The following is a 57671-nucleotide window of genomic DNA, read 5'->3' on the forward strand; positions in this document are numbered from 1 at the left end:
AGGGTTACTGGAATGACCCCTGCGCTCGAATTGGGGGCCCGGGTGTGGAGCGACTTGATCGACAGAGATCTGACGATCGTCGTACCGGTCGGGGCCGTCGAACAGCATGGACCGCATCTGCCCGTCGACACCGACGGTCGGATCGCCACCGACATCGCCTGCCGCGCAGTCGAATCGGTGGCCGACGGCGACGTCCTCCTCGCGCCGACCATCGCCTACGGCGCATCCGGTGAACACGAGGGATTCCCCGGGACGGTGTCGATCGGCGCAGACGTGCTCGAACGGCTGATCGTCGAGTACGGCCGGAGCGTGTGCCGATGGGCCGCCCGCGTCGTGTTCGTGAACGGGCACGGCGGCAATGCGCTCGCGCTGGCCGCCGCCGTCGCACTCCTCCGATACGAGGGACGCGACGCGGCGTGGTGGCCGTGCGCTTTCGCGGACGCCGACGCGCACGCAGGAGACACCGAGACGTCGCTGCTGCTGTCGATGAGCCCGGGCGCGGTGCGCGTCGACGCGGTCGAGGCTGGCGTCACGACGCCGGTCGCCCAGCTGATGGACGGGCTGCGTTCCGGCGGTGTCGCCGCGGTCAGCCCGAACGGGGTCCTCGGGGATCCGACGTCCGCCGACGCTGCCCGCGGCGCGGCGATGCGCGCGGCGGGCGCGAGCGCACTCGCGACGTCATTGCAGGCGTGGACCGTGCGCGACGACGGGCGGCTCGCGTGAACGCAGGCACGGCAGGCCCGGCGACGACGACGCTACCGGCCGGATTCCAAGTGCAGATCGATCCGCGGTGCGCGCGCGGCGGAAACCTGCGCCACCTCGTCGGCGGTTCGCCGTTGCGGGTGATGAAACTGTCCGACCCGGCGTTGGGAATGACGTCGGGCGACGGCCGGATCGCAGTACACGACAACGGAACTCAAGTTCTCGCGCGCCGACTGCTCGATGCGGGCATCGCTCACCCGCGTCCCATGTCCGGGCCCGACGTCTCCGATGTGACCGTGGTGATTCCGGTGCACGGCAATCAGGCCGGGATCGACCGCCTGCTCAGCGCGCTCGGCGACGTCGAAGTGATCGTCGTCGACGACGCCTCCGACGAGCCGATCCGTGTGCCTGCCGGAGTCCGGTCGATCAGATTCGACGACAATCGGGGGCCGGCCGCGGCCCGAAACGCGGGAACCGCAGCGGCCGACACTGAGTTCGTCGCGTTCCTCGACTCGGACACCGTCCCGGAGAGCGGGTGGCTGACGATGCTGCTCGGCCATTTCGCGGACCCCACGGTAGCGATCGTCGCACCGCGGATCGTTGGTCTCGGCATGGTCTACAGCGGTGCGCAACTATCGGATTCGTCGGCCGTCGCCGAATACGCCAACCGCTTCTCCTCGCTCGACATGGGGCCGCGGGAAGCTCTCGTCGCCCCGGGCAGCCCCATCGCGTACGTGCCGAGCGCAGCAATGGTGATCCGCCGTGACGCATTCCTTGGCTTCGACGAGTCGCTGCGCGTCGCCGAGGACGTCGACCTGTGCTGGCGGACCCACGAGCACGGCTGGCGAATCCGGTACGACCCCATTGCGTCGGTCGGCCATGACCATCGAGAGACGTTGCGCGCCATGCTGAATCGGCGACGATTCTATGGGACGGGCGGTGCGGAGCTGGCGCTCCGGCACGGTGCGCTGGCTGCGCCGGTCGTCACGACGGTGCCGCTGGCCGCAGCGGTCATCGGGTTGATGATGCGCAGCCGGTGGGGCGCGCTGGTCGCCGCGGTGATCCTCGCGTTCGTGTACCGGCGGACGCGCCGGCTGCTCGGCGACGTCCCACGGGCACGGGCGATTGCCGCCCAGAACACGGCGCGCGCCGTCGGTTTCGGTCTGCTGCAGGCGTGTGCGGCGGTGCTGCGGCACTACTGGCCCGTGTCGTTGCTCGCGTTCGCGTGCAGCCGTCGCTTCCGTCGCTGGTTGCCGTGGGTCGCGGTTGCCGAAGCGGTCGCGATGTGGGTGCGCTTTCAACTCGTCGACCCGGAGGCTCCGGTGATGAGCCCACTGCACTACGCCGCCTACCGCCGCCTCGACGACCTCGCGTACGGGGCAGGGCTGTGGCAGGGTGCGCTGAAACGTCGCGATGTCGGTGCGCTGCGCCCAGTGATCTCCCGGTGACTCGGTGACTCCCCACCCGGCGAATCTCCGCCCGGCGGATTCCCGCCCGGTGAGCGCCGACGTGGTGATCGTCGGGGCGGGGTCGGCCGGATGCGTGATCGCCGAACGGCTGTCGCGAGACCCGTCGCGTGCAGTGATTGTGCTCGAACGCGGGCCCGGCGGACCGTTCGCGGCTCCGCTCGACCGTCTGCCCATCGATTCGCCCGACCGGGCGACGCCGATCGTCGAACGCGGCGGCAGGCCGGTGGTGCGGGGCAGCGGGGTCGGCGGGTCGTCGGCGATCAACGGCGCCTATTTCCTCCGCGGACACCGCGACGACTACCGGTCGTGGCCGTGGAGCGGTGACGAGATCGACTCCGCGTTCGATGCCGCCGCCGCGTCGATGCGGGCGACCCCGTTCGCCGACGACGAACTCGGCGTGCTGGCGCGTACGTTCGAGGCCGCGTGCGGTGGGCCCGTGAACACCGGGCCGTGGCCGAGCGACGGGCTGAACCGGGTGTGGAGCAACCGCGTCGACGGCGCCCGGTGGACCGCCGGGCACGTTCTGTCTGCGGCGGCGGGCCGGCCCGGGTTGACGATCCGACCCGGCGTCGACGTCGTCGCGCTGGAGACGTCCGGGGACGAGGTGGTCGGAGTCCGCGTGGCGACCGGGGAACTGATCGAGGCAGGCGAAGTGATCGTCTGCGCGGGCACGCTCGGCACCGCGCGACTCGTCGCACCGCTGGTCGGTCCGCTGCCGGTCCACGAGCACGCCGAACGGATCGTGCGATTCACGCCGCGGACGGCGCTGCGAGCTCCCGCATTGCTGCAGACTGTGCTGCACGTCGACGGGCTGGAGATCAGGGCGTACGGAGACGACTTCGCGGCGTTCACCTCGCTGGAGCCGACCGGGGCGCCGATCGGTGTCGCCGACAGGGCGGGCACCTCGGGTGTCGTCGACGGCGAATCGATCGATCTGGGCGTGCCGGACGCGGCGTCGTCGGAGAGGATGTCGCGCGGTGTCCGGCGGGTGGTCGACATGCTCGAGGGCCGCACGTTCGCCGACCTCGTCGAACCGGGGTCCGTGCGGGTGGATCCGGTGATCGGCCTGTCCCAGCACGCGTGGGGATCGTTACCGGCAGGCGAGGCGACCGATGCCGACGGCCGCGTGCAGGGGTGGCGCGGTCTACGGGTGGTCGACGGCTCGATCCTGCCCGGCCCGCTGCACAGCGGGCCGCATGCGAGCATCGTGATGCTCGCCGTGCTGGTCGCTTCTCGAATCTGATGTCGGTCGCTCGCGCGGAGAGGACCGTCAGAACAGGGTCCGCCAGTAGTCCCAGAACTCGACGCCGCCCGCGGCGATCACCGCGGCGTACCAGACGGGCAGCAGGACGCCCATCCATTCACGGATCGACCGGCCGATCCTGTTGTCGGGCAGGGCGCGCGAGACGCTGAGCACCAGGATCAGCGGGGTAATGGCCCAAACCACCATGCAGTACGGGCAGAGGGCGCCGATGCGGTAGATGCTCTGGAAGATCAGGTAGTGGACGAACACCCAGCCCAGGGCGGTGCCGATCGACAGCCCGATCCAGTACCAGCGGGGGAGCCGTACCCGGCCGATCGCGAGGACCGCGGTCACGATGACCACCGCGAACGCGGGGAGGCCGAGGATGGGGTTGGGGAACCCGAAGAAACGACCCTGCTCGGTGACCATGACCGATCCGCACGAGATGATCGGGTTGAAGTTGCACGAGAGGCTGGCTTCGGGGTTGATCAGCAGTTCGATGCGTTCGATCGTGAGCATCGCGGCCGCGGTCAGTCCGAGGATGCCAGTGATCAGGAGCACCCACGCCGCGATCGGCGACGTCGCGCGCGGCTCGGTCAGCGCACGACCGTTCCATTCGTCGGCGGACGCGGCGACAGGTTCGGCCGCTGGGCCGAGGCCGTCTGGCTCGGATGCGTCGGCGACGTCCTGCTCGGTCATCGTCGGCTACTTCGCGGCGCCGTTGACGGCGTCCGTGAGCTGCTGGGTCGACATGTTCATCGCGTCGATGGTCTCGCCGTTGAGGCGGACCCACGGAGTGCCCTGGAAGCCGGAGTCCTGCATGGTGCTGGAGCTCTGGTCGGACAGCCAGTCGCCGAACTGGTCGTCCTTGATGCATTGGGAGACGCCGGCCGCGCCCGCTTCCTCGGCGAACTTACGCAGCTGGTCATCGCTCGGGCCGGGGCCGCCCTCCTGCTGCTGGTTCGCGAAGAGGAGGTTGTGGAACTTGAGCCAGACCGACATGTCGCCGGTCTTGCCGGTCGCTTCGGCGACGCACATCGACGCGTTGGACGTGTTCGCCGAGAACTCGGTCTGGCCGCCGCGATCGAGGAAGATGATCGGCTTGTAGTCGACCGCGACGTTCGGGTTCTTCGCGAGCTCCTGGAGCGTCGCGCCGTGCCTGGTCTCGAACGCCTGGCAGGCGGGGCACTGGAAGTCTTCGACGAGCGACACCACGGCCTTGGGCTCGGTGCCCTTTGGCGCGGCCGACACCCGGATGAAGCCGTCCTCGGTGACGACGGTCGGGGTGGCGGAGGCGCCGGTGCTCGAGTCTTCGCTGTTGCTGTTCACCGCCCAGATCGCTATGCCCGCGGCTACCGCGATCAGCACCACGGCCGCACCGATCTTGAATATGAGGGAGCGGCGGCGCTCTGCCTGTCGCGGGTCGACGACGGTTCGACGATTCTGGGTCACAGTTCATCCTTCGCAGGTGGTGCCGCGCCCGGCTCGACGACCGTTAGGTGCGCGACGAAGCGTACTCGGGTGCAAGAGTACTGGTTTCACCCTGAGAGATGTATGACAGACACCTCTGAGCATCCAGCCTGTCCGGGTCGTCCGACCCCGGTCGGTCGATCAGCGTCGAGCGGCGTCGACCGCGGCTTTCAGCTCCGACGCCGATCGTGCCGTGACCTTCTCGCCGTTCACCAGGACGGTCGGAGTGCCTTCGAAATCGGAGCCGTTGGTCACGGCGTCGGTCGTGGCGGCCACGGCGTCGCTGTACTGGCCGCTGGTGATGCAATCGGCGACGTCGGGCACATCGGACTCGGCGGCGATGGCGATGATCTCGTCGTCGCCGAGGCCCGGGCCGCCCTCGTCGGGCTGCCGTCCGAACATCGTGTGCTGGAATCCCCGCCACCGCGCCTGACTCGTGGCCGATCCGTCGCCCGCATGCCACACGCAGTACGACGCGTTGGCTGCGCGCGACGAGTAGCGGTCGGGGGAGACGCGGTCCAGGAAGGAGATGATCTGGTAGTCGATCGCGATCTCCGGGTCGGCCGCGTAACCGTCGAGGGTCGTTCCGGTCAGGCTCTCGAACTGTTGGCACGCCGGGCAGGCGAGGTCTTCGATGATGGTGACCACGACTTTCGGCTGACCGGCCGCGGCGGTGACGCGGAACGCCCCGCCTGCCATCACGGGCGCTCCGGTGGACGGTGTGCTCGACGCTGAGGTGTCGGCGGAGGTGTCGGCGGACGGGGTCGAACCGTCGGACACCGGCGTGCCGTCTGTTCCGCAGGCTCCGACGAGGAGGGCTCCGGCGGCGACGATGCAGCCGAACGCGGCCGCGCGGACCGTTCGCGAGGGGACGAGACGGTGACGGCCGAGTGCATTCATGCGCTCATCCTAAGCGGGCGTCACCCAGGTCGTGATGTCGCAGTGGACCACTTCGGTGCTTTCGCGGTCGAGGATGCGGATGGACACGACGACGTCGGTGCCCTCGGTGATCGCGTCGAAGTCGACCGGTTCGGCGAGTTCGGCGTGCGCGGTGAGCCGGGTGTTGGCCTTTGTCAGGTACTGCGTGTTCATCCCCTTCGGGATCCACCGGTGCGTCGTCGGCACGGTGGCCTCCATCAGCATGCCCATCGCGGTTTCCGCGAGGTTGCACGCCGCGATCGCGTGGAAGGTGCCGATGTGATTGTGTACGCCGAACCACTTGGGGGCGGTCACCCGGCAGTATCCGGGCTCCATCTCTTCGACGAACGGCAGGATGGTGCCGAAGTAGGGGACTCGCGCGACCATGCCGAGCGAGAACAGCGCGTCGCCGATCTTGTTCTGCGGCAGCCTGCGACGGAGCGCGTACGTCGGACTCTTACTGTTACCGGAAGTGTCACTCATGGCTCGATGGTAACCGTCCCACGGCGTCACCTGCGCTCGCGCAGTCTCAATCTGTCCTAGCAGCCTGGGCCGAGGCGGCGAGGAGAGATTGAGGGGGCGGGGAGGTAGGTGAGGATGCGGTGACGCTTTGTGGGTAACGCATTCGCGTTGTGGAGGCACCTGTTCGACGATGAAGGCGTCATCGGGACTGTCATCGAAGGGGATGTCATGGCGGGCGCACGATTGTTGCCGGTGGACCGGTTCGGCTTGATTCGACGCGCGACGGCGCTCGACGCGGACTGGACGGACGCGATGCTCTCGGCGGCGGCGGTGCGGGCGGGCGACTTGCTGCGGCCCGCGCCCAGATGATCGAAGCCAAGCTCGCATCGCCGACGCTGCAGTGTGAGCGCCGAATCGCCGGCGAAACCTACCGGTTCGACTTCGATTGGCGGTGCCGGCTCGTCGGTGAGTTCGACGGACTGCACAAATACGGTCGGCTGCGCAGACGTGGCGAGACCGTCGCCGACGCCGTGCTACGGCAGCGAGACGAAGGTCACCGCAGCGGACCTCGTGAAACGATTTGAGATCACCGACCAGGTGCTGCATACTGTTCAGGTTGCCTCCAGTTCGGAGGCTCACAACTTCTAGGGCCGCAACCGCGGGCCAGGTGTGTAACGCGTGCGATTTGCTGATCGACACGGACACGACACGCCCGACCGCGGGGTACCGGAGGCGAGTCGGCGAGAGCCGGCAGCCGGACGAGAGTTCGGCACCGTACAACGACAGAAGAACAGCGTCGATCGCCCGATCTCACGGGGTTGGTCATGTGGCTCAGTTGCCGCCCGTGCATGCGCGGGTGTGGGTTCACGCGGTGTTCTGCTGTCGAGAGACAATCAGACGGAAGAGGACACAGCGTGGCGGGACAGAAGATCCGCATCAGGCTCAAGGCCTACGACCACGAAGCGATCGACGCTTCGGCGCGCAAGATCGTGGAGACCGTGACCCGCACGGGTGCACGTGTGGTCGGCCCGGTGCCGTTGCCCACCGAAAAGAACGTGTACTGCGTCATCCGTTCGCCACATAAGTACAAGGACAGCCGCGAACACTTCGAGATGCGCACTCACAAACGACTCATCGACATCCTCGACCCGACGCCCAAGACGGTCGATGCCCTTATGCGCATCGACCTGCCTGCCAGCGTCGACGTCAACATTCAGTGACGGAGGATCGGATTAAATGAGCAAGCAGAATGCAACCAAGGGCATCCTGGGCACCAAGCTCGGCATGACCCAGGTCTTCGACGAGAACAACCGGGTCGTCCCGGTGACCGTCATCGCGACCGGCTCCAACGTCGTCACCCAGCTCCGCACTGCGGAGCGTGACGGCTACACGGCAGTCCAGCTCGCCTACGGCGCCATCGACCCCCGCAAGGTGAACAAGCCGGTCGCTGGCCAGTTCGCCAAGGCCGGAGTGACCCCGCGCCGCCACCTCACCGAGCTTCGTGTCAACGACATCTCGGAGTTCGAGGTCGGCCAGGAACTCGGAGCCGATCTGTTCACCGACGGTGTCAAGGTCGACGTGACCGGCACCTCCAAGGGCAAGGGCTTCGCCGGCGTCATGAAGCGTCACGGCTTCGCCGGTCTGGGCGCGAGCCACGGTACGCACCGCGTCCACCGTTCGCCGGGCTCCATCGGCGGCTGTGCGACTCCGGGCCGCGTGTTCAAGGGCATGCGCATGGCAGGCCGTATGGGTAACGACAAGGTGACCACGCAGAACCTGACGGTTCACAAGGTCGACGCCGACGCCGGTCTCCTGTTGATCAAGGGCGCGATCCCCGGCCGCAAGGGCGGCGTCGTGGTGGTCCGCGAGGCAGTGAAGGGTGGCAACAAGTGAGCACCGAAACCGCAACCAAGCTGACGCTCGACGTCCGCGCGGCCGACGGCTCCGTCAACGGAACCGTCGACCTGCCGGCTGAGCTTTTCGACAAGACCGCGAACATCGCGCTGATGCACCAGGTCGTCGTCGCCCAGCAGGCCGCAGGCCGTCAGGGCACGCACTCGACCAAGACGCGCGGACTGGTCGCCGGCGGCGGCGCCAAGCCGTACCGCCAGAAGGGCACCGGTCGCGCCCGTCAGGGTTCGACCCGCGCACCGCAGTTCGTCGGCGGCGGCACCGTTCACGGTCCGCAGCCGCGTGACTACTCGCAGAAGGTCAACAAGAAGATGAAGGTCGCCGCTCTTCGTGGCGCCCTGTCGGACCGTGCTCGCAGCGAGCGCATCCACGTCGTGACCGAGCTCGTCGCGGGCCAGACCCCGTCGACCAAGGCCGCCCGCAAGTTCCTGGAACTGCTGAGCGACCGTCGCAAGTTCCTGGTCGTCCTCACCCGTGAAGACGAGGCCGGCTGGAAGAGCATCGCGAACCTGCCGGGCGTGCTGGGCATCACCGCTGATCAGCTCAACACGTACGACATCCTCGATTCCGATGAGGTCGTGTTCAGCGTCGAGACCCTGAACGTCTTCATCGAGCTGAACAAGAAGGAGGCCTAGGAATGGCTACGCACGCAGATCCGCGTGACATCATCCTGGCGCCGGTGATCTCGGAGAAGGCCTACGGGCTGATCGAAGACAACGTGTACACCTTCCTGGTGCACCCGGATTCGAACAAGACCCAGATCAAGATCGCGATCGAGGCGATCTTCGACGTCAAGGTCTCCAGCGTCAACACCGCGAACCGTCAGGGCAAGCGCAAGCGCACCCGCTTCGGTTACGGCAAGCGCAAGAACACCAAGCGCGCCATCGTGACGCTGTCCGCTGACAGCAAGCCCATCGAGATCTTCGGGGGAGCGGTCAGCTGACCGCCCGCGAGAAGGATAGGGACTAACACTCATGGCAATTCGTAAGTACAAGCCGACGACCCCGGGTCGCCGCGGCTCGAGCGGTGCCGACTTCTCCGAGGTCACTCGTTCGCACCCCGAGAAGTCGCTGGTCCGCCCGCTGTCTTCCAGCGGTGGCCGCAACGCCCACGGTCGCATCACCACTCGTCACAAGGGTGGCGGCCACAAGCGTGCCTACCGTCTGATCGACTTCCGTCGTAACGACAAGGACGGCATCAACGCCAAGGTCGCTCACATCGAGTACGACCCGAACCGTACGGCTCGGATCGCACTGCTCCACTTCGTCGACGGCGAGAAGCGCTACATCATCGCGCCGAAGAACCTGAAGCAGGGCGACATCGTCGAGTCGGGTCCGAACGCCGACATCAAGCCGGGCAACAACCTGCCGCTGCGCAACATCCCGACCGGTACCCAGATCCACAACGTGGAACTGCGTCCGGGCGGTGGCGCCAAGATGGCACGCTCGGCCGGTGCGTCGATCCAGCTCCTCGGCAAGGAAGGCCCCTACGCCACGCTGCGTATGCCGTCCGGTGAGATCCGTCGCGTCGACGTGCGCTGCCGCGCAACCGTCGGCGAGGTCGGCAACGCCGAGCAGAGCAACATCAACTGGGGCAAGGCCGGCCGCATGCGTTGGAAGGGCAAGCGCCCGACCGTCCGCGGTGTCGTCATGAACCCGGTCGACCACCCGCACGGTGGCGGCGAGGGCAAGACCTCCGGTGGTCGCCACCCGGTCAGCCCGTGGGGTCAGCCGGAAGGCCGCACCCGCAAGAACAAGCCCAGCGACAAGCTGATCGTCCGCCGCCGTCGTACCGGCAAGAACAAGCGATAATAGGAGGAGGTAAAAAATGCCACGCAGCCTGAAGAAGGGCCCGTTCGTCGACGACCACCTCCTGAAGAAGGTGGACGTTCAGAACGAGAAGGGCACCAAGCAGGTCATCAAGACCTGGTCGCGCCGCTCGACCATCACGCCTGACTTCATCGGTCACACGTTCGCCGTCCACGACGGTCGCAAGCACGTGCCGGTGTTCGTGTCGGATTCCATGGTGGGGCACAAGCTCGGCGAGTTCGCACCCACCCGAACCTTCAAGGGTCACATCAAGGATGACCGGAAAGCGAAGCGCCGGTAAACCATGACTACTGAAACTGACAACGCAGTGCAGACCGCACGGGCGACCGCGAAGTTCGTTCGCGTCACCCCGATGAAGGCTCGCCGCGTCCTCGACCTGGTCCGCGGCAAGAACGTGGACGAGGCCCTGGACATTCTGCGGTTCGCCCCGCAGTCGGCCAGCGAGCCCGTATACAAGGTGCTCGCCAGCGCGATCGCCAACGCAGAGAACAACCAGGGTCAGGATCGTCGCACCCTGGTCATCTCGGAGGCTTACGCCGACGAGGGGCCGACCTTGAAGCGCTTCCAGCCGCGCGCCCAGGGCCGTGCGTTCCGCATCCGCAAGCGCACCAGCCACATCACCGTGGTCGTTGCAGCTGCAGCGGAGAACGGCGGACGTGCTCGTTCGCGCCAGCAGAAGAAGAAGGGAGCCTGAACCGTGGGCCAGAAGATCAACCCGCATGGCTTCCGCCTCGGTATCACCACCGACTGGAGCTCGCGTTGGTACGCCGACAAGCAGTACGCGGAGTACGTCAAGGAAGACGTCGCCATCCGCAAACTGCTGAGCACCGGCCTCGAGCGCGCAGGCATCTCCAAGGTGGAGATCGAGCGCACCCGTGACCGTGTTCGCGTCGACATCCACACCGCTCGTCCGGGCATCGTCATCGGCCGCCGCGGCGCCGAAGCCGATCGCATCCGCGGCGACCTGGAGAAGCTCACCGGCAAGCAGGTTCAGCTGAACATCCTCGAGGTCAAGAACCCCGAGGCCGACGCCCAGCTCGTTGCTCAGGGCGTCGCCGAGCAGCTGTCCAACCGTGTGGCGTTCCGCCGCGCGATGCGTAAGGCCATCCAGTCGGCCATGCGCCAGCCGGGCGTCAAGGGCATCCGTGTCCAGTGCTCGGGCCGTCTCGGCGGAGCTGAGATGAGCCGCAAGGAGTTCTACCGCGAAGGTCGCGTCCCGCTGCATACGCTGCGTGCCGACATCGATTACGGACTCTACGAGGCCAAGACGACCTTCGGCCGGATCGGCGTGAAGGTCTGGATCTACAAGGGTGACGTCGTCGGTGGTCGTCGCGAGCTGGCTGCGGCCGCTCCGGCAGAAGACCGTCGTCCGCGTCGTCCCAGCCGTCCGCGTCGCAGCGGTGCCTCGGGCACCACCGCGACCGGAACCGACGCGGGCCGCAGCGCGGCTGCCGAGGGTGCGGCTGCAGAGGCGTCTGCGCCTGCGCAGGCAGAGAAGCAGGAGGGCTAGCCCATGTTGATCCCTCGTCGGGTCAAGCACCGCAAGCAGCACCACCCCAGCCTGAAGGGTCAGGCGTCGGGCGGAACCAAGGTCACCTTCGGCGACTACGGTATCCAGGCCCTGGAGGGTGCTTACATCACCAACCGTCAGATCGAGTCCGCTCGTATCGCGATCAACCGCCACATCAAGCGTGGCGGCAAGGTCTGGATCAACATCTTCCCGGACCGGCCGATCACGAAGAAGCCTGCCGAGACCCGCATGGGTTCCGGTAAGGGTTCGCCCGAGTGGTGGGTGGCCCCGGTGAAGCCGGGCCGCGTGCTGTTCGAGATGACCTACCCCAATGAGGAGACCGCTCGCGAGGCCCTGCGTCGCGCACAGCACAAGCTCCCCATGAAGACCCGGATCGTGACCAGAGAGGAGCAGTTCTGATGGCACTCGGAATCGCTGCGTCTGAGCTCCGCGAGCTCAGTGACACCGATCTGGTCGACCGCCTCAAGGAGTCGAAGGAAGAGTTGTTCAACCTTCGCTTCCAGATGGCAACCGGCCAGCTCGACAACAACCGTCGCCTGCGCACCGTGCGTCGTGAGATCGCTCGCGTCTACACCGTTATGCGTGAGCGCGAGCTGGGCCTGGCGTCCGGACCGGAAGGTGAAGACGCATGAGTGAGGACCAGAACGTGAACGTCGAAGAGCGCAACCGCCGCAAGGAGCGGATCGGTTACGTCGTCAGTGACAAGATGACCAAGACCGTCACGGTCGAGCTGGAAGATCGTAAGAGCCACCCGCTCTACGGCAAGATCATCCGCACGACCAGCAAGGTCAAGGCGCACGATGAGAACGAGACCGCCGGCGTCGGCGACCGCGTTCGCATCATGGAGACCCGACCGATGTCGGCCACCAAGCGCTGGCGCCTGGTCGAGGTGCTCGAGAAGGCCAAGTAGGCTTCTCGTCGCCTGACGGTGAACCACATAGAAAGCCCCTCCCGGGATTCCGGGAGGGGCGTTCTTGTTTTGTGGGTAGGGAAGTGCGTCCCCTGAACGGATGACATAGTCGTTAGAGTGAGCTGAAGCGCCCGCCGTCGATGACGAGGAGTGGAATGACGACTCTGTCCGTGGTCATACCCGCATTCAACGAGGAAGACGCCATCGGCAGGTGTCTGGACCACCTGCTGAACCAGACGAGACCGGTGGATGAGATCGTCGTCGTCGACAACGCGTCGACCGATGGCACCGCCGAGATCGTGGTCGAGTACATCCGGCGATACTCGACCGACAGTGAACGTCGGATCCGTCTGCTCCCCGAACCCACACCGGGCGTTGTGGAAGCAGTGTCTGCAGGCATGTCGGCAGCCACAGGCGACGTGGTGGCCCGCATCGATGCAGACAGCCAGGCCGACCCCGCCTGGGCCGAACACGTGCTGGGCTTCTTCGACGACCCCGCTAACCGCGAGTACGGCGCGATGACCGGTCTCGTCATGCTCTCGGACGGTCCGGCCCGCGAGAGGCTGCTGAAGATGCAGACCAGAGCTGCTGAGAAGTTCGCAGGCGGAAAGGACATCGATTCGCTCGCAGGCGCGAACATGGCACTGCGCCGTGAATGCTGGAGCCTCGTCGAATCCAAACTGACCCGAGCGCACGACGTGTGGGACGACTTGGACCTGTCGTTGGCGCTCGTCGAACAGGGAGTGCGGTGCCGCCTTGTCCCCGGGGCGGTGGTCGATACGTCGGGACGACAGCTCCGGTTCTCGCCGATTCGAAACCGGCACTACCTCACCGGCGGTGTCCGGACTGCCAAAGCGAGGGGAGACCGTCGGCTGTTACGCCGGATGAGGGCAGACCTGCCGTTCCGGTTCGCGATGGCGACGGTGCTCTGGCTCATCATGCGCCCGTGGGACGACGCAGAGGGCACGTGGCGTCCGTACCGTTTGCTCCGGCCGCTGGAGCGGGAGCGCGCACTGATCACGGACGGTCGAGACGGTCACGGCTCTGTCTCGCCGAAGAGATTGTGAAACGCTGCCGCGGCACCGGACGATACTCTCTTTCGGGCGATGTAATGGAATTGTTCGAGGAAGGCATGCATGGAGCACGGTACGGATCCGCATGAGCACATCCGTCCGCGTCGGCAGCCTCCCCGCGACGCTTTGGCGGACACGATGCCTTGGGTCCCGGAGGACGATCCGGTTCTCAAAGAGCTGCGCGCCTGGCGGGACGAGCTAGGCGGGACCCCGGCCGACGCCCAGGGCATGGCCGCAGTCGACGCCCGGGGCGTCGCCGCAGTCGATACCTCGTCGCCTCGCACTGCTGCGGAACCAGACGATGCGACGGCACGCGATGCGCCGACCCAGATTGAACGCGCAGTCGGGCCGTCAGCGCCCGTGCTGCGCCGCCGGAAGCGCGAACTACCCCAGTCGACCGAGCCTCGCGTGGACCGTGCTCGGCCGCGCGCGCCGAGGCACGCGTCCTGGGATGTGATGACCACGGCGTCGCCGGAGCCGCTGCGGTCCCCGGAAGACGTCGAGAACGCCGCCGCTGAGACGATCACCTTTCCGTCGTTGACCCCGGTGAACGCGCCGGATGGGCCTCCCGCCGAAGCTGCGATCACCGTGTCGCATCTGCGGAAGACCTTCGGCGACTTCACCGCGGTCGACGACGTGTCGTTCGTCGTTCCGAAAGGCACGATCGTCGCGCTCCTCGGCCCGAACGGTGCAGGCAAGACCACCACAGTGAACATGCTGTGCACGTTGCTCGCCCCCGACGGCGGCGAAGCCGTAGTCGCCGGACACGACATCGTCGAGGCCGCGTCGGCCGTGCGCGGTGACATCATGCTGACCGGACAGTTCGCCGCGCTCGACGAAGCGCTGACCGGGCGCGAGAACCTCATTCTGTTCGGGCGACTGCTCGGTCTGCCGAAGAAGCGGGCCGCCGTGCGCGCCGACGAACTGCTCGCCGAGTTCGGTCTCACTGAGGCTGCGGGTCGCCGCGTCGGCAAGTACTCCGGCGGCATGCGCCGCCGCATCGACATCGCGTGCGGTCTCGTCACCCGGCCCGAGGTCGTGTTCCTCGACGAGCCGACGACCGGCCTCGACCCTCGGAGCCGTCAGGACGTGTGGACGGTGGTCGAGCAACTGCGGGACTCGGGTGTGACGATCCTTCTCACCACTCAGTACCTGGAAGAAGCCGATCGGCTGTCCGACAACATCGTGGTCATCGACGGCGGGCGAGTGATCGCAGAAGGCACGTCTGACGAACTGAAGGCTGCGACCGGGGCGGCGTACTGCGAAGTGACGCCCGCCCACCCGGCGTACCTCCCTCGGCTGCGCGCGCGACTCGAAGACATGCTCGACGGCCAGGCATCGGACGGTTCGGCGGTGGACGACACCGCGTCGGACGAAGCCGGTGCGGTGTCGGTGCCCGCTCCGGACGGCCCGCAGACGCTCGCGGAAGTGATCCGTCGGACCGAGGCTGCCAAGATTCCACTGGCCGACATCGTGCTGCGTCGTCCGTCGTTGGACGAGGTCTTCCTGGCTCTGACCGACAAGACGACGGCCAACTCGCGGCTCGACGACGAGGACGACGCCGAGTGACGCAGCTCGTCGGAGGGCAGGAGGCCGGGGCTCAGACGATCCCGGGCGAGGTCGACGTGTCGAATGGCGTCCGTGCGATTCGCCAGTGGTGGACGCTGACCGCTCGCGGGCTGGTCAAGGTTCTCCGCAACGGGGAGTTCGCCTTCGCATTCATCGCCCCAGTCTTCCTGGCCGTGTGCTTTTACGTTCCGCTTCGGAAGATCATGGACACCGTTCCGGGGATGGATTACGGCACATTCCTCACACCGATCATCATTCTCTTGTCCATTAGTTTCGCGGCCACGTCCGCTGCGATGCGATCGGCATTCGATGTGAGCGACGGGATCAGTGCCAGATTCCGGATTCTGCCAATGCCGAGGAGTGTTCCGCCTCTTGCGCGCCTTGCGACGAATGCCGCACTCTTGATCATTTCGTTGATCTGTGCGGCGGTGGCCTGCCTGATAATCGGCTGGCGCCCGTCCGGTGGTGTCGGCGGCACCGTGTCGCTGTTCGCAATCGCGCTGGGCATCGGAATCCTGCTCGCGCTGCTGTCGGACGGTGCAGGTGGAGTCGCGAGCAGCCCGGAAGCCACGAGTCAGCTCCTCGGCCTGCCAATGATGATCCTCGGCCTGGTCTCGACCGGATTCTCGCCCGAAGAACGTTTCCCCGAGTGGATTCGCGGGTTCGCTCGCAACCAGCCTGTGTCGCAGTTCGTCGACGTGCTGCGGGTAGCGGATTCGCCGGAGTCGTTGACGTGGTCGGTGGCGGCGCCGACCGTCTGGTGGTGTGTCGGGATCGCCGTCGTCGCGGTTGCCTTGTTGACGGTCGGCGTTCGGGGGGCGCGGCGATGACGATGATTCGATCCGATGCGGTGCCTGCACGGCCGCGCGAGGTGTCGGTGCGCGCCTGGTTCGACGCATCGCGCGTACTCACCTGGCGACAACTGCTCGTGTATGTGCGGGACGTGCCGACAGTCCTGCAGTCGTTCATCGTGCCCGCCATCTCGATGGTGCTGGTCAAGGTGGTGCTCGGCGACGCGGTCGGGTCGGCGACCGGGCAGGACAGCCTGTACGGGACGGTCCCGTTGATGATCCTGATCGGAGCGATGGGCGGTTCGGTCGTGTCTGCGGTCCGCCTGAACAAGGAACGGTCGACGGGTCTGCTCGCGCGACTGTACGTGCTGCCGATCAACCGCGCCGCCGACCTCACGTCCCGGGTGGTCGCCGAGATCATCCGCATCCTTGTGCTGACTCTGGAACTGCTGCTTGTCGGCTATGTGATGGGCTTCCGGTTCGAGCAGGGTCTACTCGGGGCGCTCGGTCTCCTCGCGATACCCTTGGTGTTCGGCGGTGCGTACGCAGTCTTCGTGCTGGCGATCGCGGTGAATTCACCGCCCGGCGCTCCGCTCGTCCAATACCTCGGACTTTTGACGAATCTCCTGATGTTCTTCAACTCGGGGTTCTCGCCGATCGACGCCTATCCCGGATGGCTGCAGCCGATAGTCGCCAACCAGCCCATGACGCCGGCAATCGAGTTGATGCGAGGATTTGCAGTCGGGGGGCCAGTGCTGGAGGCTTTTATCAAAGTCATGATATGGACCGTAGTTTTCGTGGGGTGCAGTGTATACCCCGCTTTGCGTGGATATCGCAGGGCCGCGACAACTAGATGATTCCAGACGAAAGGTGCGGTGCCGGGTAATACTCTGAACTTGCGACTGCATGTGCCCGCCGCCCCTTCGGTTACAGATATGTACGTCGTGTAACGCGATGTACTAGACGCCGATGTGCGGTGCATGAGTGAGGAGAAGCGCGGACGAATGAGAAATTCGGAGCATAGCGATGCTTAGTTGGATGGAGTGACCAGGTGACACACGTTGTTGCTCTCGGAGGCCAGGACGAACTGTTGCCTCTGACGGCCGCACAGCGGGGCATGTGGTTCGCAGAGAGTCTCTCAGCCGACTATTCGGTGATCATCGCGCACTACCTGAGCATTCGGGCCGTCGACGCCCCGATCGATCACGACCTCCTTGAGGCGTGCACGGCAGAAGCAGCCGTCGATTTCGAGTCGCCCTGCACCACCCTCGTCGAGGTCGACGGGGTGCCGAAGCAACGGGTCGACCACGAATCCGGCTTCGAAGTCGCACGGATCGACATGCGAGGCGAGGCCGCACCGTTCCAGGCGGCTCTGGACTGGATGACCGCGGACTACCAACGTCAGATGGACGTGCTGGTCGATCCTCTCGCGGTCGCCGCTCTCATTCGAGTCGCCGACGACCACACGCTGCTCTACATGCGCGGACACCACATCGTCTTCGATGGCTTCTCCGCCTTGACCAGTCTTCTGTCGGCGGTGCGCCGATACAACGCCGCCCGGACCGGTGACGAGTACACGCCGACCCGCCGTCTGGATCTCGCAGGTCTGGTCGCCGACGATCAGGCGTACACCGAGAGCTCCCGACGCGAGCGAGACCGGGCCTACTGGGTCGAGCAGGTCGCCGACCTGCCGGAACGAGTGAGCTTGTCTGGGCGCGACAGGGTGGCGCCACTGTCACCGCAGAACGTGGTGGCGGGGGAGCGACTGGACGCGCAGACGCAGGCCCGGTTGGAGTCGGTCGCGAAAGACGCTGGCTGTTCGGTGGCAGTCCTGCTCGTCGCCGCGTTCTCCGCATTCCTGGGGCGAATGGCGGGCACTGACGACGTGGTCCTGAGCCTGCCGGTCACCGGACGGTCGACCGCCAAGGTCAAGAATTCCGGCGGCATGCTGTCGAACATGCTGCCGGTGCGGGCGCGAGATATCTCCCAGTCTACGATGCGATCACTGGCGCGAGCGTTGCAGGTCGATCTGACCGGAGCCCTCCGCCATCAGCGCTACCGGTTCGAGGACATCCGCGTCGACGCAGGGTTGGGCGCGGGCAACAGTGCGTCGTTCGGCCCGGTCGTCAACATGATGTTCTTCGACACGCCGATCGAAGTCGACCGCGCGCAGACGAGCTATCACATTCTCTCGTCCGGCATTCTCGAAGACCTCCGCATCAACCTGTATCAGGCGGCGCCGGGTGAACAGTTGGCGGTCGACCTCCACGGCAATCCGAATCTGTACGAACCGAGCGACCTGCGGTCCCATGTGCAGCGGTTCGTCAGATTTCTGACCCGAGCGTTGGACGACATCGACCGCCGGGTGATCGACGTGGAACTGGTGGCGCCCGGCGAGCAGACCGAACTCGTCGAGAGAGGGCGCGGACCGGCACTCGAATCATTCGATGAGGCGACGACGATCCTCGACTTGATCGCGGAGCGGGTCGCCGAACAACCGGAGGCCGTAGCCCTCGATTTCGCCGGTCGCACGATGACGTACGAGGAGTTCGACGCGCAGCGACGGAGCCTGGCCGGACGGTTGGCCGCCGACGGCGTCGCTCTGGGCGACCGCGTCGCGGTGAGCCTGGACCGAGGCATCGCGCAGGTGGTCGCCATCCACGCGACCCTCCTGATCGGTGCGGCATATGTTCCGCTCGATCCGGGCTTGCCAGCCACCCGACGGAGGGCGATCCTCGACACGGCTCGACCGGTGGTCGTCGTCGACGACGATTACCTGGAGGCGACCGACCGACCGGCTGCGCCCGTCGGCGTCCACCCCGCCCGGGTTGACGTCCCCGTGTACGTGATCTTCACGTCAGGGTCGACGGGTACGCCCAAGGGCGTCGAGGTGACGCATTCGGCGCTGCGCCGACGGCTCGAGTGGATGCAGCGCGGCCATCGGATCGGCAGCGGTGACGCCGTCCTGTACAAGACTCCGTACACCTTCGACGTGTCAGTGTGGGAACTGGTGTGGCCGCTGATCAGCGGCGCGCGCATGGTGATCGCCGCCCCCGACGGCCACCGGGATCCCGCCTACCTGGCCCGTCTCGTTGACGAGTCGCGCGTCACCACGATGCACTTCGTCCCGTCGATGCTCGAAGTGTTCGTCGACTCCGGCGAACAGTTGGCGGCCCACGTCGACACCGTGTTCACCTCCGGCGAGGCGTTGAGCCCGACCCTGGCGCAGGTCGTGACTCGCCAATGGTCGGTGCGCCTAGTCAACCTGTACGGTCCGACGGAGGCGGCTATCGACGTGACCGAGTACGTCGTCGACGGCGATGTCGACGAGGTGCCGATCGGGCGACCGGTCCCAGACACGGACGTGCTCGTTCTCGACGAGACCCTGCGTCCGGTCCCGGTGGGAGTCGCGGGCGAGCTCTATCTGGCCGGACCCCAATTGGCGACCGGCTATGTGGGCAGGCCCGACCTGTCGGCGGAACGGTTTGTGGCTGCTCCGTTCGGCGATGCGGGCACCCGTATGTACCGCACCGGCGACCTCGTGAGTTGGGGGAGCGACGGCGAGCTTCGCTATCACGGTCGTACGGACTTCCAAGTCAAGATTCGCGGACAGCGGGTCGAGCTCGGCGAGATCGAGAGCACCGTCCGAGACCATCCGATGATCGAGTCGGCGGTCGTGTCGGTCCGGTCCGGCCCCACCGGGATCCCGATGGTGGTCGCGTACGTCCGGCCCACCGACGGTGGAAATGTGACCGACGACGACGTGCTGGTGACATGCCGTCGCGAGCTCCCGTCGCACATGGTGCCCGCCGCCGTCGTCGTCATGGACGAGTTTCCGGTCACCGACAACGGGAAGCTGGATCGGGCAGCGCTGCCGGAGCCGGTCCTGTCCGCATCGGCGGACGAGCACGTGGCGCCACGGACCGCCGACGAGCATCGCCTCGCCGACCTGGTCGCCGAACTCCTCGGACTCGACCAGACGCCGAGCATGACCGAGCATCTCTTCGGGCTCGGCGGGGACTCGTTGACCGCGGCCCGCCTCGTGTCCCGGGCGCGGACCGTCGGGATGGAACTGCGCCTCGCCGACATCTTCGACGGCGGCACGCTCGCCGACCTGGCCGCGCACAGTGACTCGGGCTCGGACTCGACCTCGGGCTCGGACACCGGAGGTCGTGCGGGGCGGCTCGTGCGCCCGGACGAGGTCCCGTTGTCACCGTCGCAGTCGAGGCTCTGGCTGATCAACCGAATGGAGCCGGGCGCCGCGACGTACAACATGGCCGGTGTGGTCACGTTCGACGATCCCGTGGACGTAGACGCGCTGCGCGCGGCGTTCGGCGACGTCATCGACCGTCACGAACCCCTCCGCACGATCCACCCGGTGTCCGATGACGGGCGTCCGGTCCAGCACATCCTGGCGACGTCCGACGTGCCCGGTGACATCCTTGTCGGCCCGGTCCCGGCGCAGGCAGACGAACTCGAGACTGCGCTGGTCGCGCACGCCTCGCGTGGGTTCGACCTGACCACGGCGACGCCGTTGCGCGCAGTGCTGTTCCGGGACGACCACACCGACACTCTGCTGATCGTTCTGCACCACATCGCAGGCGACGGGGCATCGCTGGCCCCGCTGATGCACGACCTGACGCGGGCGTACACGGCTCGGCGGGACGGGCAGTCGCCCGGATGGGAACCGTTGACACCGCAGTACGCCGACCACGCGCTGGCCCGGATAGCGGCGCTCGGCGACATGGCAGACCCGGTGTCCACGGCAGGCCGCGACCTCGCGTTCTGGCGGACCGAGCTGTCCGGAGTACCCGAACTCCTCGACCTGCCGACCGACCGTCCACGTCCGCGAGTCGCCTCCGGTCGCGGCGACGCCGTCACCATGACCGTGCCCTCGGACGTGGCCGACGCCGTGCAGGCTCTCGCGGAACGGACCGGTACGACGAGCTTCCTCGTCGTGCACGCGGCGATGTCCGTGGTGCTCGGGCGGTTGGCTGGATCCGACGACGTACCCGTCGGGGTCGCGGTACACGGGCGTGGCGCACCCGAACTCGACCGTCTCGTCGGAATGTTCGTCAACACGGTGGTGCTGCGAGCTCGACCGACGCCGGAGCTCACAGTCGGTGAATTGCTCGCCGCAGGCCGCCGCGCATTCGGTGCGGCCCTCGATCACGCGGACCTGCCGTTCGAGGACGTGGTGGAAGCTCTCGCGCCGAACCGGTCGCTCGCATACACACCGATCTACCAGGTCGCGATGACATGGCATGACGATCCGTTGTCGAGAGCGGACGCCGGAGCGGTCCGCGCCCTGCGACTCCCCGTGGTCAAGACCGACCTCGAGGTGTCGTTCAGCGTGTCCACGCGCGCCGACGGGCGCCGCACGATCAGCGCCGACTTCGGTTTCGCGACAGACCTGTTCGACCGCGAACGGGTAGCGCAACTGACCGAGTCGTTCCTGCACGTGCTGCGCGGCATGACCGCGGGCCCCGACCACCGGGTCGGTGCACTGGATCTCGTCGATCCGATGCAGGCGCCCGCGACGTCGATCGCGACGCGTACTTTCCCCGAACTCCTCGACGACGGTGCCCGCCAAGCCGGCGCCGACGCGCCGGCCGTCACAGCGACACCGAGCACGGCAGCAACGGAAACGGCGGTATCGGGATCAGAGACGTGGACGTACGGCGAGTTGGCCGTCCAGACCAATGCGCTGGCGCGGGAACTGATCGTTCGAGGCGCCGGTCCCGGCGACATCGTCGCCGTCGCGATCGGGCGATCACACCAGTCGGTGCGGGCGACCCTCGCGGTGATCAAGTCCGGCGCGGGATTCGTCCTCATCGATCCGACCCAACCCGTAGCCCGGCAGGAAGAGATGATCGTCGACGCGGGCGCCCGCCTCGGGATTCGCCTTGCGGGAAGCGGCGTCGCCCCGACCGGACCGACGTGGATCGAATTGTCCGATCCCGACGTCGAACGGTCGATCGCCGCGCGATCGAGTGATGCGCTCAGCGACGCCGATCGGCTCCGTCCGGTCCGCCTCGACGACACCGCCTACCTGATATTCACCTCGGGCTCCACCGGGCGGCCGAAGGCGACGGCCATCGGCCACCGCGGTCTGGCCGGGCTCGCGCAGAACCTGGCGATGATGTTCACGGCCGGACCGTCGACCCGCGTGCTCCACGTATCGTCCCCGAGCTTCGACGCGTCGGTGCTGGAGTTGGTGCTGGGCTTCTCGACAGGCGCGGAACTGGTGGTGGCACCATCAGACGTGTACGCGTCCGAGCCCTTGTCGTCGTTGATCAATGCGGCCCGCGTCACGCACGCTCTGCTCACGCCGTCGGTGCTCGCGACCGTCGAACCCGACGATGTGCCGACGTTGACTACCGTGCTCAGCGGCGGCGAGGCGTGCCCGGTCGGACTGGCTGACCGGTGGGCCGACGCACGTCGAGGGCCCGGCGGATTCTTCAACCTCTACGGGCCCACCGAAGCGACGGTGTGGGTCAGTGTCGACGGTCCGCGGACCGCGGGCGAACCGCTGACGATCGGGGCGCCGCTCCCAGGCGTCGAAGCGCTCGTACTGGACGGCGCATTGCGTCCCACGCCGGTCGGCGTGCCCGGCGAGCTGTATCTGGCCGGCGACCAGACCGGCCTGGGGTACCTGAACCGCCCCGGGTTGACCGCACGCAGCTTCGTTGCGCACCCCTTCGCGCCGGGGCAGCGCATGTATCGAACCGGCGACCGGGTCACACGGACGGCTTCGGACGCCCTCGTCTATCACGGACGGACGGACTTCCAGTTGAAGATCCGGGGTCTGCGAATCGAACCCGGCGAAGTCGATGCGGTGCTGGCGTCCCACCCGGACGTCGGTGCTGCGGTCAGTCTCGGAGTCCCCGGGCCCGGCGGCGACCAGGTCCTGGTGACCTATGCCGCAGCCGACGACCACGTGGTTTCGACGCGCAGCCTGATGGAGTTCGCGCGTGCGAGGCTGCCGAAGTATCTGGTTCCGCAGACGATCGTGGTTCTGCCGTCGCTGCCGGTGACGCCGATCGGGAAGGTGGACCGTCGGGCCCTGCCCGCCATCGACTTCGCGGACCGCGACGACCTCGTGCTGCCGACGGGTGCGACGGAGTCCGCGGTCGCCGAGCTGATGGCATCGGTGCTGGGCGTCGACCAGGTCAGTGCCGCCGAGTCGTTCTTCGACGTGGGCGGCAACTCGCTGTCGGCGACGAAGCTGGCCTCGAGGCTGGCAGTGGCGTTCGACGTGTCGTTCACGGTGCGCGACGTGTTCGAAGCGCCGTCCGTCGTCGATCTGGCGGCCGCGGTGGACCGACTGCCGAAGGCAGCGAGCTCGGCCGCAGGCAGACAAATCCCGGTGCTGGCCGATCGAACGTCGGCGCTGCCGGTGTCGGCCGCCCAACGCGGTATGTGGCTGTTGAACCAGACCGACCCCGATTCGTCGGCATACAACATCGGACTCGTCCTCGAATTGAGCGGTCGTCTCGACACATCCCATCTGCGGGAGGCGCTCACCGATGTGCTCGCTCGACATGAGTCGCTGCGGACCGTCTACCCCGGTGTGGACGGAGTGCCGGTGCAACAGATCCTGTCCGTCGACGACGCGGTCGCAGGCGTGCGGTTGACGGTGTCCGAACCCGAGGGCTCAATCGTCGACGCCATCGAGGCCGAAGCCACCCGGGGGTTCGATCTGGCGTCGGCTCCGCCTCTGCGGTTGACCCTGTTCCCGGTATCCGAGACCGACGGTAGCGATGTCTCAGCCGACTATGTGCTGGTGTTCGTCGTCCATCACATCAGTGCGGACGGCTCGTCGATGGTGCCGCTCGCCCGCGACCTGATGGTCGCCTACGAAGCGCGTCGACTCGGCGGGGCACCGCAATGGCTGCCGCTGGACGTGCAGTACGCCGACTATGCGGCATGGCAGACGGCTCGTCTGCAGGAGGTTGGCGACGATGGGCGGAGCGCTCAGGAGCGCCATCTCGACTACTGGGAGGCCCGGCTCGCCGGAGTTCCGGAACTCTTGGAGATTCCCGGTGATCGCCGCCGCCCACGGACCCCGACGTTCGCAGGCGACCAGGTGGCGTTCCAGGTGGATCCGGAGGTCGCGGCGCGGCTCGACGCAGTGGCCAGAGAGCAGGGGTCGACCCTGTTCGTCGTGCTGCAGGCGGCGTTCGCGGTACTGCTGCACCGGATGACCGGTGAGCCGGACATCGTGATCGGCACGCCGTATGCCGGACGGTCCGAGCAGGCGTTCGACGACGTCGTCGGCATGTTCGTCAACTCGGTTCCGCTGCGCACCCGCATCCGGGCGGACGAGTCGTTGTCGACGCTGGTCGGTCGGGTGCACACCGACAGTCTCGACGACTTCGCACACGCAGACGTTCCGTTCGAGTCCGTCGTCGGGCGACTGCTGGACTCGCCGTCCGGCGCGCACAACCCGATCTTCCAGGTGATGCTGTCGTTCCAGAACTTCACGTTTCCGAACCTGGAACTGACCGGCCTGCGCGTATCCGGACGTGACCCGGACACCGTCGGAGCCCAAGTGGACCTGCAACTCACGTTGCGCCCGCCGAGTGACTCGTCGAGCCACCTCGAAGGACGGTTCGTATTCGCGACGGATCTGTTCGACCGGGAACGGATCCAACGACTCGCTGACCGGTTCTCGCGGGTCCTCGACGCGTTCGCGAATCAGCCGAGCGTCGAGGTCGGCGACGTCGACATCCATCTGGCCGACGAACAGGCTGTCGACGAAGATGTCGACGGGGATGATGCGTTGGTTGCGCTTCCCGATGTGATCGCCACTGCGGCCGAAGCCGCACGCGATGCGGTCGCGGTGGCCCACGACGGCACGGAATTGACGTTCGGCCAGCTTCAGCAGACACTGACGGCGATGGCCGCGGTAGTGCCGGATCGCGACACCGCGCTCACCATGGCGCTGATGAGCGCGCTGCCGACGTTGGCTGCGGCCGGGCCGGACGCATTCGGTGACGTGCTCGCGGCGATCCGTCGCAACGCGGTGGACTGTCGTGACCGGGAACTACAGTCGTGACCGGGAACTACAGGGAAACACGTAACACCGAGACGGACAGCGGGGACTATACGAGGGGAAGACGGGGATCGATACTGGGCTCTCCTAGTGGAGTCGAGTAGAAGGCGGTGGTTATTCAGTGTCGGGTGACGCGGTGGCAGCGACCCTCCAACGGATGTGGGGGGACCGGCCGTCGACACCTCAGCTGGTAGGAGTCGGTTCGGCGATCGCGCCGCAGGCCGAGGCGTTCACCGGGGCCGCCGGGCCCGTGTCGTTCGCCGCGCTTGATGCTCAGGTCGCCACGACCGCGCAGATATTCGCAGCTCAGGGACTCGACCCGGAGGCTGCGGTAAGCGCAGCCGTCGCGGGGACACTCGGTGCCGCCGGTTCGCCCGCTGAGGTCGCGAACGCTGTCGGCCGGGTCGTCGAGGAGATCCGTGAGCGTGCGTGCGCGTTGGCCGGCACCGTCGACTGGGCATCGCTGGCCGGCCTGTTCCGTTCGGCGGCCCACTTGCACGCGGATCGCGTCGCGGTGTGCGACACTGCGGGGCGCGTCCTCTCGTATCAAGAGCTGGACCGTCGATCCGACGAGTTGGCGGCGGGGCTCGCTGCGCGAGGAGTGAGCGCGGGAGACGTCGTCGGTCTGGCGCTGGATCGGACAGTCGACGTCCTCGTCGCCGTCTTGGGGGTCCTCAAAGTAGGCGCGGCGTACCTGCCGCTCGACACCGCTCACCCAGAGGACCGGCTGACGTTCGTCGTCGAAGACGCCGATCCTGCTCTCGTAATCGCAGAGCCCACCGATCTCGACCGATTGAGCTTCCTTGGAGCCGACCGCGCGAGCATAGGCGAACTCTCGGCCGCCGGATTCGACGGGATCGCCCACCACCTGCCGAACGTGATCGACCCTGCTTCCGCCGCGTACATGATCTACACCTCGGGTTCCACCGGCCGACCCAAGGGCGTCGTCGTCGAGCATCGGAACGCCGTGGCACTGATGGCCGCCGCGGCACAGGAGTACGACGTCGACGAGACCGACGTGTGGACGATGTTCCACTCGTATGCGTTCGACGTGTCGGTGTTCGAGATGTGGGGCGCACTGCTGTTCGGCGGTCGCCTGGTGGTCGTTGATTACGTCACGACCCGCAGCCCGGACGAGTTCGCCGTACTCCTCTCGAAAGAACAGGTGACCGTCGTCTCGCAGACGCCGTCGGCGTACTACCAGTTGTCGGCATCGGTGCGGCCGAACGTCGGACGGTTGTCGCCGTCGGTCCGATACATGATCTTCGCGGGCGAAGCCCTCGACTTCCACCAGGTACGTCGGTGGTACGCCGACCGCAGTGAGGCGGGCGAGGGCGGCGGTCCGATCCTGGTCAACATGTACGGCATCACCGAGACGACAGTCCACTCGACGTTTCGGGCCCTCGACCGCGACCTCGTCGAAGCGACCGCGGCGTCGGACGTCGGCGTCGGTCTGCCCGATCTGACGATCCACCTGTTGGATGCGCGCCTACGGCCCGTCCCGGACGGTGTGCCCGGCGAGATCTATGTGAGCGGCACACAGGTGACCCGCGGCTACCTCGGCAGACCCGGTTTGAGCGCGGGACGCTTCGTCGCCGATCCGTTCGCAGGCGACGGCGGCACCCGCATGTACCGCAGTGGCGACCTCGGGGTCTGGAACGCAGGCAATCTCGAGTATCTGGGACGCGGAGACGCCCAGGTCAAGCTGCGCGGATTCCGTATCGAACTCGGCGAGGTCGAGGCTGCGCTCCTCGCCGCGGACGGTGTGTCGGCGGCCGCCGCGGCGGTCAAGACGAGAACTGCAGGTGACGCCGACGGTCCGGGCATGGAACTGCTCGTCGGATACGTGGTCGAGGCCGCTGACGGACCGGCGGCGGACCCGGCTGCGGTTCGGCACACCGCATCGCTCCACGTGCCGTCGTACATGGTGCCGGACGTAGTCGTGATCCTCGACAGGCTGCCGTTGACGGTGAACGGAAAGTTGGACCGTCGAGCGTTGCCCGAACCGGTCCTGGCCGGATCGGTCGACGAGTACGCGGCGCCGGAAGGCGCCGAGGAGACCGCCGTCGCCGAGATCTTCGCCGAGGTCCTCGGCATCGACGATCCGAGCGTCACCGAGTCGATGTTCGACCTCGGCGGCAACTCGTTGGCGGCGACGCAGATCGCGGCACGGGTCGGGCGCGCACTCGATGTGCACGTCGGCGTGCGCGACGTGTTCGATGCGCCGTCGGTCCGTGGGCTGTGCGTACTCCTGAACAGACGAACCCGCGGCGATCGGCCGCAGCTGCGGCGCCGCGCGGACGTTGGTGGGCCGATCCCGCTGGCACTGGAACAGCGACGCATGTGGTTCCTCGCCGAGTTCGATCCGGGCAGTTCGGCGTACAACGTTCCGCTCGTGCTCCGACTTCGCGGCGACCTCGACCCGGTCGCCCTCGACGCCGCGGTGCACGATCTGATCGGCCGCCACGAGTCCTTACGGACCCGGTTCCCAGCCGTCGACGGCGTGCCTGAGCAGGTCGTATGCGGCATCGACGACGGTCACCGGCCCGATGTGCAGATCGCGGTGCCCGCGGCGGTCGCCGAACCAGGTCTCGACCACACGCTTGCCGAACTGTTCGGCACGGGCTTCGATCTGCGATCGGCGCCGCCGTTGCGCGCACGACTGTTCCGGATCCAAGACGGTGACAGTCTCCAGGACAGTGGCGTCGGTCTGCGCGACCACGTCTTTGTCCTCGTCGCACACCACATCATCGTCGACGGCGCATCGCTGACGCCTTTGGCGCGAGACCTCATGACCGCGTACGCGGCTCGCGCCGAAGGGCATCCGCCGTCGTGGTCGGAGCTGCCCGTCCAGTACGCCGACTATTCGACCTGGCAGACCGCGGTCGTCGGCGACCCGTCCGACCCGAGCTCGATCGCGGCCCAGCAGCTGCAGTTCTGGCGCGGCCGGCTCGCCGGCGTCGACGAGGTCCTCGCGCTGCCCAGCGACCGTCCGCGCCCACACGTTCTCGGGAAGTCGGCGGGATCGGTCACCTTCGACGTCGACGCCGACCTCGCCCGGCAGATCGACGAGGCCGCACACGAGCACAACGCGTCCGTCTTCATGGTGGTGCACGCGCTGTGGGCGGTGGCGCTGTCCCGTCTGGCCGGGGCCCGCGATCTGACGATCGGCACGCCGTTCGGCGGGCGGACCGACGCAGCGCTCGACGATCTGATCGGCATGTTCGTCAACACGCTGGTGCTGCGGACGGAGATCGATCCGGCCGCCGACCTGGCGGCACTCCTCTCTCAGGTCCGCACCGACGACCTCGCCGCGTTCGCCAACGCGGACATCCCGTTCGACCTGGTCGTCGACGACCTCGATCCGGTCCGGAGCACTGCGCACGCCCCGCTGTTCCAGGTGCTCCTCGTCCTGCAGGACACCCGCGGAGCCGAACTGTCGCTGCCGGGTGTCGGCGTCGAACGGATGGAACAGTATCGGGACCTCACCGAATACGACCTCGCGATCACCTTCCTGCAGGACGGGACGTCGGACCGGCACGGTGCGCTGTCCGGCGTCATCGAGTACGCGACCGACCTGTTCGACGCGGAGCGGATCCGCGGCTTCATCGACGTGTTCATGCGAGTGGCGCACGGGCTGTTGACCGAGCCCGCACTGACCGTTGGCGACGTCGAGGTCCTCGATGAAGACGACCGCGCAGCTGTCGTCGCCCTCGCGGCTGGTGATGCCATCGGCCTGCAGCCCGAACTCGTCGGCGACGCGCTCGCCCGACAGGCGGAGCGCACCCCGGACGCGGTGGCGCTCGTGTTCGAGGGCAGGCACGTCGACTACCGCGAACTCGGCGCCCGGGTGGCACTGCTGGCACGCGAGCTGATCGCCGCAGGAGTTCGCGCGGAGACAGCGGTCGCGGTCGCGATCCCACGGTCGATCGACCTCGTCGTCGCGATCCACGCGATCATCACCGCGGGTGGCCAGTACGTTCCGGTCGACGCGGACACACCGGCCGAGCGCGTCCAGTACATGGTGGACACCGCAGGTGTGACGGTCGCGCTCGTGCCCGCCGCGACGGCGGGTGGATCGTCGATCGTGCTTGACGACGTCGACGGCGTGACAACGATCGCGGTGGACTCTTCCACGGAACTGCCTGCCGACCCGGTGGCTCCGGTCGCCGCTGCCGAACGGCGGGGCACGATCACGCCGGACTCGGCGTTGTACACCCTGTTCACGTCCGGCTCGACGGGCAGGCCCAAGGGCGTGACGCTGAGCCACGAAGCCGTGATGAATCGGCTGCGGTGGGGGCTCGACGTGCTGCCGGCCGACCGCGTGGTGCTCAAGACGCCGTTCACGTTCGACTGCTCGGTCCCGGAACTGTTCGCGCCGCTGATGGCGGGCGCGCGCGTCGTCATCGCCCGCCCGGGCGGACACCTGGAACCGGTGTACATGGCGAGGCTGATCACCGAGACCGGCGCGACGATGGTGCACTTCGTGCCGTCAGTCCTGTCCGTCTTCGTCGACGTGCTCGGCGACGACCGGCTCACTGCGCTCGACAGTCTCCGAATCATCTCGACGACCGGCGAGGCCCTGCCCGCCACCGTCGCCGGCCAGGTGCGCGCGGCGCTGCCCGACACCCGCCTGTACAACCTCTACGGGCCGACTGAGGCCGCGGTCGAGATCACCTACCATGAGGTGACGTTCAATCCAGCCGTCGAGCTCCCCGTCTCGGTTCCCATCGGCCGTCCAATGTGGAACTCGACCGCATACGTGCTCGACGACCGGCTCCACCCCGTCGGGCCCGACGTCGTCGGCGAGCTCTATCTGGGTGGCGTGCAACTCGCGCGCGGGTACGCCGACCGACCCGACCTGACAGCGGAACGATTCGTCGCCGACCCGTTCGGCGCGCCCGGAGAGCGGCTGTACCGCACCGGCGACCTCGTTCGTGCGAACCAGAGAGGCGAACTCGACTACATCGGGCGTGCCGACTTCCAGGTCAAGTTGCACGGGCAACGGATCGAGCTCGGCGAGATCGAATCGGTGCTCTCCGGTGCGCCGGACGTCACGCACGCCGCGGTCGTCGTCGCCGTCGCACCCGGCGGCGGACAGCAGCTCGCCGGATATCTGGCGGCGGCGCCCGGCCACGAGGTGGTCGTCGACGAGGTGCGGCGATTCGCGGAGGGTGCCCTCCCGGAGTACATGGTGCCGACCGTGTGGACCGTGCTCGAGTCGATCCCGCTGAACACGGCCGGAAAACTCGACCGCCGGGCGTTGCCCGCACCGGAGTTCGTCGCGCAGGAGTTCGTCGCCCCGACTGGCGTCGTCGAGAAGACGATCGCGGCGATCTTCGCCGACGTCCTCGACGTGCCGGAAGTCTCGGCGACCGCGTCGTTCTTCGACATCGGCGGCGACTCGCTGTCGGCGACCCGAGTCGTCGCGCGGATCGACGACGCTCTTGGTTCGGGGCCGTCGATCCGTGACCTGTTCGACGCCCCGTCACCGCGCGACCTCGCCGAGCGTGTCGACGGGTCGGCGCAGGCGGTCATCGCTGCGCCGTCGGAGCGGGGCGCTTTCCCGCCGTTGTCGCCCGCTCAGCAACGGCTGTGGTTCATCAACCAGTTCGACACCTCGTCAGCCGCGTACAACATCCCCATGGTGCTGCATCTGGACGGTCCGCTCGATCACGGTGCGCTGCGCGCCGCGGTGTCCGACGTCCTCGAACGGCACGAGGTGCTGCGCACGCTCTTCCCGACGCGTTCGGGATCGTCCGAGCCGTATCAGCGGGTGCTCGATGTCGCGGACGCGTCGGCGCGCGTGACGTGGGTGCGACATGATCAACTCGCCGACGCGCAGGCCGCCGCGCTGGTCGGCTTCGACGTCACAGCCGACTTACCGGTGCGTGTGGGGATCGTCGAGCAACCCGAACGCCACACGTTGCTGATGGTCGTCCACCACATCGCATTCGACGGACAGTCGGTGCCCCTGCTGGCCCGCGACCTGATGGCCGCGTACGCGGCACGGGTCACCGGGCAGCCGTTCGGTCTCGATCCCCTACAGATCCAGTACGCGGACTTCGCGCACTGGCACCGCGAGCGCCTCGGCGACCTGGACACCGCCGACTCGTTGGCGGCCCAGCAGGCCTCGTATTGGCGTGAGCAGCTCGCGGGTGCGCCGGAGACACTCGCGCTGCCCGCCGACCGCCGCCGTCCCGCGGTCGTCGACCAGTCCGGCGACCGGGTTGCGTTGACCGTCCCACAGTCGGTGGCCGACGCGGTCGTCGACTTCGCAGCACGTCGGGGAGCGACCCCGTTCATGGTGGTGCACCTGGCCGTCGCGGTCGCGATGGCACGTCTGGCGTCGACCGACGACGTCTCGATCGGTGTCGCGATCGCCGGCCGTGGCCGTCCCGAGATCGACGATCTGGTCGGCATGTTCGTCAACACCTTGGTGCTTCGCACCCGGGTCCGCCCCGAGGCTACGGCGGCCGAACTCCTCGACGAACTCCGACGGGCGGACCTCGACGCGTTCGCGCACGCCGACCTACCGTTCGAGCAGTTGGTGGACGTCCTCGCCCCCGAACGCTCCACCGCGTACGCCCCGCTGTTCCAGGTCGGTATGACCTATCAGCGGCGCGACGCCGCATTCGACGCGGAACAGACGGTCGCGGGCCTGCGGGTGCGTGGCGAGGACTTGGCGGTCCCGATGTCGCGGTTCGACCTCGAGTTCGGTGTGATCGAGAGTCGGAATACCGACGGCGGCGTCGTGCTCGCCGGCGAGATGAGCTTCGCGACGGCATTGTTCGACCGGTCGACAGCGCAGCGTTTCGCCGACACCTGGCTCCAGGTGTTGACCGCCGTCGCGACCGTCGGCAGCACACCGGTCGGCGACATCGGTCTCCTCAGCCCGGCACAGCGCGGCGACCTGGTCCCCGCGACCGGGTCGAGAGCGCCCGGACCGGAGACGTTGGTCGACCTGCTCGCTCAAAGGAGCGTGTCGCCGTACGCTCCGGCGATCATCGACGAGGCAGGCGAACTCGACAACGCCGCAGCAGCCGCCGTGACGAACCGGTTGGCGCGATGGCTGCTCGCCGCAGGCATCGGGCCCGGCGACGTAGTCGCCGTATGCATCCCGCGGTCGCGGGAGTCCGTCCTCGCAGTGTGGGCGGTCCTCGCGACGGGCGCGGCGTATCTGCCGATCGACCCGCGTCTGCCCGCCGACCGCATCGACTACATGCTCGCGGACTCCGATGTCCGCCTCGGCCTGACCGTCGATGACCTCGGCCCCGCCGCCGCCTCGTGCGAGTGGATCGCACTCGACGACCCGACGGTGACCGCCCAACTCGCCGAGTTGTCCGTCGACCCGGTCGACACCACCGAGCTGCGCCGCGCACCGCGACTCGACGACCTCGTCTACGTCATCTACACGTCCGGATCCACCGGACGTCCCAAAGCGGTCGCCGTACCGCACCGTGGCCTCGCCGCGCTGGCCGCGGCCCAGCGGGCGGTGACCGGCGACGACCCGGACGCGCGTGTCCTGCACGTCGCGTCGCCGAGCTTCGACGCCGCGTTCTTCGAGATGTTCTGGGCGCACGCCGCGAGCGTCCCCCTCGTCGTCTCGCCCGCCGACGTGTACGGCGGTGCCGACCTCGCCGATTTGATCGAGCGCCACCGCGTCACCGACGTGGTCATCACCCCGACCGCCCTCGCAACCGTCCCCGAGGGGCGCGCCACCCACCTGCGTCGCCTGACGACCGCAGGCGAGGCATGTCCGCCCGAACTGGTGGACCGATGGGCGCCCGGGCGCACCATGATCAACCTGTACGGCCCGACCGAGACGACGATCTGGGCGACGTCGGCTCCGCTGCAGACCGGACGCCCGGTCACCATCGGCCGTCCGATCAACGACGTGGAGATCCTCGTCCTCGACGCCCGACTGCAGCCTGTGCCGATCGGAGTCGTCGGCGAGATGTACATCGCGTCGCCCGGCCTGGCACGCGGCTACCTACACCGTCCCGACCTCACCGCAGACCGTTTCGTCGCCGACCCGTACGGACGGCCGGGGGCACGCATGTACCGGACCGGTGACCTCGTCCGCTGGACGGCGGACGCTGACCTCGAGTTCGCCGGACGCACTGACTTCCAGGTCAAGGTGCGCGGCCAGCGCGTCGAGCTCGCCGAGATCGACGCGGCGCTCCGCTCGCTACCCGCCATCGCGCAGGCGGTGACCGTCGGGGCGCCCGGCCCGGCGGGCCGCACCGTCCTCGCGTCCTACGTGGTGGGTGTCGACGGCAGCGGTATCGATGTGGAGGCGGTTGAACGCAACCTGCGCGAGCACCTCGCCGACTACATGGTTCCGTCGGCGATCATGGTCCTCGACGAGCTTCCCCGCACCGCGATGGGCAAACTCGACCGGGACGCGCTGCCCGCGCCCGTCCTCACCGGACACACCGCATTCGTCGCGCCGGTCGGTGAACGCGAGACCCGCATCGCCGAGATCATCGCGTCGCTGCTCGGCATCGACGAGGTGTCGGCCACCGACTCGTTCTTCGAGCTCGGCGGCGACTCCATCGTCTCGATCTCGTTGTCGGCCGCATTGCGCGCCAACGGTTTCGACCTTCGGCCTCGTGATATTTTCGAGCACCGCACCGCGCGAGCTCTGGCCCTCGCGGCACGCGAGGCATCCTCGGACGTCCTACGCGAACTTCCCGGCGGTGGTGTCGGAGACACTCCGTTGACGCCGGTCATGCGGTGGCTCCTCGACCGTGCACCCGCGGTCGCCGACCTCGCCGACTATTCGCAGGCGGCCGTCCTCGTCCTCGCTTCGGACGCCGACCCGGAGCAGGTCCGGGCGACGTTCGCGGCCGTCGCGGGCGCACACCCGATGCTGACCGCGCGCCTGCACCGTGAGCAGGACACGGACATCGTGCGGGCGGGCGACGCCGAGTTCGACGCCGACCAGCAGGTGGTCGTCGGAGCCGCCGATGTCGACGGCGCACACCGGCACGCGGTGTCTCTACTCGATCCCGCGGCCGGGCGGATGTTCTCCGCGGTCACCGTGCCGTCGGCCGGACGCATCGTCGTCGCCGCGCACCATCTCGCCGTCGACACCGTGTCGTGGTCGATCATCATCGGCGACCTCGCCACCGCGTGGGCGCAGGCGAGCACGGGCACACCGATCGAGGTGGCGGGGGAGGCCACATCGGTCCGCCGCTGGAACACCGCCATCGCCGAACAGCCCGTCGCGCGACTCGACGAGGCCGCGCTGTGGGCCGACCGTCTCGGCGGCGTCGAGGCAGTCACGCGGCGCCCGATCCTGCGCCGTCTGGTCGACCCGAACGTCGACCGTGAGCGCGACCTGACATCGCATCTGTTGCAGATCGACGCAGATCTGGCGCAGACGATCGTCGAGGACGCCCCGGCCGCGTTCGGCGGCACCGCGCAGGACGTGCTGATCGCGACCCTCGGTCGCGCACTCGCACAGTGGGCCGATCCGATGAGCGGGGACGTCGACGGCGTGCCGATCCTCATCGAAGGCCACGGCCGGGCCGAACAGATCGCGCCGGGCGCCGACCTGGGTCGGACAGTCGGCTGGTTCACCGCGGTGTCGGCGGTCCGCGTGCCCACGGGAACGACGTCACGCATCGCCGCGGTCAAGACCGTCAAGGAAGAATTGGCGACTGCCGCGGACAACGGCGTCGGGTTCGGCGCGCTGCGGTGGGGCGAGATCCCCAACGGCGCCGTCACATCCGACCTTCGCGTGCTGCGGACCGCCGCACTGCCCGAGATAGCCTTCAACTACCTGGGCGTGACGCGGACCGCCGACAGCGATCTCACAGTCTCAGATCCGGCGTCCCTGCCGCCGTTCGCGCCTGCGCCCGAGACGCACCGGCTTCCCGGATCGATGGCGGGCGGGCTCGTTCCCGTCGCAGGCCTCGCAGTCAACGTGTCCGTCCGTGACCAGGAGACCGGTTACCTCGTCGACGCGGACCTCAGCCACCTGCCCACGATCGTCGACGCCGCCGACGTCGACGACATCTGCCGGTTGTGGATGGAGGAGTTGCGTGGCGTCGCCGACGTGCTCGCCTCCGATCGGCCGATCGGTCGAACGCCGTCGGACATTCCCGGAGTCGAGCTGTCGCAAGACGAAGTGGACATTCTGGACGAGCAGTTCGCCGGGTGGGATGTGTGGCGACTGACCCCGCTGCAGGCCGGACTGCTGTTCGAATCCGACATCGCGCAGGCCGGTGCCTCGGCGACCGAGGGCCCAGACCCCGTTGACTTCTACGCCTCGCAGGTGCGCATCGACTTGGACGGGCCGGTGGATGCGTCCCGACTGCAGGCCGCAGCCTCCACCGTCCTGGCGCAGCGAGCGATACTGCGTGCCGCGTTCGTACGGACGCCCGACGGCACCGCGGTCGCAGTGATCTCGCCTGACGCCACCCCGGAGTGGGACGAGTTCGACATGAGCGGACTCGCCGACCCCGCGGAGCGCGCCGTCGCGGTAGACGAGATCGCGGCACGCGCCGCTGCCGATCACTTCGATCTGAGCAGTCCGGGCGCGATCCGCTTCGCCCTGGTCCGGTTCGAGGACACCGCGACGCTGATCGTCACGAACCATCACATCGTTCTCGACGGCTGGTCCGGACCGATCCTGCTCGCCGAACTGTTCGGCGCCTACGCGGGCGTGGACACCGACCAGTTGGGCGGCGCCGACTTCGACACCTACCTGCGGTGGCTGGCCCGCCAGGACCGGGAGAAGGGGATCGCCGCGTGGACGCGGGCCCTCACCGGATTCCACGGCGCATCCCTGATCTCCACCGGCGTCCGCCCGGAGGGGCAGCGTGTGTCCGTCGACCACCGCGCCATGCTGGGCCCAGCTGAGTTCGGCGCCCTGGAATCGTTGGCGCGGACCAGCGGCAGCACCGTGTCCACGATCCTGCAATTGGCGTGGGCCGTCGTCCTCGGCCGCTACACAGGGCAGCACACGGTCGTCTTCGGCGAGACCGTGTCCGGTCGTCCCCCGGAGGTCGACGGTATCGAGCGCATGGTCGGTCTGTTCATCAACACGCTGCCCGTCCAGGTGGAACTCGACGATGCGGAGTCGGTGGCCGACGCGTTGACCAGACTCGCTGACGCGAAGCTGGCCACCCTCGACTACCAGTACATCGGTCTGCCGGAGATCTCGGCGGCGCTCGGTGAGCCCGTCCTGTTCGACTCGCTCGTCGTGTACGAGTCGTATCCGGTGGATGCGGCCTCGCTCGCGGCCGCGGGTGACCTCGCGGGCCTGTCCGTCGCGTCGGTCCAGACGTCCGACGCGACGCACTACCCGGTCAGCGTGGCCGCGGCCAGCCACGGCAATGACCTGTCGTTGACCATCAAGCACCGTCCCGACCTGGTGCCGCCGGGGCTGGCGGAAGCGGTCGCCGACGGACTCCGCACCGTCCTGCACCAGTTCTCCACCGACCCCCGGATGCCGTTGGGTGCCGTGAGGATCCTCAGCGACACCGACCGCGACCGGCTGCTCGCCGTCGACTTGCCGCCGCTCGTACCGCAGGCGACACTGGCAGAACTCGTGACGGCCGCCGCCGCGCGCTGGCCCGAGCGGACCGCGGTCGTCGACGACACCGGCGAGTCGCTGACCTACGCCGAACTCGACCGCGCATCGAACGCTCTCGCCCGCTGGCTCATCGACCGCGGCGTCGGGGCCGACGACATCGTCGCGCTCGCGATCGGCCGTTCGCTCGATCTGCACGTCTGCATGTGGGCGGTCGCCAAGGCCGGTGCAGGCTTCCTGCCGGTCGACACCGAGTACCCGGCGGACCGCATCGCGTTCATGCTCGCCGACTCCGGCGCGAACCTGGGACTGTCCGCGGGTGGGGCGCAGCCGCCGGCCGGCGCCGACTTCACCTGGACGGACATCGACGACCTGTCGTGCAACGGCCTCGACGGGTACTGCACCGACGCGTTGACCGAGGGCGAGACCGCCGGTCGCCGCTTCCTCGACGCCGTCGCATACGTCATCTACACGTCCGGTTCGACCGGCGTCCCGAAGGGCGTCGAAGTCACCGGCCGAGGGATCGCGCCCTATGCGGCTGCACACGCGGCGGCGCTCGACGTCGCCGACGGCGGCACCGTGCTGTCGTTCGCGTCGCCGAGCTTCGACGCGTCCGTCCTCGAGCTGCTTCTGGCTCTCGCCGTCGGCGGCACCCTCCACATCCGGCCGCCGTCGGCCGTCGGCGGCGTCGAACTCGAAGAATTCCTGACCAGCCGCGACATCAGACACGCGTTCCTGACCACCCGTGTGACCGAGACTCTCCGGCCCGAGCGGACCCCGCTGCAGATGGTGTGCACCGGCGGCGAGAACGTGCCGAGCGAACTACGGAACCGGTGGGCTCCCCACGCACGGTTCCACAACGTGTACGGGCCCAGCGAGACCACCATGGTGGTTTCAGCGAGCTCTGCGAAGACCCTCGACGCCCCGATGGACATCGGCGGCCCGCTCCCCGGCACCGGCATGGTCGTCCTCGACAACACGCTGTCCGGCGTCCCGGTCGGGGCCGTCGGCGAACTGTACATCCTCGGCCCGTCGCTCGCGCGCGGTTACCGGCACCGCGCGGGCCAGACCGCAGGCACGTTCGTCGCCTGCCCGTTCGGTGTGCCCGGCGCCCGCATGTACCGCACCGGCGACCTCGTGCGGTGGATCGCCGGGGACGATAAGGGACACCTGGTCCTCGAACACATGGGGCGCAGTGACTTCCAGGTGAAACTCCGCGGCCAGCGACTCGAACTCGGCGACATCGAGCACGTGCTCGACGGACATCCGGAGGTTCGGATGGCCGCGGTGACTGCGGTGACCGAAGGCGCCCAGGTGACACGCCTGCACGCGTACGTCGTGCTCACCGATGGTGCGTCGGCGACGCCTGCGCGACTGCGCGAACACCTAGCCGACCACCTGCCGGGTTACATGGTGCCCGCGGGCGTCATGATTCTCGACGAGATGCCGCTGACTCCGGTCGGCAAACTAGACCGCGCGGCGCTGCCCGAGATCGCCATCGACGCCTCCGAGGACTACGTGGCGCCCGCCGACGACGTCGAGACCCGGGTCGCGGACATCTTCGCCGACCTCCTGGACATCGACCGGGTCGGAGCCACCGACAGCTTCTTCGAGGTCGGCGGCGATTCGTTGTCGGCGACACGCCTCGCCGCGAGGGTCGGTGCGGCGCTCGACACCACCGTGACGGTCCGCGACGTATTCGAGGCCCCAACGGTGCGGGCGCTCGCTGCACGCGCGATGGCGGCCACCGCACGCGGGGCGGCGCCGATCGTCGCGGACGCGGTCCGTCCCGCCGACGTCCCGCTGTCGTTCGCGCAGCAGCGTATGTGGTTCATCAACCGCTACGACGCGCAGTCGCCGGCCTACAACGTGCCCCTCACGCTGCGTTTGCGCGGCGAGTTGGACGTCGACGCGCTGCACGGAGCGCTCATCGACGTCGTCACACGACACGAGGTACTGCGCACGTGCTTCCCACACCGTGACGGCGTGCCCTACCAAGAGGTCGGCGACGCGGCCGAGGTCTCCTCGACCCTCGACTGGGCGACCGTGTCCGATCCGGACGCGCTCACCGCCGCCGCGACCACAGGCTTCGACGTCACCGTCGACTGGCCGGTGCGTGCACGCCTCCTCGCGAGCGGCCCCGACCACCACGTACTGCTGGTGGTGCTGCACCACATCGCATTCGACGGTGAATCGATGAGGCCGTTCGTCACGGACCTCGTCTCCGCGTACACCGCACGCCGTGCGAGCGAGGCGTGGACAGTGCCCGAACTCGACCTGCAGTTCGCCGACTACGCGCTGTGGCAGCACCGCGAACTCGGCACCGTCGACGACCCGGAGTCGGAGATCGGGCGTCAATTGGCCTACTGGCAGGAACGTCTGGCAGGCGCCCCAGACGTCGTGGATCTGCCGACCGACCGACCGCGGCCCGCCGTCGCCTCCCAGCGTGGTGCCGCCCACCGATTCGAGATCCCCGCGTCGGTCGCCGCCCAGGTTACTGCTCTCGCCGCGGCCGCCGGAGCCACCGAGTTCATGGTCGTGCAGGCAGCCCTCGCAGTCCTGATCGCACGCGCGTCAGGCGAAGGCGATGTCACCGTGTCGACCCCCGTCGCAGGCCGCGGACAGCAGTCGCTCGACGATCTCGTCGGCATGTTCGTCAACACCCTCGTGCTCCGCAGCCGGGTCGATTCGACCGAGTCGTTCGCGGCTCTCGTCGGCCGAATCCGGGAGATCGACCTGGAGGCGTTCGCCCACGCCGACGTGCCGTTCGAAGTGGTCGTCGATCGGGTCGACCCGGTACGCTCGGAGGCTTTCGCGCCGCTGTCGCAGATCGCCCTGACCTTCGAACGAGCCTCGATGATCGAGCTGGCGGGCGGGGCACTCGCCGCCGCGGACAGCCCGGTCGCCGACATCGCAGGCCTCCGTGTCGACGCTGTCGAACCGGACCGCATCCCGGCGAAGGTCGATCTGACGTTCGCCGTGGCACCCGCCCCCGACCAGGCGTGGGAAGCGTCGATCATCTACGCGAGTGACCTGTTCGACCCGTCGACCGTGGCCCGGATCGTCGCCCGATTCGTGCGGGTCCTCGACGAGTTGACCGGTAGCCCGGCAGCCGCTGTCGGCGACGCCGACCTGCTGCTCGAGACCGAGCGCGGCCGACTGGCCGCGCTGGCGGGGACCGACAGCGCACGCGCTGCTCTGGCCGGCGTCGACGAGGACGCCATCGTGTCCGAGATGCTCACCGACCATTCGGCACGCACCCCGGACGCACCCGCACTCACCCTCGGCGACCGCACCCTGAGCTACCGAGAACTGCATGAGCGAGTGACCCTCGCGGCGCGCGACCTCATCGCCGCGGGTGTGGGGCCCGAAGTCGCGGTGGCCGTGTGCATGCCGCGCTCGATCGAGTTGGCGATCGCCTTCCACGCGGTCCTCGACGCGGGCGGGCGCTACGTGCCGATCGATCCGCAGGCTCCGTCCGAACGCATCGCGTACCTGCTGCGGACGTCGGGCGCCGTCGTCGTCCTCACCGACCAGCCGACGGATCTGCCCATCTTGTCGGACGTCGAGTTCGCGGCGCTGCACCTGATCAGGCTCGACGCCGACCGTCCGTTGCCGCCGACCGGCGTCGAGCCGTTGAGGCAAGCCGAACGACTCGGACCGATCCGTCCCGAGACATCGGTGTACACGGTCTTCACCTCCGGGTCGACGGGCCTGCCGAAGGGCGTCACCGTCTCGCACGGAGCGCTGCGGACCATGGTCGACGACGACTTCCGGCGGTTCGGCTTCGGGCCGGAGGACTCGGTCCTGTTCGCGTTGGCGATCACGTTCGACCCGTCAGTCATCGATTTCCTCCGGCCCGTCGCGGACGGTGGTCGTTCGGTGATGCTCCGTCCGGACGGGGAACGCGACCCGCGCTACATGCTTGAGGTGATCCGCCGCGAACGCGTCACCTCCGTGGTCTTGGTTCCGTCGTTGCTGGCCGCCATGCTTGATCTCGCGACCGACGAGGAGCTGGCCGGACTGGACGCGCTCCGTGCGCTCGGCGTCGGCGGCGAAGCACTGTCGCCAGGGCTGGCCGCCGCCGTCCACGAACGACTGCCGCACGTCTGGCTGTTCAACCTGTATGGGCCGACCGAAACCACGATCTACTCGGTGGTACATCGCGTGGTCGGCGCGGAAGGGACGATCCCGCTAGGGGCGCCCGTCGCCGACACTTCCTCGTACGTTCTCGACGAACGCCTGAAACCCGTGCCCGTGGGCGTGGTCGGTGAGTTGTATCACGGCGGCGTGCGGGTGGCTCGCGGCTACGAGGCCCGGCCAGGACTGACGGTCGACCGATTTGTCGCCGATCCGTTCATCGAGTCCGGCATGCGCATGTATCGGACCGGCGACCTGGCGCGGTGGAACCGTCTCGGCGAACTCGAGTACATCGGACGAGCCGACTTCCAGGTGAAGCTGCGTGGCCAGCGCATCGAACTGGGCGAGGTCGAGGGAGTCCTCGCCCGCCACCCCGGTGTCGCGAACGTCGCGGCCGCGGTCGTCGACACGCCCGCCGGTCAGCAACTCGTCGCGTACGTGTCGGGCGCCGCGCTCGACCTGGCCACGCTCAAACAGCACGCAGTCGACACGTTGCCGACGTTCATGCGGCCCGGCGGGTGGATGCTCCTCGACGAGCTGCCGTTGAACGCCGCGGGCAAGATCGACCGTCGAGCCCTGCCCGAACCGCAGTTCGAAGCCGACGAATACGTCGCGCCCGCCGATGACACCGAACGTATCGTCGCCGGCATCGTCGCGAACGTGCTGGGAGTCGACCGCGTGTCGGCGACCGCGTCGTTCTTCGACGTCGGCGGCAACTCGCTGAGCGCGGCGCGGGTCGCGGCGCGAGTCGGCGACGCACTCGGCGTCGACATAGCGGTCCGCGACCTGTTCGAGTCGCCGACCGTCCGCGAACTCGTGGCGCACGCGCGCTCGTCGGATGCGGCGGCCGTCGTCCCGCCGATCCGCGCCGTCACGCCGCGGCCGGACCGGCTCCCGCTGTCGTTCGCCCAGCAGCGGATGTGGTTCATCAACCAGTTCGACACCTCGGCGAGCGCGTACAACGTGCCGATCGTTCTGTCGCTGTCCGGGCCGGTCGACGCCGAGGCCGTCGCCGCAGCGGTCGCCGACGTCGTCGTCCGCCACGAGGTGTTGCGTACTGTCTTCCCGGCGGATCCCGACGGTGTCCCGCACCAGGTGATCGCCGACGCCGCCGACGTCCGATCACGGCTCGACTGGACGACGACCAGCGATCCCGGGGTGCTCCGCAGCGCGGTCACCGACGGTTTCGACGTGGCCAGCGGGTGGCCGGTCCGTGCGGTCCTGCTCCGCGAGAACGCGACCGCGTACACATTGGCGATCGTCATCCACCACATCGCGGGCGACGGTGAGTCCCTACGCCCGCTGGTCGCTGCGCTGCTCGCCGGCTACGAGGCCCGCGCCCGCGGCGTCGCACCCGAACTGGGCGACCTCACCGTTCAGATCGCCGACTACGCGCTGTGGCAGCGTCGTCATCTGGGCAGCGTCGACGACCCCCTTTCGGTGGTCGGCAGCCAGCTCGCCTATTGGCGGAACCGCCTCGCCGGAGCGCCGGAGGCGCTCACGCTGCCGACCGACCGGCCCCGACCGGCGATCCGCGACGCGCGTGGCGCCGACTACGAGTTCGCCGTCCCCGACGATCTCGCGTCCGGGATCGCCCGCATCGCGCGCGCACACCAGCTGACCGAGTTCATGGTGGTGCACGCCGCGTTGAGTGTGCTCGCCGCACGCCTGTCCGGCGAGACCGACATCGCGGTCGGCGCCGCCGTCGCCGGACGAGGAGCGGCCGAACTCGATGAGCTGATCGGCATGTTCGTCAACACGGTGGTGCTCCGCACTGAGGTCGATCTCGGCGCCGACTCCGCAACCGTGCTGGCCGACATCCGCGACATCGACGTCGCAGCCCTCTCGCGGACCGACCTGCCGTTCGAAGAGCTCGTCGACGCGGTCGCCGGAGCACGCGACCTGTCTGTGTCTCCGCTGTTCCAGATCGGCTTGACCTATCAGTCCACCGATCACACCGCTGGCCAGTCCACCGGCCAGGATCAGCCGATCCGCGTCGCCGACATCGACGTCGCCTGGGTCGACTCCGACGTGGCGACCGCGAAGGTCGACCTGTCCCTCGGGTGGTCGCGTCGACGCGACGCGGACGGCTCGACGACGGTCACCGGCCTGTTCAACTATGCGGTCGCACTCTTCGACGAGGCGACGATCGCCCAGTTCGCCGAGCGGCTGACCGCCATCTTGCAGGCCTTCGTCGACACCCCGGACCTGCCGGTCGGCGACATCGACCTGACCGTCGCCGCCGACCCCGCACCGGTTCTCGGCGACGGCGCGTCGGCGCAGCCGATGACCCTCGTCGACCTGCTGGATCGACGCGTACTCGACGCCGACGCACCCGCGGTGCGGTGTGACGACCGGCGCCTGACTTACGGTGAGTTCGAAGCCCTGAGCAATGCGCTCGCACGACAGCTGATCGACCGCGGCGTCGGCCCCGGCGACGTCGTCGCGCTCGGCATCGGTCGAGGCGTCGACTCGGTGCTCGCGGTGTGGGCTGTGGTCAAGACCGGCGCCGCGTACGTGCCGGTGGATCCGCGCCTGGCAACCGATCGGGTCGCGCACATGTTGGCCGATGCGGACGTCCGCATCGGGTTGACCACCGAAGCCGACCGGCCGTCGTTGTCCGTCGGAGCATGGCTGTCCATCGACGGCGACGAGATGCGCCGTGCGCTCGACGACACCGCGACCGCGCCGCTGCAGAGCGGGGAACGACGTCGTGAGCCCATGCTCGACGACCTCGCGTACCTCATCTACACGTCCGGGTCGACGGGCCTGCCGAAGGCCGTCGCGGTCGCGAACCGAGGCGTCGCGAACCTCGTCGCCGCGCAGACGTCGGAGCTGGGCACCGCCGCCAACAGTCGTGTTCTGCACGTCGCGTCGCCGAGCTTTGACGCGGCCTTCTTCGAGATGATCTGGGCTTATGCGCGCGGAGCCGAACTCGTGGTGTCGCCCCCCGACGTGTACGGCGGACATGAGTTGGCGCAGGTCGTCGACGGCGGGGCCGTGACCGACCTCGTGATCACCCCGACCGTCCTCGCCACCCTCGATCCCGACGATGTGCCGACCGTGCGGACGGTGACTGTCGCGGGTGAGGCATGCCCGCCGGACCTGGCGGCGCGCTGGTCGATCGGCAGGCGGATGGTCAACCTGTACGGCCCGTCCGAGACCACAGTGTGGGCCACCGCGGGCGAGGTCACCACCGACCGGCCCGTCACCATCGGTCTGCCAGTCCCCGGCGTGACCGCGATGGTGTTGGGGCCACGGCTGCGTCCCGTCCCCGCCGGAGTGACCGGCGAGCTGTATCTGACCGGTGACGCGCTCGCGCTCGGCTACCTGCGCCGCGCAGGACTCACCGCATCGCGATTCGTCGCGTGCGACTTCACCGCGCCCGGCGCCCGGATGTACGCGACCGGCGACCTCGTCCGTTACACCCGGCACGGCGACCTCGAATACGTCGGCCGGTCCGACTTCCAAGTCAAGATCAACGGTCAGCGCGTCGAACTCGGTGAGATCGACGCGGTCCTCGCCGCACAGCCCGGCGTCGCACAAGCGGTGACGCTCGACCGGGTCGGCGCCGACGGCCGGACCCGGCTCATCAGCTATCTCGTGGCGCGGCCCGGACTCGCCGTCGACCAGACGGACGTCCGTGGCGCCCTCGCGGCGCGGCTGCCCGGCTACATGATGCCGTCGGCGATCGTCGAACTCGACGAAATGCCGACCACGGTCCTCGGCAAACTCGACCGAAACGCGCTGCCGGCCCCGCCCGAGACGCAGGGCGATGGCGTGGTGCCACCCGCCGACGAGGTCGAGGCGTCCATCGCGCAGGTGTTCGCAGGCGTGCTTGGGCGGGCCGGCGTCAGTGTCACCGAGTCGTTCTTCGCGCTCGGCGGCGACTCCATCGCGTCGATTCAGTTGGCGTCGGCGTTACGCGCCGCCGGCCATCCGGTGAGCCCGCGGGACATCTTCGAGAACCCGACGGTGCGTGCCCTCGCCGCCGTCGTCGACGCCGCACCACTCACGCTCCCCGAATTCGACGGCGGCGGCAGTGGCGAAATTCTCCCGGTGCCGCCCATGGTGCGCTGGATGCTCGACCACGTCGTCGATCCCGGTGACGCCGACGACTTCTCGCAGGCCGTCGTCGTCAACCTGCCTTCCCGCGTCGAGCTCGATCACCTCCGCGCAGTGGTCGACGCGGTCGTCGCCGTCCACCCGATGCTCCGCGCGGTGCTCTCGACGGTCGACAGTCGGCCCGCCCTCCGCTCGGGGGCGGCGGAGGCGACGCCGTTCGTCGCGATCGACACGCACCGTTCAGTCCGGGACTGGGATGACGCCGTTCTCGACGCACACCGGACTGCACTCGCCGCTCTCGATCCGTCCCACGGAACCGTGTTCGCGGCCGTCGGCGTACGGGACGACTCCGGAGCGGGACGCCTCGTCGTCGCCGCCCACCACCTCGCGGTCGACATCGTGTCGTGGCAGACGATCCTCGCCGACCTCGCCGCGGCTGATGCACAGCTGACCGTGGGCGCCCACGTGGAACTGGCCGACGAAGGAACATCGGCCCGGCGCTGGGCTGGCGTCCTCGCCGAGCTCGCTGAGCGGGACTCGCCCGATCCGGACCGCACCGACGCGCACTGGCTCGGGCACCTTCCCGCCGCCGAGTCCGTCCGACTGCCCGGGGGAGTGCTCGCCGGCGGGCTCGATCGAGTCCGTGATCGACAGGCGACTGTCGAGGCGGCCGGATGGCAGATGCCTGCCGATCTCACCGAATCGGCATTGACCACGCTGCCCGCACTGTTCGGCGGAGCCCCGATCGACGTTCTCGTCGCCACCTTCGCCTCTGCGGTGCAGCGGGTGTTCGGCGACGATGAGCGACGCCGCGTCAACCTGCTGCTGGAGGGCCACGGACGCCAGGAACAGGTCGCGCCCGGCGCGGACTTGACGCGCACGGTCGGCTGGTTCACCGCGCTCGAACCGATCGCGATCGGCATCGACGACGACCCGGTCCACGCGGTCAAGGCCGTCCGCGAATCGCGGGCCAGCCATCCCGACGGCGGCCTGTCGTTCGGCGCCCGCCGCTACCTGCGTCCGGATTCGCCGCTCGCCGACGCTCCGTTGCCGGAGATCGGTTTCAACTTCGCGGGCGCGGGCCGCAGCGGCGACGTCGAACCCGCATTCGACGGCGCCGACCTGCTCGTGCCGGTGCCCGGTCCCGTCCTACCCGCGTCCGTGTCCGGCGCGATGACCGCGTTGAACGCACTGTCGGTCGACGTCGCCGTCACCGGCGACGAAACGGGCCGCCGCCTCGACCTGTCGATCGCGGCCCCGGCCGCGGTGCTCGACCGCGAGACGTCGACGCTACTGGCGCAGACCTGGCAGAGCGAACTCGCGCGTCTCGTCGCCCGGGTCGACGAACTGGGCGGGAAGGTCGGGCCCAGCCCGATGGACGTCTCCGGTGCGGGCCTGACCCAACCGGAGATCGACGACCTCGTCGACCGCAACCCGAACGCCGCCCTGTGGCCGCTCTCGCCACTGCAGCGCGGACTGTTCTTCCAGTCCGAGATCGTCGGCGACGGGCTCGACGTGTACATCACGCAGGCGGTCCTACGCTTGCGCGGACAGGTCGACGTCGGTCGTCTGCGTCGCGCGCTGACCACAGTGATCGGCCGCAACGCCGCGCTGCGGTCGACGTTCGTACGCACCGCGTCCGGCACCCCGGTCGCCGTGGTCCCGGACGCCTCGACCGTCCGACTGGAGATCGCGGAGCCGACTGCCGACGTGGCCGCCGTCGCAGCCGCCGAACGCCGCAACCCGTTCGACGTGGCCGAGGGGCCTCTCATCCGGTTCACGCTGGTGGCTGCATCAGACGGTGAGTCGAGCTTGATCGTCACCAACCACCACCTGGTCCTCGACGGCTGGTCCGGTCCGCTCCTCCTCGCGGAGATCCTGTCGGCGTACGCCGGTCCGGCGGATGCCGCACCGCAGGTAACGGTCGACGGTTACCACCGTTTTCTGCGGTGGCTGGGCGACACGGACTCGGCGGCCGACAGCGCGGCGTGGCGCGACGTCCTCTCCGACGTGGCGGGACCGACCTTGGTCGGCAGCGGCGATCGGCATCGGGTCGATAGCGAACCCCTCGAGGTTCGCACCGAGCTCGACGGCGGGGTGGGCGCACGGATTCACGCCCGCGGGCGTGAACTCGGCGTCACCACGTCCACGCTGCTCCAACTCGGCTGGGCGGTGCTGCTGTCCCGACTCGTCGACTCGCCGACCGTCGTATTCGGCGAGACGGTCGCGGGACGCCCCGCGGAGGTCGACGGCGCCGACGCCACCATTGGGCTGTTCATCAACACGCTGCCCGCAGCCGTCACCGTCGGCGGTGGCGTGTCCGTCGCTGACGCTGCCGTCGCGGTGCAGGCCGCGAAGACGAGAGTCCTCGGCCACCAGCACATCGGGTTGGCGGAGATCAGCGAGGCGACCGGGCACCCGGTGCTGTTCGACACGCTGTTCGTCTACGAGTCGTATCCGCTCGACCCCGCGACGGCGGGCGCGGACGGCGACCAGCCGTCCGATGCCCTGCAATTGACGGGCGTGGACGCATCGGATGCGACGCACTATCCGTTGACCCTGTCGGCCGCACCGCACCCGGGCGACGATCAGTCGATCGCGTTAACGTTGAAATTCCTGCCTGACCAGGTCCCGGCCGAACGTGCTCGATCCCTCGTCGACACGCTCGGCCGTATTCTCACGGTGATTGGTGAGAGCGGGAACGGTGAGAGCGGGATCGACGACCTGACCCTCGACGATCTCGCGTTGGTCGACGTGCCGAACGCGCAGGCCCAGGGCATCCTGCCTGCCACCGCGGGCGCAGGCACGCCGCCGGTGCTGCTGCCGGAGATGTTCACCGCTGCGGCACGGCGCGCTCCGGAACGCTCCGCTGTGGTCGACGCGGACGGCGTCGAGCTCACCTACCGCGAACTCGACGAGCGGTCCAGCCGGCTGGCCCGGATGCTCATCGAACGCGGTGTCGGAGCCGAACGGCCCGTCGCGCTGGCCATCCGCCGCTCGGCACTGTTGTTGACCGCGATCTGGGCCGTCGCCAAGACCGGCGGTGCGTATGTGCCGATCGACCCCGACTATCCGGCCGATCGCGTCGCAGCGATGGTCGAGGACTCGGCGGCGGTGCTCGGTCTGGCGACGGCGGACTGCGGGCCGCTCGACTCGGGACTGTCGTCGCCAGACGCGCTCGAATGGGTGCGTCTCGACGATCATGACGTAGCCGCAGACGTCGCGAGTCGGTCGCCCGCGCCGATCGGCTCGGTCGAACGACTCGCTCCGATCACGCCGGAGAACCTGGCGTACATGATCTACACGTCGGGTTCGACGGGACGCCCCAAGGGGGTGGCGGTGACCCACTCGGGCCTGGCGAACTTCGCCCGCCAGGAGTCGGTGCGCCTGCATGCCGAGCAGGCTCCGGTCGTGCTCGGCTTCGCGTCGCCGAGCTTCGACGCCTCGGTGCTCGAATACCTACTGGCGACGGTCAACGCGGGCACCATCGCGTACCGTCCGTCCGACGCGGTCGGCGGCGTCGCGCTCGAAGCCTTCATCGCTCGGCACGGTGTGACCCACACGTTCCTGACGCCGTCGGTGCTCGCGACACTCGATCCGGCCCGGGTGCCGAGTCTGTCGTCGGTCGCCGCAGGCGGTGAAGCGGTGCCGCAGGCCGTGGTCGACCAATGGTCGTCGGCCGTCGACCTGCATAACCTGTACGGTCCCACCGAGACGACCATCGGCATCACGATCAGCGCGACGTTGCAGGTCGGCGAGCCGGTCCACCTCGGCGGCCCGATCGTCGGAGTCGATCTGATGGTGCTCGACGACCGGCTTCGGCCGGTCCCGGTCGGCATACCGGGCGAACTGTACGTCGTCGGCAACGCGCTCTCGCGCGGGTACGCGGGCAAGCCCGGCCTGACCTCAGAACGGTTCGTCGCCGACCCGTACGGCACGGCAGGCGCCCGCATGTACCGGACCGGCGACGTGGTGCGGTGGGCGACCGATCGTCACGGAACGCTGACCCTCGAGTACACGGGCCGGTCCGACGAGCAGGTCAAGCTCCGTGGGCTCCGCATCGAACTCGGTGAGATCGAGGCGGTACTCGCCGGACATCCGGCGGTCGCGTCGGCTGTCGTCGTCGGCGTGGGCGGATCCGTCGCCACGTCGCTCGCCGCCTACGTGGTGCTCGACGGCACAGTCGATCCGGGCGAGCTGCGCGCGTTCGCGAGTCGAGCACTGCCCGCGCACATGGTTCCCGGATCGGTCACTGTGCTCGACGCATTGCCGTTGACGCCCGTCGGGAAACTCGACAAGCGGGCGCTGCCCGAGCCGGTCGTCGAGACCGGCGAGTTCGCGGCGCCGACAAGCCCGACCGAAGTCGCCGTCGTCGAGGTTGCGGCCGCAGTCTTGGGCGTCGAGCCCGACGCGGTGTCCGTCGACGCGAGCTTCTTCGAACTCGGCGGCGACTCGCTGTCGGCCGCGCGATATGCGGCCCAGCTGTCCGACCGGACCGGCGCCGCGGTGTCGGTGCGCGACGTGTTCGGCGCGGACACCGTGGCGGCACTCGCCTCGGTGATCGACGCCGCAGACGCCCGCCCGGCACTCGGGTCCGTGCGTGCGGTGTCGCCGCGCCCCGACGTCGTCCCGCTCTCGTTCGCCCAGCAGCGGATCTGGTTCATCGAACAGTTCGCTCCCGGCACCGCTGCGTACAACATCCCGATCGGGGTGCGCCTGCACGGGGACCTCGACGCGGACGCGATGCGCCGCGCGGTCTACGACGTGGTGGCACGCCACGAGATCCTCCGGACCACATTCGGGCAGTCGGCGGGCGAGCCGCACCAACTGGTCCACGACGCTGGTACGCCGACGGCCACCCCGGACTGGCAGGTCGTCGACACGATGGCCGCCGTCGAAGAGGCCGCAGCCACGGGTTTCGACGTGGCGGCGCAGGTGCCGTTCCGGGTCCGTCTGCTCCAGGCGGGTCCCGACGAGCACATTCTGTTCGCGGTGTTGCATCACCTGATCGGCGACGGCGAGTCGATGCGCCCGCTCATCTCCGATATCGTCACCGCCTACCTCGCGCGGCAGGCCGGGCAGGCCCCGGCCTTCCCGCCGCTTCCGGTGCAGTTCGCCGACTACGCGATCTGGCAGCGCGAGACACTCGGCACGCCTGACGACCCGGATTCGGTGATCGGCGGCCAACTCAACTATTGGGCCGAGCGTCTCGCGGCGTCGCCGGACGTGATCGATCTGTCGGCCGACCGGCCGCGGCCGCCGGTCGCGTCGCACCGCGGTGCGATGGTGCAGCTGCCGATCGACCGGACGACCGGCGCCCGGGTCGACGCGGTCGCCGCCGAGTCCGGGGTCACACCCTTCATGGTCGTCCACGCGGCGCTCGCCGTGCTGGTGTCGCGGCTGGCCGCGACCGACGACGTCGCGGTCGCGACCCCGATCGCCGGTCGCGGGCAGAGTGAGATCGAGCCGTTGGTCGGCATGTTCGTCAACACCCTGATCCTGCGGACGCCGATCCGGCCGCGGACACGGTTCGCGGACCTGCTCGCCGACGTCCGTGACACCGACGTGGAGGCGTTCGACCACGCTGACGCACCGTTCGAGTCTGTCGTGGAGCGGGTGCAGCCCACCCGGTCCGAGGCGTTCGCGGCGCTCGCGCAGGTGATCGTGAGCCTCACCGATACCACCGCGTCGGGCGATGCGCCCGATGTGGCAGGCCTGTCGGTGTCGGCCGTGCAACCGCCGGTCGTGCCCGCGAACTACGACCTGTCGGTGACGGTCGAGGCGAACCGGGGCGGCGACTGGGCGGTCCGGATCGTGTATGCGACCGACCTGTTCGACGAAGCGACCGCGACAGTGTTCGGCGACCGCTTCATCACGATGCTCGACGAGTTCGCCACGAACCCGGACACGCTGATCTCGGCGGTGCCGTTGATGACACGCGCCGAACGCGATCAGGTACTGCGGTGGTCGCGGGGACCGGAGCCGACCGGTTCGGCGCGCACATTGCCCGCTCTGAACACCCGAGTCCAGGAGAACACCCGAGTACAGGAGGTGGATCAGCGTGACTGATCGAGTACGCGAGGAGACGTCGCAGCCGGTTCCGGGAATGGTCGCGCCGATCGTGCCGACCGACCGCGCGGCGATCGTGTTCGGCGAGCGCACCGTGTCGTACGGCGAGTTCGTCGATCGGGTGTCGACGCTGGCCCGCACACTCATCGATGCGGGCGTCGGACCCGAGGTGGCTGTCGGCGTCCAGATGGACCGCTCCGTGGAGCTCATCGTCGCACTGCACGCGGTGTCGGCGGCGGGAGGGCAGTTCGTGCCGATGACCACCGACCTGCCCGACGACCGCTGCCGGTACATGGTCGCGACCGCGGGCGTCGCGCTGGTGCTGACCTCCGGTGATCCGCAATCGGTGCGCGAACGCTATCGCGGTCTCGCACCGGTGGTCGTCGTGGACTGCTCATCGCCGGCGGAGGCCGCCGCACCGGTCCGGGACGAGGAGCGGTCGGGGCCGATCCGTCCGGACACCGCCGCCTACACCCTGTTCACGTCGGGATCGACAGGCCGCCCCAAGGGCGTGACCGTCTCGCACGCGGCGATCACCAACCGGCTGGCGGCGGAAGCGTCGCTGGGGAAGTTGACGACCAGCGACGTCGTCCTCCACAAGGCGCCGATCACGTTCGACATATCGGTCGTCGAGATCTTCGGGACCATCGCGATCGGGGCGACGCTCGTGGTGGCAGCGCCGGGCGCGCACGGCGACCCGACGGCCCTCGAGCACGTGATCGGTCGGACGGGCGTCACTGTCGCCTTCTTCGTCCCGCCGATGCTCGCCGCGTTCTGTGACGTCCTCGGCGACCGCGTCAGCACCCTCACGTCACTGCGCCGGATCACGTCCGGCGGCGAGGCGCTCGCCGCGGAACTCGTGTCTCGGGTACGTCGGTCGCTGCCCGCGGTGCGATTGGAGAATCAGTACGGGCCGACTGAGACGGCAGTCGACGTCACCTCCCACCACATCGTCGGCGATCGTCCGACGGTGCCGATCGGGAGCGCGCTGCCCGGAGTGACGACCTACGTACTCGACGACGCGCTCGGAGTGGTGCCCGTCGGGGTGCCGGGCGAACTGTATCTCGGTGGCCCCCAGGTGGCCCGCGGTTACGCGTCCCGCCCCGACCTCACCGCCGAACGTTTCGTCGCGGACCCGTTCGACGTGGCAGGCGGGCGACTGTATCGGACCGGCGACCGGGTCCGCTGGAACGCCCGCGGCGAGATCGAATACCTCGGCCGCGTCGACTTCCAGGTGAAATTGCGCGGCCAGCGCCTGGAGATCGGCGAGGTGGAGGCGGCCCTCGCGGCCGTGCCCGGCGTGGTCCACGCGGCGGCCGCCGTCGTAGAGGCTCCGGGCGGGCCGCAACTCGTCGGATACCTCGCCCCGGACACCGTCGACGAGGCCGACGTCGCCGCGACGCTCGCCGAGCGGCTGCCCGACTACATGCGACCGACCACGTGGGTCCGGCTCGCGACGATGCCGTTGGGCGCCTCCGGAAAGGTCGACCGTCGCTCACTACCGCGGCCGGAATTCGGGAGCACCGAATACGTGGCGCCCGTCGGCGACGCCGAGGCCCGGGTCGCATCGGTCTTCGGCGACCTCCTCGGCCAGGACCTGGTGAGCGTCGTCGAATCGTTCTTCGACCTCGGCGGCAACTCGCTCGCCGCCACCCGACTCGCCGCGAGGGCAGCCGAAGCCCTCGACACCGAGGTGAGTGTTCGCGACGTGTTCGATGCGCCGACCGTGCGGGAACTCGTCGCGGCGGTCGCCGGCCGCGCGCGTGCCGCCGCGCCGATCACCGCGGTGGTCCCGCGACCGGCCCACATCCCGCTGTCGTTCGCGCAACAGCGGATGTGGTTCATCAACCAGCTCGAACCCGACTCCGCCGCGTACAACATTCCGCTCGCGGTGTGGATCGACGGCGACCTCGACGACGACACGTTCCGTGCCGCGCTGACCGATGTCCTCGCCCGCCACGAGGTGCTGCGCACGATGTTCGCCACCGGCCCGACCGGGAACGGGCAGCAGGTGATCACGCCGATCAGTCGGCTGACCGACCTGCTCGACGTCGCGGTCGTCGACCGTCTCGACGATGTGCTCGCCGCGGTGCACGCCGGGTTCGACGTCCGAACCGCCCTTCCGATCCGAGCGCGTCTCATGCATCAAGGCGACCGGACGGCGCTCCTGCTGGTGCTGCACCACATCGCGGGCGACGGACAGTCGCTCGCGCCGCTGCTACGCGACGTGGTGACCGCCTACCGCGCCCGGGCCGCGGGCTCGCCGCCGGCGTGGGAGCCTCGACCGATCGAGTTCGCCGACTTCGCCCTCTGGCAGCACCGTGAACTCGGTTCCGTCGACGACACGGATTCGGTGGTCGGACGACAGCTCGACTACTGGGGCCCGCAGTTGACCGGACTGCCGGATGTCCTCGACCTGCCGACCGACCGGCCGCGCCCTGCGGTCGCGACGATGGCGGGCGCGAAAGCCGAGTTCACCGTTCCCGCAGACGTAGCGGCCCGAATCAAAACGTTCGCCGCGCGTGTCGATGCGACACCGTTCATGGTGGTGCACGCAGGTCTCGCCGCGGTGATCGCTCGCCTGGCGGCCGTCGACGACGTCGCCGTCGGAACACATGTCGGCGGCCGTGGGCAGGCCGTCCTCGACGATATGATCGGCATGTTCGTGAACACGCTCGTCTTGCGGACTCAGGTGCGGAGTTCGATGAGCTTCACCGAACTGGTGCGACAAGCACGAGGCGTGGGACTGGACGCGCTGGCAAACGCCGACGTCCCGTTCGAATACCTGGTCGAGCGCCTGGACCCGGCTCGGTCGCAGGCGTTCGCGCCGCTCATGCAGGTGCAGCTCTCGTTCGACCAGGACAGCGGGGCAGATGTCGAACGGACTCGCTCCCTCGACGTCGCCGGGCTGACGGTGACCCCGATCGACCCGGGCGCTCCCGTCGCACAGGTCGACCTGACCGTCGGTGTCTGGACCGCGGGCGACGGCGAGGACTGGGCCGGCTCGATCATTTACGCGACCGACCTGTTCGACGAGTCCACGGTCGTCGCGTTCGCCGACCGCCTGGTGCGAATGCTCGACGACCTGACGGCGACACCGGACCGAGCGGTCGGCGACGTCGACTTGCGGACCGACGATGAACGGCGCGAGACCGACCGACTGGCCGTCGGAGCCTCCCACGACGTGGCGCCGTCCGTCCTGCCGGACCTGCTGTACTCGCAGATCGAGGCGTCGCCCGCAGCGACCGCCATCGTGTACGAGGGGCGGAGCATCGACTATGCGGAGTTCGGTGCACGGGTGAGCGCGCTGGCCCGCGACCTGATCGACGCGGGAGTCGGACCCGATCGGGCGGTCGCCGTCTGCATGCCGCGCACGGTGGAGATGGTGCTGGCGATCCATGCGGTCGGTGCCGCAGGCGGCGCGTACGTACCGATCGACACCGACGCGCCGAGTGAGCGTGTCGACTACATGCTCGCCACGTCCGGTGCGGACACCGTGCTGGTGTCGGCGCACGCCGACGTCAGTCCCGCTATCGCCGAACTCGGCTCCACTGTGCGGATCGTGTCGGTCGACGCGCACAGCGCAGTCGATCGCGGCGACCCGCGGACGCTCCCGGTCACCGATGGCGACCGGATCTCGCCGCTGCGGACCGACAACGCCGCGTACACCCTTTTCACGTCCGGATCGACGGGCCGCCCCAAGGGCGTCACTCTGTCGCACCGGGCGGTCGTCAACCGGCTGTGGTGGGGACTCGACGAGATGCCTCTCGATCGCACCGACGCCGTGCTGCTTAAGACGCCGTACACGTTCGACTGCTCGGTCCCGGAGATCTTCGCGCCGCTCATGGTCGGCGCCCGCATGGTGGTCGCGAAGGCCGACGGGCATCTCGACCCAATGTACCTCTGCGACGTCATCACCGAGACCGGCGTGACGATGGTGCACTTCGTTCCGTCCATGCTCGCCGTGTTCCTCGACATCGCAGGCACCGAACGCGTTCGCGCGCTCACGAGCATCAAGTACGTATCGACGACGGGTGAGGCGTTGCCCCCGTCGGTCGCCGCGCAGACTCGGTCCGCGCTTGCTCACGCCGAGCTCTACAACCTGTACGGCCCGACCGAAGCCGCAGTGGAGATCACCTTCGCGAACGTGGTGTCGGCGCACGCCGACGACAGCACCGTCCCGATCGGCGTCCCGGTGTGGAACTCCACCGCGTACGTGCTCGACGACCGACTCCGACCCGTCCCGCTCGGCACACCCGGCGAGCTGTACGTCGGCGGCGTCCAAGTGGCGCGGGGATACGCGGACCGTTCCGAACTGACAGCTGAGCGTTTCGTCGCCGACCCGTTCGGGATGCCAGGCTCGCGCCTGTACCGGACCGGCGACCTCGTGCGACACGGTGCGGGTGGAGCCCTGGAGTACTTGGGTCGCACCGACTTCCAAGTGAAGCTCCGCGGCCAACGCATCGAACTCGGTGAGATCGAAGCGGTGCTCAACGGTATCGACTCGGTGATGCACGCGGCCGCGACGGTGGCGACGGCACCCGGTGGCGGCGACCATCTCGTCGCCTATCTCGCCGGTGTGCCGGGCCAGGACGTCGACCTCGACGACGTTCGCGCGCAGACCGCTCACTCGTTGCCGGAGTACATGCGCCCGACCGTCTGGACGGTGATCGACGAGATCGTGTTGAACACGGCGGGCAAGATCGACCGCAAGGCGCTGCCGCCACCCGACTTCGCCGCGGCGGACGAGGAGTATGTCGAACCCGACGGCGACGCGGAGACGATTCTCGCCGACATCTTCGCCGACGTGCTCGGCATCGAGAAGACGTCGGCCACGGCGAGCTTCTTCAGTTTGGGCGGCAACTCATTGTCTGCCACCAGGGTGCTTGCCGCCGTGCGCGAACGACTCGACCCAGACGCGCAGCTGGGCTGGCTGTTCGACGACCCGACCGTCCGCGGGCTCGCGGCGCGGATCGACGCGCAGCAGCGAGGTGTCGACGCCGGTGCGTCGGTGCTCCTCGGCCTGCGGACCGAAGGCCGCCGACCGCCGTTGTTCTGTGTCCATCCGGCAGGCGGCCTGGCGTGGTTCTACGGCGGGCTGGCGCCGCACCTCGCCGACCGCCCCATCTACGGGCTGCAGGATCCGGCGGTGGTCGCGGGCGAACCGGAACTGGCCTCGATCACCGACCTGGCGAAACGCTATGTCGACGAGATCCGGCGCGTGTCGCCGACCGGCCCCTACCACCTGCTGGGCTGGTCGCTCGGCGGCCTCGTCGCGCACGCGATGGCAGTCGAGCTCCAGGGCCGCGGCGAGACGGTCGACTTCCTCGCGGTGATGGATGCTGCGCCCGCGGGCGACGATGACCTGCCCGCCCATCACCACGCGGCCCAGGCGTCTGAGACGTCGGCGCAGGACGTCGTCGGCGACCTGCTGGGCGGTTGGCGCGAACTGTTCAACCTTCCGGAGGAGTCCTCGGCGGCGGGGGCAGACGACGTCGCGGACGTGGTGCGGACGTCGATCGTCCGCACCGGGCTGTTGACGGAGGACCAGGTGCAGCGGGTGATGGACAGTTTCGTGCGCTCAGATGCGATGACTCCGACGCACCGGGCCGACGTGTTCGACGGGCCATTGCACCTGTTCACTGCGGTACGTGACAAGCCGGAAGGGACGGACCTGGCCGCGCGGTGGCGGCCGTTCGTCTCCGGACGAGTCCTCGGCACCGACGTGGACACACACCATCTCGGGATGGCCGACGAGGACTCGTTGGCGGTGATCGGACCGGTGATCGAGGCTGCGTTGCACCGGCTGAGATGACGGCGCGTCCGCGTCGGCGAGCGAGCGCGACACCGCGGGTGCATGACGCGCCGCGGCGGTAACCTACTGGAGAATTGTGCACGAATGCGTGCATGGAGAAAGGACAGAAATGACCAACCCGTTCGATGATGAAGACGGCCGCTTCTACGTGCTCGTGAACGAGGAGAACCAGCATTCGCTGTGGCCGACGTTCGCCGATATACCGGCAGGCTGGACCAAGGTGTTCGGCGAGGATTCGCGCGCCGCCTGCTTGGAGTACGTCGAGAAGAACTGGACCGATCTGCGTCCGCAGAGTCTCATCGACGCGATGGAAGCCGACAAGTCCGAATAGTGCCTGCGAGCTCGGCGGACCGTTTTCACGTAACGATCCCATAACAGATTTGCATGTTCGAATGACAAAAATTTTGATAGTCCCAGGTCGCAGAATCTGGAACGCGTGCGATTCAGTTGATCGAATGAACAAGTTTGCTGGTCGTGTGCAGTGAAGTCTAGCGGGTGAGTCATCCCTAAGTTACGCTGACGTAGGGGCAAGACATACAGCGTCTTACCGGCAGTGACGGCGTTTTGGGGACACCGTGAGACGGAGGGATCGGGCGATGAGCACGACCAATCAAGGCATTCGCGATCGGTGGATCGCCGATCTCTGCATGCATGTGGCAGACCGGTCGGAGGCCGGCAGCTGGATGGTTGCGGTCCGACATAGCGGCGACGCCGTGACCTTCGGCGCTCTGGAAGCAGCGATCAACGACTACCGACGCATCGTCGGGACGCACGGGATGTCCCTCGAAAGCGCTCTCACCGGTGCGCTGCTTCATACCGCGCCGAGCCTCGTCGACCTCGAACCCGCAGAGCGCGCCCGCGTCGTCGACCAGATGATTCGCTGGCTCGGCCGCGATGTCGCCGCCGCACCTGCTGTGACTGCGGCGCCGACCCTGCGATCGGTCGGCTGACTCGCACACCCTGCACTGACTTCGCCTCGGTCCGCCGGTCTGATTCAGACCGGCGGACCGATTCGTTTCTGCGGCGCAGCCCCTCATGCGATTATGAGGTGCCGAATCGAGAGGAGCGCGCCGCGAGTGTTCACCGATCAGCCGAACATGC

At 68.5% G+C, this 57671-nt stretch carries 29 protein-coding genes (1 of these 29 cut by a window edge); 25 read left to right on the top strand and 4 right to left on the bottom strand.

Annotated features, from left to right (window positions below):
• The first annotated feature begins 12 nt into the window (after window positions 1–12).
• From mftE to mftG, 3 genes are read left to right on the top strand one after another with little or no spacing between them, the layout of a single operon-like run.
• Complete coding sequence (gene mftE / locus L5G33_RS00520; protein ID WP_236996188.1) at window positions 13–723, top strand: mycofactocin biosynthesis peptidyl-dipeptidase MftE; 711 nt, start codon at window positions 13–15, stop codon at window positions 721–723.
• Entirely contained in the window at window positions 720–2150 is a 1431-nt protein-coding gene (mftF, locus tag L5G33_RS00525; RefSeq protein WP_236996189.1) for a mycofactocin biosynthesis glycosyltransferase MftF, read from the top strand. The genes mftE and mftF overlap by 4 nt, the downstream gene beginning before the upstream one ends.
• Before the next feature lie 49 nt (window positions 2151–2199).
• On the top strand, window positions 2200–3414 hold the full coding sequence (mftG, locus tag L5G33_RS00530; protein ID WP_236996190.1) for a mycofactocin system GMC family oxidoreductase MftG: 1215 nt from the start codon (window positions 2200–2202) through the stop codon (window positions 3412–3414).
• A gap of 27 nt (window positions 3415–3441) precedes the next feature.
• On the opposite strand, the gene L5G33_RS00535 is transcribed toward mftG, so the two are convergent.
• The 4 genes from L5G33_RS00535 to L5G33_RS00550 form a co-directional block, all read right to left on the bottom strand.
• Window positions 3442–4113 carry a vitamin K epoxide reductase family protein gene (locus L5G33_RS00535; RefSeq protein ID WP_236996191.1) on the bottom strand — a complete coding sequence of 224 codons (672 nt, stop codon included), beginning with the start codon at window positions 4111–4113 and terminating at the stop codon, window positions 3442–3444.
• Window positions 4114–4119: 6 nt separating this feature from the next.
• Window positions 4120–4866 carry a DsbA family protein gene (locus L5G33_RS00540; RefSeq protein WP_236996192.1) on the bottom strand — a complete coding sequence of 249 codons (747 nt, stop codon included), beginning with the start codon at window positions 4864–4866 and terminating at the stop codon, window positions 4120–4122.
• 159 nt (window positions 4867–5025) lie between these two features.
• A complete protein-coding gene (locus tag L5G33_RS00545; protein ID WP_236996193.1) occupies window positions 5026–5784 on the bottom strand; it encodes a DsbA family protein in 759 nt (252 codons plus the stop codon).
• A gap of 9 nt (window positions 5785–5793) precedes the next feature.
• Entirely contained in the window at window positions 5794–6285 is a 492-nt protein-coding gene (locus L5G33_RS00550; RefSeq protein ID WP_236996194.1) for a hotdog fold domain-containing protein, read from the bottom strand.
• A 129-nt stretch (window positions 6286–6414) separates the two neighbouring features.
• On the opposite strand from L5G33_RS00550, the gene L5G33_RS00555 reads away from it, so the two are divergent.
• The 22 genes from L5G33_RS00555 to L5G33_RS00660 form a co-directional block, all read left to right on the top strand.
• A complete protein-coding gene (locus L5G33_RS00555; protein WP_236996195.1) occupies window positions 6415–6633 on the top strand; it encodes a hypothetical protein in 219 nt (72 codons plus the stop codon).
• Between the two features lie 545 nt (window positions 6634–7178).
• Window positions 7179–7484, top strand: coding sequence for a 30S ribosomal protein S10 (gene rpsJ / locus L5G33_RS00560; RefSeq protein WP_003938093.1), 306 nt, complete (start codon window positions 7179–7181; stop codon window positions 7482–7484).
• 16 nt (window positions 7485–7500) lie between these two features.
• Entirely contained in the window at window positions 7501–8157 is a 657-nt protein-coding gene (gene rplC / locus L5G33_RS00565) for a 50S ribosomal protein L3 (RefSeq protein WP_236996196.1), read from the top strand.
• Window positions 8154–8810 (top strand): 50S ribosomal protein L4, encoded by a 657-nt coding sequence (rplD, locus tag L5G33_RS00570; protein WP_236996197.1) that lies wholly within the window; start codon window positions 8154–8156, stop codon window positions 8808–8810. Before rplC ends, rplD begins: the two co-directional genes overlap by 4 nt.
• A gap of 2 nt (window positions 8811–8812) precedes the next feature.
• A complete protein-coding gene (gene rplW, locus L5G33_RS00575) occupies window positions 8813–9118 on the top strand; it encodes a 50S ribosomal protein L23 (protein ID WP_236996198.1) in 306 nt (101 codons plus the stop codon).
• Between the two features lie 31 nt (window positions 9119–9149).
• Entirely contained in the window at window positions 9150–9986 is an 837-nt protein-coding gene (gene rplB, locus L5G33_RS00580) for a 50S ribosomal protein L2 (RefSeq protein WP_236996199.1), read from the top strand.
• A gap of 16 nt (window positions 9987–10002) precedes the next feature.
• Window positions 10003–10284, top strand: a complete 282-nt coding sequence (rpsS, locus tag L5G33_RS00585) for a 30S ribosomal protein S19 (RefSeq protein ID WP_236996200.1) — start codon at window positions 10003–10005, stop codon at window positions 10282–10284.
• Between the two features lie 3 nt (window positions 10285–10287).
• Complete coding sequence (gene rplV / locus L5G33_RS00590; protein ID WP_236996201.1) at window positions 10288–10698, top strand: 50S ribosomal protein L22; 411 nt, start codon at window positions 10288–10290, stop codon at window positions 10696–10698.
• Window positions 10699–10701: 3 nt separating this feature from the next.
• The gene (rpsC, locus tag L5G33_RS00595) at window positions 10702–11514 is read left to right on the top strand and encodes a 30S ribosomal protein S3 (protein ID WP_236996202.1); all 813 of its coding nucleotides are present in this window, start codon (window positions 10702–10704) and stop codon (window positions 11512–11514) included.
• Window positions 11515–11517: 3 nt separating this feature from the next.
• Window positions 11518–11934, top strand: a complete 417-nt coding sequence (gene rplP / locus L5G33_RS00600; protein WP_008376013.1) for a 50S ribosomal protein L16 — start codon at window positions 11518–11520, stop codon at window positions 11932–11934.
• On the top strand, window positions 11934–12167 hold the full coding sequence (rpmC, locus tag L5G33_RS00605; protein ID WP_161893840.1) for a 50S ribosomal protein L29: 234 nt from the start codon (window positions 11934–11936) through the stop codon (window positions 12165–12167). Before rplP ends, rpmC begins: the two co-directional genes overlap by 1 nt.
• Entirely contained in the window at window positions 12164–12445 is a 282-nt protein-coding gene (rpsQ, locus tag L5G33_RS00610; protein WP_236996203.1) for a 30S ribosomal protein S17, read from the top strand. The genes rpmC and rpsQ overlap by 4 nt, the downstream gene beginning before the upstream one ends.
• 155 nt (window positions 12446–12600) lie before the next feature.
• Window positions 12601–13512, top strand: coding sequence for a glycosyltransferase family 2 protein (locus tag L5G33_RS00615; protein WP_236996204.1), 912 nt, complete (start codon window positions 12601–12603; stop codon window positions 13510–13512).
• A gap of 144 nt (window positions 13513–13656) precedes the next feature.
• Window positions 13657–15087 carry an ATP-binding cassette domain-containing protein gene (locus tag L5G33_RS00620; RefSeq protein ID WP_236996205.1) on the top strand — a complete coding sequence of 477 codons (1431 nt, stop codon included), beginning with the start codon at window positions 13657–13659 and terminating at the stop codon, window positions 15085–15087.
• The gene (locus tag L5G33_RS00625; RefSeq protein ID WP_236996206.1) at window positions 15084–15917 is read left to right on the top strand and encodes an ABC transporter permease; all 834 of its coding nucleotides are present in this window, start codon (window positions 15084–15086) and stop codon (window positions 15915–15917) included. Before L5G33_RS00620 ends, L5G33_RS00625 begins: the two co-directional genes overlap by 4 nt.
• Window positions 15914–16735 (top strand): ABC transporter permease, encoded by an 822-nt coding sequence (locus L5G33_RS00630; protein WP_236996207.1) that lies wholly within the window; start codon window positions 15914–15916, stop codon window positions 16733–16735. The genes L5G33_RS00625 and L5G33_RS00630 overlap by 4 nt, the downstream gene beginning before the upstream one ends.
• A gap of 194 nt (window positions 16736–16929) precedes the next feature.
• Entirely contained in the window at window positions 16930–24939 is an 8010-nt protein-coding gene (locus L5G33_RS00635; protein WP_236996208.1) for a non-ribosomal peptide synthetase, read from the top strand.
• A 133-nt stretch (window positions 24940–25072) separates the two neighbouring features.
• The gene (locus L5G33_RS00640) at window positions 25073–50755 is read left to right on the top strand and encodes a non-ribosomal peptide synthase/polyketide synthase (RefSeq protein WP_236996209.1); all 25683 of its coding nucleotides are present in this window, start codon (window positions 25073–25075) and stop codon (window positions 50753–50755) included.
• A complete protein-coding gene (locus L5G33_RS00645) occupies window positions 50748–56570 on the top strand; it encodes a non-ribosomal peptide synthetase (RefSeq protein WP_236996210.1) in 5823 nt (1940 codons plus the stop codon). The genes L5G33_RS00640 and L5G33_RS00645 overlap by 8 nt, the downstream gene beginning before the upstream one ends.
• Before the next feature lie 109 nt (window positions 56571–56679).
• Window positions 56680–56901, top strand: a complete 222-nt coding sequence (locus L5G33_RS00650; RefSeq protein WP_236996211.1) for an MbtH family protein — start codon at window positions 56680–56682, stop codon at window positions 56899–56901.
• A 265-nt stretch (window positions 56902–57166) separates the two neighbouring features.
• Window positions 57167–57520, top strand: coding sequence for a hypothetical protein (locus tag L5G33_RS00655; RefSeq protein ID WP_236996212.1), 354 nt, complete (start codon window positions 57167–57169; stop codon window positions 57518–57520).
• 126 nt (window positions 57521–57646) lie between these two features.
• Window positions 57647–57671: the start of a sensor histidine kinase gene (locus tag L5G33_RS00660; protein ID WP_236996213.1), read on the top strand. 1214 nt of this gene lie beyond the right edge of the window; only the first 25 of its 1239 coding nucleotides appear in the window; the start codon lies at window positions 57647–57649; its stop codon lies off the right edge, out of view.

Origin of the sequence: Gordonia liuliyuniae, from assembly GCF_021738805.1 — a bacterium.
Lineage (GTDB): Bacteria > Actinomycetota > Actinomycetes > Mycobacteriales > Mycobacteriaceae > Gordonia > Gordonia liuliyuniae.

What these genes read in the sequence shown, in the direction of transcription:
- rpmC (WP_161893840.1), top strand. Translation starts at nt 11,934, where the DNA reads ATGGCACTCGGAATCGCTGCGTCTGAGCTCCGCGAGCTCAGTGACACC.
- L5G33_RS00650 (WP_236996211.1), top strand. Translation starts at nt 56,680, where the DNA reads ATGACCAACCCGTTCGATGATGAAGACGGCCGCTTCTACGTGCTCGTG.
- rplW (WP_236996198.1), top strand. Translation starts at nt 8,813, where the DNA reads ATGGCTACGCACGCAGATCCGCGTGACATCATCCTGGCGCCGGTGATC.
- rpsQ (WP_236996203.1), top strand. Translation starts at nt 12,164, where the DNA reads ATGAGTGAGGACCAGAACGTGAACGTCGAAGAGCGCAACCGCCGCAAG.
- L5G33_RS00630 (WP_236996207.1), top strand. Translation starts at nt 15,914, where the DNA reads ATGACGATGATTCGATCCGATGCGGTGCCTGCACGGCCGCGCGAGGTG.
- L5G33_RS00615 (WP_236996204.1), top strand. Translation starts at nt 12,601, where the DNA reads ATGACGACTCTGTCCGTGGTCATACCCGCATTCAACGAGGAAGACGCC.
- L5G33_RS00550 (WP_236996194.1), bottom strand. Translation starts at nt 6,285, where the DNA reads ATGAGTGACACTTCCGGTAACAGTAAGAGTCCGACGTACGCGCTCCGT.
- rplC (WP_236996196.1), top strand. Translation starts at nt 7,501, where the DNA reads ATGAGCAAGCAGAATGCAACCAAGGGCATCCTGGGCACCAAGCTCGGC.
- rplP (WP_008376013.1), top strand. Translation starts at nt 11,518, where the DNA reads ATGTTGATCCCTCGTCGGGTCAAGCACCGCAAGCAGCACCACCCCAGC.
- rplV (WP_236996201.1), top strand. Translation starts at nt 10,288, where the DNA reads ATGACTACTGAAACTGACAACGCAGTGCAGACCGCACGGGCGACCGCG.
- rplB (WP_236996199.1), top strand. Translation starts at nt 9,150, where the DNA reads ATGGCAATTCGTAAGTACAAGCCGACGACCCCGGGTCGCCGCGGCTCG.
- L5G33_RS00655 (WP_236996212.1), top strand. Translation starts at nt 57,167, where the DNA reads ATGAGCACGACCAATCAAGGCATTCGCGATCGGTGGATCGCCGATCTC.
- L5G33_RS00535 (WP_236996191.1), bottom strand. Translation starts at nt 4,113, where the DNA reads ATGACCGAGCAGGACGTCGCCGACGCATCCGAGCCAGACGGCCTCGGC.
- L5G33_RS00545 (WP_236996193.1), bottom strand. Translation starts at nt 5,784, where the DNA reads ATGAATGCACTCGGCCGTCACCGTCTCGTCCCCTCGCGAACGGTCCGC.
- mftE (WP_236996188.1), top strand. Translation starts at nt 13, where the DNA reads ATGACCCCTGCGCTCGAATTGGGGGCCCGGGTGTGGAGCGACTTGATC.
- L5G33_RS00620 (WP_236996205.1), top strand. Translation starts at nt 13,657, where the DNA reads ATGCCTTGGGTCCCGGAGGACGATCCGGTTCTCAAAGAGCTGCGCGCC.
- rpsS (WP_236996200.1), top strand. Translation starts at nt 10,003, where the DNA reads ATGCCACGCAGCCTGAAGAAGGGCCCGTTCGTCGACGACCACCTCCTG.